The 55,738-nt window shown below is 68.2% G+C and carries 52 protein-coding genes (1 of these 52 cut by a window edge); 23 read left to right on the top strand and 29 right to left on the bottom strand.

The window, feature by feature from the left end; genetic code table 11:
• The 3 genes in view from RTO53_RS01830 to RTO53_RS01820 are tightly spaced (at most 1 nt apart) and all read left to right on the top strand, a layout consistent with a single transcriptional unit that may run on beyond the window.
• Nucleotides 1-1,243, top strand: partial view of a DUF1254 domain-containing protein gene (locus RTO53_RS01830; protein WP_312236184.1) — the 3' portion only. 233 nt of this gene lie to the left of the window's left edge; 1,243 of the gene's 1,476 nt are visible here — the last part of the coding sequence; the start codon falls outside the window, past its left edge; the stop codon is at nt 1,241-1,243.
• Nucleotides 1,240-1,821, top strand: coding sequence for a YSC84-related protein (locus RTO53_RS01825; RefSeq protein WP_312236183.1), 582 nt, complete (start codon nt 1,240-1,242; stop codon nt 1,819-1,821). The genes RTO53_RS01830 and RTO53_RS01825 overlap by 4 nt, the downstream gene beginning before the upstream one ends.
• A gap of 1 nt (nt 1,822) precedes the next feature.
• Nucleotides 1,823-1,999, top strand: a complete 177-nt coding sequence (locus tag RTO53_RS01820; RefSeq protein ID WP_312236182.1) for a hypothetical protein — start codon at nt 1,823-1,825, stop codon at nt 1,997-1,999.
• 282 nt (nt 2,000-2,281) lie between these two features.
• Here RTO53_RS01820 and RTO53_RS01815 read toward each other — a convergent pair whose 3' ends face one another.
• The 11 genes from RTO53_RS01815 to RTO53_RS01765 form a co-directional block, all read right to left on the bottom strand.
• Nucleotides 2,282-4,555 (bottom strand): patatin-like phospholipase family protein, encoded by a 2,274-nt coding sequence (locus RTO53_RS01815; RefSeq protein WP_312236181.1) that lies wholly within the window; start codon nt 4,553-4,555, stop codon nt 2,282-2,284.
• Nucleotides 4,546-5,610 (bottom strand): BamA/TamA family outer membrane protein, encoded by a 1,065-nt coding sequence (locus RTO53_RS01810; protein WP_312236180.1) that lies wholly within the window; start codon nt 5,608-5,610, stop codon nt 4,546-4,548. Before RTO53_RS01810 ends, RTO53_RS01815 begins: the two co-directional genes overlap by 10 nt.
• 225 nt (nt 5,611-5,835) lie before the next feature.
• The gene (locus RTO53_RS01805; RefSeq protein ID WP_312236179.1) at nt 5,836-6,384 is read right to left on the bottom strand and encodes a DUF4136 domain-containing protein; all 549 of its coding nucleotides are present in this window, start codon (nt 6,382-6,384) and stop codon (nt 5,836-5,838) included.
• 79 nt (nt 6,385-6,463) lie between these two features.
• Nucleotides 6,464-6,973 (bottom strand): hypothetical protein, encoded by a 510-nt coding sequence (locus RTO53_RS01800; protein WP_312236178.1) that lies wholly within the window; start codon nt 6,971-6,973, stop codon nt 6,464-6,466.
• A gap of 1 nt (nt 6,974) precedes the next feature.
• Nucleotides 6,975-7,799 carry a DUF2092 domain-containing protein gene (locus RTO53_RS01795; RefSeq protein WP_312236177.1) on the bottom strand — a complete coding sequence of 275 codons (825 nt, stop codon included), beginning with the start codon at nt 7,797-7,799 and terminating at the stop codon, nt 6,975-6,977.
• Between the two features lie 36 nt (nt 7,800-7,835).
• The gene (locus tag RTO53_RS01790) at nt 7,836-8,819 is read right to left on the bottom strand and encodes a transporter (RefSeq protein WP_312236176.1); all 984 of its coding nucleotides are present in this window, start codon (nt 8,817-8,819) and stop codon (nt 7,836-7,838) included.
• A 5-nt stretch (nt 8,820-8,824) separates the two neighbouring features.
• Nucleotides 8,825-9,226, bottom strand: a complete 402-nt coding sequence (locus tag RTO53_RS01785) for a DUF1622 domain-containing protein (RefSeq protein WP_312236175.1) — start codon at nt 9,224-9,226, stop codon at nt 8,825-8,827.
• Nucleotides 9,227-9,268: 42 nt separating this feature from the next.
• Complete coding sequence (locus RTO53_RS01780) at nt 9,269-10,195, bottom strand: formylglycine-generating enzyme family protein (protein ID WP_312236174.1); 927 nt, start codon at nt 10,193-10,195, stop codon at nt 9,269-9,271.
• A gap of 185 nt (nt 10,196-10,380) precedes the next feature.
• Entirely contained in the window at nt 10,381-11,976 is a 1,596-nt protein-coding gene (locus RTO53_RS01775) for an arylsulfatase (RefSeq protein WP_312236173.1), read from the bottom strand.
• A gap of 70 nt (nt 11,977-12,046) precedes the next feature.
• A complete protein-coding gene (locus tag RTO53_RS01770) occupies nt 12,047-12,559 on the bottom strand; it encodes a DUF202 domain-containing protein (RefSeq protein WP_312236172.1) in 513 nt (170 codons plus the stop codon).
• Nucleotides 12,556-12,990 (bottom strand): hypothetical protein, encoded by a 435-nt coding sequence (locus RTO53_RS01765; protein ID WP_312236171.1) that lies wholly within the window; start codon nt 12,988-12,990, stop codon nt 12,556-12,558. The genes RTO53_RS01770 and RTO53_RS01765 overlap by 4 nt, the downstream gene beginning before the upstream one ends.
• Nucleotides 12,991-13,120: 130 nt before the next feature.
• On the opposite strand from RTO53_RS01765, the gene RTO53_RS01760 reads away from it, so the two are divergent.
• Nucleotides 13,121-14,287: a hypothetical protein gene (locus RTO53_RS01760; RefSeq protein WP_312236170.1), complete on the top strand. Its 1,167-nt coding sequence runs from the start codon at nt 13,121-13,123 to the stop codon at nt 14,285-14,287.
• On the opposite strand, the gene RTO53_RS01755 is transcribed toward RTO53_RS01760, so the two are convergent.
• The 3 genes from RTO53_RS01755 to RTO53_RS01745 all read right to left on the bottom strand — a co-directional run bounded on the left by RTO53_RS01755 (nt 14,284) and on the right by RTO53_RS01745 (nt 16,599).
• Nucleotides 14,284-14,700, bottom strand: a complete 417-nt coding sequence (locus RTO53_RS01755; RefSeq protein ID WP_312236169.1) for a response regulator transcription factor — start codon at nt 14,698-14,700, stop codon at nt 14,284-14,286. The genes RTO53_RS01760 and RTO53_RS01755 overlap by 4 nt on opposite strands.
• 116 nt (nt 14,701-14,816) lie before the next feature.
• The gene (locus RTO53_RS01750) at nt 14,817-15,467 is read right to left on the bottom strand and encodes a response regulator transcription factor (RefSeq protein WP_312236168.1); all 651 of its coding nucleotides are present in this window, start codon (nt 15,465-15,467) and stop codon (nt 14,817-14,819) included.
• Nucleotides 15,468-15,627: 160 nt separating this feature from the next.
• On the bottom strand, nt 15,628-16,599 hold the full coding sequence (locus RTO53_RS01745; RefSeq protein ID WP_312236167.1) for a helix-turn-helix domain-containing protein: 972 nt from the start codon (nt 16,597-16,599) through the stop codon (nt 15,628-15,630).
• A gap of 366 nt (nt 16,600-16,965) precedes the next feature.
• Between RTO53_RS01745 and RTO53_RS01740 the strand changes: the two genes are divergently transcribed.
• From RTO53_RS01740 to RTO53_RS01725, 4 genes are all read left to right on the top strand, one after another.
• On the top strand, nt 16,966-18,513 hold the full coding sequence (locus RTO53_RS01740) for a histidine kinase (protein ID WP_312236166.1): 1,548 nt from the start codon (nt 16,966-16,968) through the stop codon (nt 18,511-18,513).
• 73 nt (nt 18,514-18,586) lie between these two features.
• Entirely contained in the window at nt 18,587-19,438 is an 852-nt protein-coding gene (locus RTO53_RS01735) for a phosphatase PAP2 family protein (protein ID WP_312236165.1), read from the top strand.
• A 95-nt stretch (nt 19,439-19,533) separates the two neighbouring features.
• Nucleotides 19,534-19,929, top strand: a complete 396-nt coding sequence (locus RTO53_RS01730) for an OsmC family protein (RefSeq protein ID WP_312236164.1) — start codon at nt 19,534-19,536, stop codon at nt 19,927-19,929.
• 193 nt (nt 19,930-20,122) lie between these two features.
• Nucleotides 20,123-20,638 carry a fasciclin domain-containing protein gene (locus tag RTO53_RS01725; protein ID WP_312236200.1) on the top strand — a complete coding sequence of 172 codons (516 nt, stop codon included), beginning with the start codon at nt 20,123-20,125 and terminating at the stop codon, nt 20,636-20,638.
• A 197-nt stretch (nt 20,639-20,835) separates the two neighbouring features.
• Here RTO53_RS01725 and RTO53_RS01720 read toward each other — a convergent pair whose 3' ends face one another.
• The 3 genes from RTO53_RS01720 to RTO53_RS01710 form a co-directional block, all read right to left on the bottom strand.
• The gene (locus RTO53_RS01720; protein ID WP_312236163.1) at nt 20,836-21,702 is read right to left on the bottom strand and encodes an OmpA family protein; all 867 of its coding nucleotides are present in this window, start codon (nt 21,700-21,702) and stop codon (nt 20,836-20,838) included.
• A 96-nt stretch (nt 21,703-21,798) separates the two neighbouring features.
• Complete coding sequence (locus tag RTO53_RS01715; protein WP_312236162.1) at nt 21,799-26,415, bottom strand: YadA-like family protein; 4,617 nt, start codon at nt 26,413-26,415, stop codon at nt 21,799-21,801.
• A 227-nt stretch (nt 26,416-26,642) separates the two neighbouring features.
• Nucleotides 26,643-27,632: a helix-turn-helix domain-containing protein gene (locus RTO53_RS01710; RefSeq protein ID WP_312236161.1), complete on the bottom strand. Its 990-nt coding sequence runs from the start codon at nt 27,630-27,632 to the stop codon at nt 26,643-26,645.
• Between the two features lie 786 nt (nt 27,633-28,418).
• Between RTO53_RS01710 and RTO53_RS01705 the strand changes: the two genes are divergently transcribed.
• From RTO53_RS01705 to RTO53_RS01640, 14 genes are all read left to right on the top strand, one after another.
• Nucleotides 28,419-28,619: a Flp family type IVb pilin gene (locus tag RTO53_RS01705; RefSeq protein WP_312236160.1), complete on the top strand. Its 201-nt coding sequence runs from the start codon at nt 28,419-28,421 to the stop codon at nt 28,617-28,619.
• A gap of 110 nt (nt 28,620-28,729) precedes the next feature.
• Nucleotides 28,730-29,275 (top strand): prepilin peptidase, encoded by a 546-nt coding sequence (locus tag RTO53_RS01700; RefSeq protein ID WP_312236159.1) that lies wholly within the window; start codon nt 28,730-28,732, stop codon nt 29,273-29,275.
• Nucleotides 29,272-29,760 carry a pilus assembly protein gene (locus tag RTO53_RS01695; RefSeq protein ID WP_312236158.1) on the top strand — a complete coding sequence of 163 codons (489 nt, stop codon included), beginning with the start codon at nt 29,272-29,274 and terminating at the stop codon, nt 29,758-29,760. The genes RTO53_RS01700 and RTO53_RS01695 overlap by 4 nt, the downstream gene beginning before the upstream one ends.
• A gap of 31 nt (nt 29,761-29,791) precedes the next feature.
• Nucleotides 29,792-30,826, top strand: a complete 1,035-nt coding sequence (gene cpaB, locus RTO53_RS01690) for a Flp pilus assembly protein CpaB (RefSeq protein ID WP_312236157.1) — start codon at nt 29,792-29,794, stop codon at nt 30,824-30,826.
• Between the two features lie 114 nt (nt 30,827-30,940).
• Complete coding sequence (locus RTO53_RS01685; protein WP_312236199.1) at nt 30,941-32,197, top strand: type II and III secretion system protein family protein; 1,257 nt, start codon at nt 30,941-30,943, stop codon at nt 32,195-32,197.
• A gap of 24 nt (nt 32,198-32,221) precedes the next feature.
• The gene (locus tag RTO53_RS01680) at nt 32,222-33,508 is read left to right on the top strand and encodes a fimbrial protein (RefSeq protein WP_312236156.1); all 1,287 of its coding nucleotides are present in this window, start codon (nt 32,222-32,224) and stop codon (nt 33,506-33,508) included.
• The gene (locus tag RTO53_RS01675) at nt 33,493-34,845 is read left to right on the top strand and encodes a CpaF family protein (protein WP_312236155.1); all 1,353 of its coding nucleotides are present in this window, start codon (nt 33,493-33,495) and stop codon (nt 34,843-34,845) included. The genes RTO53_RS01680 and RTO53_RS01675 overlap by 16 nt, the downstream gene beginning before the upstream one ends.
• Nucleotides 34,846-34,847: 2 nt before the next feature.
• Entirely contained in the window at nt 34,848-35,798 is a 951-nt protein-coding gene (locus RTO53_RS01670) for a type II secretion system F family protein (RefSeq protein WP_312236154.1), read from the top strand.
• On the top strand, nt 35,795-36,754 hold the full coding sequence (locus RTO53_RS01665; protein WP_312236153.1) for a type II secretion system F family protein: 960 nt from the start codon (nt 35,795-35,797) through the stop codon (nt 36,752-36,754). The genes RTO53_RS01670 and RTO53_RS01665 overlap by 4 nt, the downstream gene beginning before the upstream one ends.
• A 5-nt stretch (nt 36,755-36,759) precedes the next feature.
• On the top strand, nt 36,760-37,617 hold the full coding sequence (locus RTO53_RS01660; RefSeq protein WP_312236152.1) for a tetratricopeptide repeat protein: 858 nt from the start codon (nt 36,760-36,762) through the stop codon (nt 37,615-37,617).
• Nucleotides 37,614-38,048 carry a DUF3613 domain-containing protein gene (locus tag RTO53_RS01655; RefSeq protein ID WP_312236151.1) on the top strand — a complete coding sequence of 145 codons (435 nt, stop codon included), beginning with the start codon at nt 37,614-37,616 and terminating at the stop codon, nt 38,046-38,048. Before RTO53_RS01660 ends, RTO53_RS01655 begins: the two co-directional genes overlap by 4 nt.
• 4 nt (nt 38,049-38,052) lie before the next feature.
• On the top strand, nt 38,053-40,203 hold the full coding sequence (locus RTO53_RS01650) for a TadG family pilus assembly protein (RefSeq protein WP_312236150.1): 2,151 nt from the start codon (nt 38,053-38,055) through the stop codon (nt 40,201-40,203).
• 108 nt (nt 40,204-40,311) lie between these two features.
• Nucleotides 40,312-41,031, top strand: coding sequence for a DUF2968 domain-containing protein (locus RTO53_RS01645; RefSeq protein ID WP_312236149.1), 720 nt, complete (start codon nt 40,312-40,314; stop codon nt 41,029-41,031).
• Between the two features lie 174 nt (nt 41,032-41,205).
• Complete coding sequence (locus RTO53_RS01640) at nt 41,206-42,576, top strand: serine hydrolase (RefSeq protein WP_312236148.1); 1,371 nt, start codon at nt 41,206-41,208, stop codon at nt 42,574-42,576.
• A gap of 12 nt (nt 42,577-42,588) precedes the next feature.
• Here RTO53_RS01640 and RTO53_RS01635 read toward each other — a convergent pair whose 3' ends face one another.
• The 7 genes from RTO53_RS01635 to RTO53_RS01605 all read right to left on the bottom strand — a co-directional run bounded on the left by RTO53_RS01635 (nt 42,589) and on the right by RTO53_RS01605 (nt 50,290).
• Nucleotides 42,589-43,005: a hypothetical protein gene (locus tag RTO53_RS01635; RefSeq protein WP_312236147.1), complete on the bottom strand. Its 417-nt coding sequence runs from the start codon at nt 43,003-43,005 to the stop codon at nt 42,589-42,591.
• Nucleotides 43,006-43,369: 364 nt separating this feature from the next.
• Nucleotides 43,370-46,099 carry a TonB-dependent receptor gene (locus tag RTO53_RS01630; RefSeq protein WP_312236146.1) on the bottom strand — a complete coding sequence of 910 codons (2,730 nt, stop codon included), beginning with the start codon at nt 46,097-46,099 and terminating at the stop codon, nt 43,370-43,372.
• Between the two features lie 179 nt (nt 46,100-46,278).
• The gene (locus RTO53_RS01625) at nt 46,279-47,037 is read right to left on the bottom strand and encodes a SapC family protein (protein ID WP_312236145.1); all 759 of its coding nucleotides are present in this window, start codon (nt 47,035-47,037) and stop codon (nt 46,279-46,281) included.
• 126 nt (nt 47,038-47,163) lie between these two features.
• Nucleotides 47,164-48,057, bottom strand: a complete 894-nt coding sequence (locus RTO53_RS01620; RefSeq protein ID WP_312236144.1) for a hypothetical protein — start codon at nt 48,055-48,057, stop codon at nt 47,164-47,166.
• A gap of 69 nt (nt 48,058-48,126) precedes the next feature.
• Nucleotides 48,127-48,912, bottom strand: coding sequence for a CDP-diacylglycerol diphosphatase (locus tag RTO53_RS01615; RefSeq protein WP_312236198.1), 786 nt, complete (start codon nt 48,910-48,912; stop codon nt 48,127-48,129).
• Between the two features lie 118 nt (nt 48,913-49,030).
• Nucleotides 49,031-49,666, bottom strand: coding sequence for a decarboxylase (locus RTO53_RS01610; RefSeq protein WP_312236143.1), 636 nt, complete (start codon nt 49,664-49,666; stop codon nt 49,031-49,033).
• 129 nt (nt 49,667-49,795) lie between these two features.
• Nucleotides 49,796-50,290, bottom strand: coding sequence for a DUF1543 domain-containing protein (locus tag RTO53_RS01605; RefSeq protein ID WP_312236142.1), 495 nt, complete (start codon nt 50,288-50,290; stop codon nt 49,796-49,798).
• Nucleotides 50,291-50,398: 108 nt separating this feature from the next.
• Here RTO53_RS01605 and RTO53_RS01600 point away from each other — a divergent pair, with 108 nt between their 5' ends.
• Nucleotides 50,399-50,719, top strand: coding sequence for a hypothetical protein (locus RTO53_RS01600; protein ID WP_312236141.1), 321 nt, complete (start codon nt 50,399-50,401; stop codon nt 50,717-50,719).
• A 53-nt stretch (nt 50,720-50,772) separates the two neighbouring features.
• Here the strand turns inward: RTO53_RS01600 and dld are convergent, their stop codons facing one another.
• The 5 genes from dld to RTO53_RS01575 all read right to left on the bottom strand — a co-directional run bounded on the left by dld (nt 50,773) and on the right by RTO53_RS01575 (nt 55,549).
• The gene (gene dld, locus RTO53_RS01595; protein WP_312236140.1) at nt 50,773-52,467 is read right to left on the bottom strand and encodes a D-lactate dehydrogenase; all 1,695 of its coding nucleotides are present in this window, start codon (nt 52,465-52,467) and stop codon (nt 50,773-50,775) included.
• The gene (gene lldD / locus RTO53_RS01590) at nt 52,464-53,624 is read right to left on the bottom strand and encodes an FMN-dependent L-lactate dehydrogenase LldD (protein ID WP_312236139.1); all 1,161 of its coding nucleotides are present in this window, start codon (nt 53,622-53,624) and stop codon (nt 52,464-52,466) included. The genes dld and lldD overlap by 4 nt, the downstream gene beginning before the upstream one ends.
• 3 nt (nt 53,625-53,627) lie before the next feature.
• Nucleotides 53,628-54,392 (bottom strand): transcriptional regulator LldR, encoded by a 765-nt coding sequence (gene lldR, locus RTO53_RS01585; RefSeq protein ID WP_312236138.1) that lies wholly within the window; start codon nt 54,390-54,392, stop codon nt 53,628-53,630.
• Between the two features lie 264 nt (nt 54,393-54,656).
• A complete protein-coding gene (locus RTO53_RS01580) occupies nt 54,657-55,094 on the bottom strand; it encodes a VOC family protein (protein WP_312236137.1) in 438 nt (145 codons plus the stop codon).
• Nucleotides 55,091-55,549, bottom strand: coding sequence for an MgtC/SapB family protein (locus RTO53_RS01575; protein WP_312236136.1), 459 nt, complete (start codon nt 55,547-55,549; stop codon nt 55,091-55,093). The genes RTO53_RS01580 and RTO53_RS01575 overlap by 4 nt, the downstream gene beginning before the upstream one ends.
• Between the last annotated feature and the right edge of the window lie 189 nt (nt 55,550-55,738).

Raw genomic sequence — 55,738 nt, 5'->3', positions numbered from 1 at the left:
CAACCCGCAATACAAGGGGCCGTTCAACACCCTGCTCAACATCGCACGGGTGTTCACCCCGGCCGATACGGCCTTCGTCACCCCCAACTCGGATACACCCTACTCCTTCGCCGGCCTGGACCTGCGCGCCGAACCGGTGGTGATCAGCGTGCCGAAGATGGAACCGACACGGTACTTCGTGCTGCAGTTGATGGACCTGTACACCTACAACTTCGACTACATCGGCAGCCGTACCACCGGCAACAACGGCGGTCGCTATCTGATCGCCGGCCCCGACTGGCGCGGGGCGGTGCCCGACGGCATCACCCAGGTGATCCGCGCCGAGACCGAGCTGGTCAGCATGGTCGGACGCACCCAGCTGTTCAATCCGGACGACCTGGACAACGTCAAGCAGATCCAGGCCGGCTACCGGGTGCAGCCGCTGTCGGCATTTCTTGGCAACCCGCCGCCGCCCGCCCCGGCGGCGGTGCACTGGCCCCAGCCGCTCACCCCCGAGGCCACGCGCAGTTCGCCGGCCTTCTTCGCGCAGTTGGCGTTCCTGCTGCAGTTCGCGCCGGTGCACCCGAGCGAGGTCGCCTTGCGCGAGCGCTTCGCCCGCATCGGTATCGTGCCGGGCAAGCCGCTGGACGTGGCGGCACTGTCCGCCACGACCGTGCAGGCGATGCAGCAGGGCATGGCCGATGGCCAGCGCGAAATCGACCAGCGCCGCGCAGCGCTGGCCGGGCACAGCGACACCCTGTTTGGTACGCGCGAGTTCCTCAAGAACGATTACGTTGCCCGCGCCACCGGTACCCAGGTCGGCATCGGTGCCAACTCGCGCGACGAGGCGATGTACCCCATCTACGAGACCGACGCCGACGGCGCGCCATTGGATGGCGCCACCCAACGCTACACCTTGCGCTTCGGCAAGGATGCGCTGCCGCCGGTCAACGCATTCTGGTCGCTGACCATGTACGGACTGCCCGACCAGCTGCTGGTGGCCAACCCGATCGACCGCTATCTCATCAACGCGGCGATGCTGCCGCAACTGACGAAAGACGCCGATGGCGGCATCACGCTCTACATCCAACACGCACCACCGGGCGGGGACAAGCAGCGCAACTGGCTGCCGGCACCGGCCGGACCGTTCATGGCGGCGATGCGCTACTACTGGCCCAGGCAGGCGCTGCTGGACGGGCAATGGACCTCACCACAGATCGAACGGGTGCCCTCCAGCGCACCGGCCGCGGAGGCCATGCCATGAACGCCACGTTGACCCTCGCCCTTGCGACCCTCCTGTGTGCAGGGTGCAGCACCTCCGCACCACGCAGCAGCACGCCGCCCGGGCCGGACAAGCTGCAGGCGCAGAACCAGGCGCGGGCCGCCACCGCCGAGGTACTGTCGCGCCTGTATGCCACCCAGCCCGCCGCACGCGAGGCGATACAGCAGGCAGCGGGGTATGCGGTGTTCCGCAGTTTCGGGGTGAAGGTGCTGGTGGCCGGCGGCGGCGGCGGTCACGGCGTGGCGGTGGACAACCGCAGCGGCGAGGCGACCTTCATGCGCATGGTTGAGATCCAGGCCGGATTGGGCTTCGGCGCGAAGACCTTCGATCTGGTGTGGGTGTTCAGGACACCGGCGGCCTATCAGGACTTCATCACCCACGGCATCGAGATCGGTGGCCAGGCCACGCTGGCGGCCAAGGTGGACAAGGCCGGCGCCGGCCTCAGCGGCGCGGTGGAGGTCTCCGACGATGTCTGGGTTTACCAGATGACCGAGAGCGGGCTGGCGGCCGAGCTGACCGTCAAAGGCACCCGCTACTACCCGGACAAGAAGCTCAACTGACATGCCCAGCCATCCCTGGATCTGGATCCTCAGCCTGTTCGTGCTGCCGCTGCTGGCCGCGCTGGTGGTCAGCCTGCTGGTGCGCCACCGCGGCATTGGCGCCAATGCGGTGCTGGCCTGGTTTGTGATCGTGTGCTGGTTCGGCGCGCTGGGCGTGATTCTGTCGCAGGTGCTTTAGGGTGCAGGCCGGCTGGCGGGTTGCGGGTTGCGGGTTGCGGGTTGCGGGTTGCCGAGCGTGGCTCGGCACTACGGATTGCGGTTGGGTGTTGCCGAGCATGGTTCGGCACTACGGATTGCGGTTGGGTGTTGCCGAGCATGGCTCGGCGCTACGTATTGCGGTTGGGTGCTGCCGAGCATGGCTCGGCGCTACGTATTGCGGTTGGGTGCTGCCGAGCATGGCTCGGCGCTACGGATTGCGGTTGGTAGTGCCGAGCCATGCTCGGCACCGCGACGATGCGGCTCACAACGATTGGCCGAGCTCGATGAACACCACGTTCTCGCCGCCCTCGCGGAAACCCACGCCGAAGATCAGCGGTCCGATCCACGAATCGAAGCCCAGGAACACGCTGCCGTTCCAGATGCCGTCTCTGAGCGACATGTCCGAGCGCCGTTGCCACGCATTGCCGTATTCCACCGTGCCCCCGACCTGCGCCGACCGTCCCAGGACCTTGCCCAGTTCATAGGTGTAGCCGGCAAAGCCGAGCGCGTAGTCCTGCCCGGTCAACTGGTTGTGCTGGAAGCCGGCCAGCCGCCAGCGTCCGCCCAGCCGATACAGGCTCTGCAGTGGCGCCGTGCCGGACGCCGTCACGTGGTAGCGCAGCCCGAGCTGCAGCGCGTGCCGCCCGAACGAGCGCGCGCCCACCGCATCCAGGTCCCACTGGCCAAAGTCGGTGTCGGCACCCAGCCCCGGCCTGGACTGGTAGGTGCCGAGGTTGACCAGCACCCCGTCGCGCGGGAAGTACACGCTGTCGATATCGTCAAGCGTGGCCTGCGCGAACCAGGCGCCTTCCTCGAAATGCGTGCGCGGCAGCGAGGGGTCGCCGATCTCCACCTCGGCGCTGCCGGTGTAGCGCTGCAGGCCCGCGGTCAGTGACAGCACGTCGCCGACGTGGCGCACCAGCCCCAGCGTGGCCCCGGTGCGTCGTACCCGGAAGCGCGAGGTCGGGTCGCCGTTGTCGTCATACAGATTGAAGGTGCGTGTCTGCACGCCGCCGGCCACCTGGAAGGCGTAGCGGTTGTGCAGATCGAACGGATGGTAGTACTCGCCGGTCAGCCCCGGCTCGCCGCCGAGCTGCAGCACCACCCGCGCCTCGGCCCCGTAGGGCGACAGCGGGGCGAACAGGATGCCGGCGCGCAGATTGGTTTCCTGGTTGCCCTGCAGGTCGTTGCTCAGGCTCAGGCCGGCTTCCAGGTAGGCCGGCCCGTTCGGCTTGGCGTGTGCGGTCACCACGACACCGGTCTTTCCGTCACGCTCGCGCAGTTCATAGCTGAAGCTGGCCAGCGTGCCCATGCCGTAGCCGCGCAGGATGCCCGCCTGCATCGCCCCGGTATCCAGCGGCGCGCCCACCTGCAACGGCAGGTACGACAACAGCAGCGCGTCGGCGTAGCCGGTGTCGTTGACCACCTCCACGAACGCCACCGGCTGCTCGACCACCGGCGCCGCACGCCGCGTGCGTTGCGCCTGCCACGCCGCATACGCCGACAGCGGCTGCTCGAACGAACGCAACGCAGGCGCGGCCGCGTCGGCGGCCCGCTGGCCGATGCGCAATGCCTCCGGCGCCTTGTCGAAATCGCCGGTGGCCACCTTGCCGGTCAGGTCCGGCGAAATCAGCAGGTCGCCCGTGCCCAGGCTGTCCAGCTGGCGCTGCGCGCTGCCGGTGGTCAGAAAGCCACTGAGCTGGCCGATCACATCGACCAGGCTCGCGTTGCCATCGAGCACGCGCAGCGGCGTGCCCACGTCCACCGCGATCACCCGGTCGGCGCCCATCGCCCGCACCACGTCGATGGGGACCTGGTTGGACACCCCGCCATCGACCAGCACCTGGCCATCGATCACCACCGGCCGGAAGATCCCCGGCAACGACATGCTCGCGCGCATCGCCATGGACAGGCTGCCCTGCGCCAGCACCACCGGCTTGCCCGTGTTGATGTTGGTGGCCACCGCGCGGAATGGAATCGGCAGGTCGTCGAAGCGACCGCTCACGCGCGCGCCGCCGGTGGCGCGCTCGAACAGCGCGATCATCTTCTCGCCTTCCGACAGCCCGCCGGCCAGCGCCACCGACTTGCCCTGGTCGCCGCCCAGTCCGATCCCGATCGGTGCCAGCTGCGCGTAATCGTCGGCCTTGCGCCGCAGCGAGCGCTCGCGCCGAGGCAGGGTATCGCTGAACATGCTCATCCACTGCGTGTCCAATACCAGCGTTTCAATCTGCTCCGGGGTGGCGCCGGACGCGTACAACGCACCCACCAACGCACCCGCGCTGGTGCCGGCGATGCAGTCCACCGGAATGTGTTGGGCTTCCAGCTGCTTGAGGATGCGGACATGGGCCATGCCACGCGCGCCGCCGCCGCCCAGCGCCAGGCCGATCCGCGGCCGCGTATCGCCCGCTGCCCGGACCCCGCAGCTGGCCCCCGCCGTCGTCGCCTCGGGCGCCGGAGCCGCCGCGTGCAGCACGCAGGGCCAGCCCAGCACCGGCAGCAGCCAGCATGCCCATCCGGCGGGCCAGGTCAGCGCCATGCGCTGCCGACCTGGATGTAGAACGTGTCGTCCTCCGGGCCCCAGGCGTAATCCACGCCGACATGCATGCCCAGCTGGCGGGCAATCAGATAGCGCACGCCCGCCCCCTTGGACACCTCGCTGCTGCTGTTACTGAAGCTGTTGCGCCGGCCCCAGGTCCGGCCGGCGCCGACGAAGCCGACCAGCGCCCAGCGTTGGGTCATGTTCCAGCGTAGTTCGGTTTCCAGCACCGCCGCGCGGGTGTCCTGGTAACGGGCCGAGCCGATCCCGCGCAGATCGATGTACGGCAGCCGGTAGAACGGAATGTCGCCGTTGGCCCAGCGCGCATCGGCGCGCCCTCCCAGCACGAACTGTCTGCCCAGCGGCCAGTACGCATAGGCGTGCCCACGATAGCTCTGGAAGGCGGTGTCGCTGCCGATGCCCGGCAGGTAGGCGTTGCCCTCGATCATGCCCAGCCAGCCACTGGACGGAGTGAACGGATTGTCGCGGGTGTCGTACTCCAGCGACAGGCCCAGACCGGAGCTGCGCGTGGCCAGTTCGTGCGGCTGGAAGCGGTCGCGATCGGACGCGACATCGAAGCCGATGTCCATGTCCATGTAGATCCAGGCCAGGCCAAGGAACAGATCGCGTTCGCCGAGGCGCCGGAAGCCCTGCTGGAAGGACATCAGCCCGTCCACGTTGTACTCGATCTTCTCCGGCGGCAGCAGCCTGCCCGGCGTGTAGAAGCCCAGGTTGAACGAGGTCTTGGCCACGCCGCCGCGATAGCGCCAGCGGTCCTCGTCGAAGTGCAGCGACGCGCCGAGCCCGTAGGCATTGCTGCCGTTCTCGGTGCGCATCGCGCCGCCACCGTAGATATCCGGGGTGACCATCTTCGGCGCACTGCCGTCGGCCGCCGGTGCCGCGCCGGCCTGCGGGCGATGGAAGAACGCCAGGCCGATGCCGCCGCCGTTGCCGACCGCCGGGTCGGTGATGATGATCGGCACCGGCAGGAAACCACGGTGCTCCAGCAGCCAGCGCGACATGTCGAAATGACCGTCTTCGCTGTCACGAAACATCGCCTGCCTTCCTGTCGGCGCCGCCGCTGTGCCGGCCGGCGCCGGCGTGGCCTCGGCCTGCGCCCAGGCCGGGGAGGAAAGACACAGCAGGCAGCCAAGCGCACGGCAATGGATCGACACGAGGCACCTCGGCGTGCGGGGAAGGTGCGCGACGGCGCGCCGGCAGGAGGGAGAATCCCGGCGCGACGCCGCGCGGTAAAGCGCTGTGGACCGGGCCGATGCGACTCAGCGGGCCGCGCCGGCGCCCGGCGGATAGGCTGCGAACAGCTTGTCCAGACCTGCGTCGACGGCCGCATTGACCTTGTCCGGCGAGCTCGGCACGGTGCCGCTGGCCGTCCCGCGCCACACCGCCTGCTTGGTGCGCGCATCGAACAGGTCCACCACCAGCGTGCCCACGTCGTAGGTATGCACCTGGGTGGTCGCGCTGCCCATGGCCATGCCGCCGCCCCAGCCGCCCCGCCACCCCCACCCGCCCATCCCGCTGCCGGTGTAGAAGGTATCCAGGGTCTGCTTCTGTGCGGTGATGATGTGCGCGGCCAGCGCGATGTCGCCGCCCTGCGGCGTTTCGCGCAGGCCCTTGGCCTGGAGGCGGGCATTGATGCCGGCCACGATGCGCTGCTGCACCAGCGGTGAGCCGGCCTGGGGCGTGATCGCCCACGAATAGGTCTTGTAGGACGCGAAGTTGGCGGTGGTGTCGTAGTCGGTCTTCACCGTGGGCGAAGACGCGCAGGCGACCAGCGAGCTGGCCAGGACGGCAATGGCGAAGGCTTTCATGACGCACGCTCCAGTTGCGGAAAGGGATGCGCTGCCAGACGCAGCGACGGGTGGGACGGTAAACGGGCAACACCTGCGGTCAGCGCGGGGGGTTGATCACCACGTACTGCACCGTGGTGCCGGCATAGCGCGGTTCGTACCAGGTGCTGCCGCACTGCTGGTAGGCCATGCCGTTGATCACCGTGGTCACGCAGCTGGGCGGCACCGCACTGACGATCGAACCGATCACCGCCGAGGTCACCGCCACGCCGGCCGTCACTGCGGCGGCGGTAGCGAAGGGATGGTCGTCCCAGTGGTTCCAGTGGTCGTCGTGGTAGTCCACGTTGACGTTGACGTTGCGGTTCACCGAGCGGTTGACGTTGCGGTTGACATCGACGTTGCGGTTGCCGTTGAAGCTGCGGTTGACCGCTCCACCCTGCCCCCGCTGCACGGGTCGGTTGATGTTGGTATGGGCACTTGCCCGCGCGCCGCCGCCACCGCGGAAACCGGCGTGCTGGGCGGCCGCCGGCTCGGCGCACAACGCCAGTGCGAGCACCGCGCCAGTGCACAGCACCCACAGGGCCAGCTCATTGCGCATCAGGGTCTGCATGTCATTTCTCCCGCGCGGCATCGAGGACCACCACGGCCACCGGAACCAGCTTGATCCGCGCCGCATCGGCAGGCGGGGTGAACTGGAAGGCGCTTGCGTTCACCGCGCTGTGCGTATTCCAGTGCAGCTCGGCGCGGTACTGCGGCAGCGCCGGGTCGTCGAGCGCGGTGATGATCAGCTTCTTCGGCAGCGAGGTGGCCTTGGCAATCCAGATCTGCCAGTCCACCTGGTCCTGCTGGAAGGCATACTGCTCCACCGCCTCGCCATCGACGATGCCGCCACCAACGTGCAGCGCCCCCCGGATGGCGCTTTTGGGTGCCTTGTCGGTGCCCCAGAGGAACATGTCCGCCAACGGCATCTCGATCCCATAGCGGTTGGCCGCATCCTCGACCAGCTCGGACAGCGTCGCGCCCAGCCCGTCCACCTGCGCGTAGTACTTCAAGCGCGGCGAGTACAGCGAGAGTCTGCTGCCGTCATAGAACAGCTGGCGCAACTGGCGGTCGCTGCGCAGCTCGAGGAACAGCTGGTTCGGCGTCTTGACCTTGTAGGTGACCGTCCCGTCCAGCTCGATCTTCTGGCCGTCATCGAGTACTACTTCGGTGCTGGCCTGGGACACGAGCGAGAACTGCGTGAGCGCGCGCAATGCCGCGCCCATGCGATCCAGCGCGGCCAACGCCTCCGGGTCGCGCTCGGGGGAGTCGGCAACGGCCGCCGTCGCAGGTTCAGGCGGTGGCTTGGCCACGCGCGTGGCCGCCTGGCCCGCAGGCGCCAGTGCGCCCAGCAGCAGGCAGGTGGACCAGTAGATGTGGCGGGATACGGCAGCCATGCGCGTTTCTCCAGGCAGCAAAGCGGGAGGACGGAATCAGAATCCGCCGCTGATCGAGATGTTCCAGGGATCGCCTTCAAACCGGTTGCGCACGCTGAACTCGCCGATGTAGCGCAGCGACACGTCCACGTGCTCGCCACCGGCCCATTTCTTCCCGTAGGTCAGCACCGGACCGATGCCGAACGAGCGCCCCTTGAAGCCGTCGAGGCGGTCGGCGGTGGCGCCGTCATCGTCCTGCACCTGCTGCAACCAGCCTGCGGCGGCACCGAAGCCCCAGCCGCTGGGCGTGCGTTTGACCAGCAGCGCATCGGTCCGCAGCACGAGCCCGTTCTTGTAGTCGGTGTCGTCATTGCGGCTGTACCAGTCCACCGCGCCGAGCACGCTGAACTCCAGGGTGCCCTTCTGGAACAGGTGGGTGTAGCCCACGCTGGGTGACAGCGTCCAGATGTTGAGCCCCGGGTTGGCCAGGCGGTTCGGGTCGTACTTGGCCGTGGGGGCGTACACGTACAGGCCGAACGAGACATGCTGGACCGGGTCGATGTGGTAGCCGGCGATGAACGGCGCGAAGTACACGTCAAACAGGTTGGACGCGCTGTCCTTGACCTGGCGCCGTCCGCCCAGCGGACCCTCGAGGCTGGCGGTGACGTCGGCGGTGACGTACGGCACGGTCAACATCGAGGCGAAGTTCCATTTGCCGGTGGTGGTCGGCCACACGTACACGCCGGTAGCGGCGGTCAGGCTGAGGTCGGCCTCCAGCCCCAGCGAGATCTGCCCGGCGATGGGCGCAGGTCGGTTGCCGCTGATCCTGCCGTCGTAGTGCACATAGCTGAGCGACCACTGCATGCCGGGCTCGGGCGGGATCACCCCGGCGTAGGAGGTGATCTGCATACCGGTGATCGATCGCCCGAGCGCGCCCTCGGTGGCATGCGCCTGCAGGCTGGCGGCCAGCGCCAACGCGCCCAGCAGGGCCGCGCAGGCGCCGCTGGCGCGGCGGTAATGACGCTGGGTTGGACGGGCCATGCGGGCTACCTCTCGGTTCGGTCGGTGCCCGCGGTCGCAGGCCCGGGCGGGACGATGCGGTGCTGGCGTTCGCGCACTTCCTGGATGTCGCGCTCCAGGAAGAAATTCAGGAAGGTCCGGATCAGCGCGATCGCAGCCAGTTGGCCGATCGCGTCCCAACTGGTGTAGATCGAGGATTCCAGGATGTCCGCGGCCAGTTGCATGGTCAGGCCCGCCACCAGCCAGCGTCCGTACTCCAGCCACAAGCCGCGGCGCTCCACGTTGCTCGCATTGCCGCGCAGCGCCAGCCGCAGCGCCCGCACGAAGGCGAGCACGGTGGCCAGCACGATCAGCACCATGGCCATCGCATCGATCAGCACCACCACCGGTTCGGTGATGGCCAACAGCCATGCCTTGAGCGGAAGCATCGGCGATCCTCCAATAGGGGCGGCGCGACGGATCGGGGCGGTTCATCGGCGCTCCACGCAACGGAAGCCGAGATGGCAGGTGGAGGTGTCGATCGGCTGCGCCATGCGTGCGGCCGGACGGTAACGACGGCAGTAATTGGGGGCGCACAGGTGCGAGCCGCCCTTCATCACCCGGCGCGGAATCGCACTGCGATCGCGCGGGTCATGGCTGCGTTCGCGCTCGCCGCCGCGGGGGTTGTCGATCGCGCAGCACGGGCGGCCCTGAAGCTGGTCGTGCTGCTGATACCAGTCGGCGGTCCATTCCCAGACATTGCCGATCATGTCGTACAGCCCGTAGCCATTGGGCGCGTAGCTGCCCACCGGGGAGGTCCAGCGGTGGCCGTCTTCGTCCAGGTTCAACCACGGGAACTCGCCCTGCCAGGTATTGGCCTGGTGCCGGCCACGCACGGTCAGGGTGTCGCCCCAGGCGAACTCCCCCTCCTGGCGGCCACCCCGGGCGGCGAACTCCCATTCCGCTTCCGTCGGCAGGTCCTTGCCGATCCACTGCGCGTAGGCCAGCGCATCGGCGAAGTTGACGTGCACCACCGGATGATCGTCCAGCCCTTCCAGGCTCGACCCGGGCCCACGCGGGTGGCGCCAGTCGGCGCCGCCGATGTAGTGCCACCAGTTGTGTGGATTGGACAGGTCGACCGGATGCGCCGGCTGCACGAACACCACCGAGGACGGCAGCAGCAAGGCCGGGTCCGCGCCCGGATAATCGCGTGGATCGGCCGGGGTCTCGGCTGCGGTCACATGGCCGGTATCGCGGACGAACCGCGAGAAGTCCCGGTTGGTCACCGGGTAGCGATCGATCCGGAACCCGTCCACGCGGGTCTTGTGGGCGGGACGTTCTTCCGGGTAGTGGTCATTGGACCCCATCAGGAACACCCCGCCATCGATGTCGATCATGGTGTCGGCCACGACGCTCATGCCCATCCCTCCACGGTCGTCGCAGGACGCATGGGGGCCTGCCGCGCAGAAGGCGGCGACGCGACGAAGGGGACGGCGTGATCACGCATCGGAGTGGCTCCTGGTTCGGGAAAGCGGCGGCGCGTGCGGCGCCCGCGATGTCCTTCGCAGTGGCGGAGAGGCTGCCCTCCCCGCCACCGTGCGCGCTACTGGTTGCCGGCGCAGGCGTCGCTCAGCTTGGCCAACGCATCGTCGATGGTGAACGAGTTCGGCTTCTGCACCCGCGGGAAGTCCTTGAAGGTGGCGGCGAACTTGTCGGCGATCGCATACGCACCAAACAGGATGTAATCGTGATGCAGGAACCAGTCGTAGTACGAGTTGGAGGTGATGTCGGCGAACTCGTACGGGTCGGTGCGCAGGTTGTAGACCTTGGGCAGGCGCAGCCGGATCAGCGGTTCGGACCACACCTGCAGGGTTCCCTTGCAGCGTTGCTCCATGAACGACACCTTCCAGTTGTCGTAGCGGATGGCCATCACATCGCCGTCGTCGCTGAAGTACACGAACAGCTTGCGCGGGCTCTCCTTCTCCTTGCCGGTCAAATAGCCAGTGAGATCGACGCCGTCGATATGGTTCTTGTAGGTGCGCCCGATGGCCTTGTAGCCTTTTTTCAGCTTCTCGGTCACGTCCGGGTCGCCGGCCATCGACAGGAAAGTCGGCAGCCAGTCATGGTGCTGCACGATGCCGTTGGCGATCGTGCCGGCCGGGATGTGGCCAGGCCAGCGCACCACCATCGGAATACGGAACGCGCCCTCCCAGTTGGTGTCCTTCTCGCTGCGGAAGGGGGTGGTGCCACCGTCGGGCCACGAGTTGCGGTGCGGGCCGTTATCGGTGGAGTACATCACGAAGGTGTCCTCGGCGATCCCAAGCTCATCCAGGTAGTCCAGCAGCGAGCCGACATTGCGGTCATGGTCGATCATGGTGTCGTGGTAGGGCGACTGCCAGCGACCGGCCTGGCCAAGGCTTTCCTTCTTGGTGTGGGTGAACAGGTGCATGTGGGTGAAGTTCACCCAGACGAAGAACGGGGTGTCCTCATCGTGCTTGCGCTTGATGAAGTCCTTGGCGGTGGCAGCGAAATCCTCGTCGCAGGTTTCCATCCGGGTCGGCGTCAACGGCCCGGTATCCTCGATCTTCTGCTTGCCCACCCTGCCCCACCGCTCCTGTTCGGTCGCATCGTCCTTGTCGGTCGCCCAGCTGCGGATGACCCCGCGCGGCCCGCTGGTCTTGCGGAAATTCGGGAAGTCCTTCTCCGGGAAGTAGTCGTACATCTCCGGCTCTTCCTCGGCGTTGAGGTGGTACAGGTTGCCGTAGAACTCGTCGAAGCCGTGGTTGGTGGGCAGCATGTGGTTGAGGTCGCCAAGATGGTTCTTGCCGAACTGCGCGGTGGCGTAGCCCTGGTTCTTGAGCAGGGCGGCGATGGTCACCAGCTTTTCGTTCATGCCGGTCGGCGCGCCGGGGATGCCCACCTTGGACAGGCCGGTGCGGTACACGCTCTGCCCGGTAATGAACGAGGAACGTCCGGCCGTGCACGACTGTTCGCCGTAGGAGTCGGTGAACAGCGTTCCCTCCTGCGCGATGCGGTCGATGTTGGGCGTGCGATACCCCATCAGGCCCTGGCTGTAGCAGCTCAGGTTGCTGATGCCGATGTCATCGCCCCAGATCACCAGGATGTTGGGGCGTTTGCCGTTGCTCTTCTTCGCTGCAGCAGCGGGCTTGTTCGGTGCGGCGGCCTTTGCGTTTGCCATGACAGTCTCCGGTGAACATCAAGGGATGCCGACGCTGTGCCGGCCAGGGGTGCGGCCTGAGCCGGTGCACCTATGCGAACGGGGCCACGTTGAAGGTCATGCTGACGATGGCCATCAGTCCCAGCAGCCACAGCAATCCGGCGGTGATCAGGGTCAGCGAGATCGGGTAGTGGCTTTCGCCATGGATCAATCCTTCGCCGATCATCAGCTGGCGCTCGGCGCGCAGTTGCTGCATGTACCGCACGTGGTAGACGATGCCCAGGGTCAGCAGCACCATCCCGAGGGCGACCAGCGCCACGCCGAAGTTGCGCGGGGCGTGCGGGCGCAGGCCGCTGCCCGGCACTTCCAGCATGTGGCCGAAGAACTGGTAGATGGTGAAGCCGAAGCCGATCAGCGACAGCGCCGTACGGATGATCGACATCAGCGTGCGGTCGGCGCTCATCCGGGTGCGCTGGAATGACATTCCGGTGCGGCGCGAGGACAGCTCCATCGACGCCGCATCGGTGCCGCCCAGCAGATCCCGTGCCTGCTCGATGGTCACGGCGCGATCGGTCAACTGTTTGCGCGGGTCGTCGCGGGTCATGGCTGGGGGTCCTTGGGCGGGGGGGCGGCGCGGCGCTGCAGCCACCAGCCGGCAATGCGGCTGATCGGGCCCCGTAGCACCAGGTACGGCAGGAAGCCCAGCACCACCGCGATCACGAACGCCTCGGCCGGATACTTGAAGCCGCCGAACATGCGGAACTGGTAGATCACATCCATGCCCACGCCGAGCAACAGGATCCGCGCGGTAGCAGTCACGCCTTCGCGCCAGATGCCCAGGCGCTGTTCCGCACCGCTGTGCGCCAGCAGCCACGCATACGGCGCCTTGCCGGCGCGTGCGTCCTTGATGCCGTCGATCAGCGCGGTGATCAGCGCCATGCTCGGCTGCAGGAAGAAGCGGAAGGTCATCGGGCCGTCGGCGCGGTCCACCATGTCCGTCCAGAAGCGGGTGAGGAAGTCGATCACCAGAAGCATCGGCGGAGTCCTTGCGACAGGTGCCCAGCTTGGGCGCGTGCGCAGACCGGCACAATCGGGATTGGTACTGCACCGCCCCCAGTATTTTTACTGCGCCGGCGCACGGCCGGGGCAGCGTTATGCTCGCTACATGGACCAGGACAGCTACTCACTGATGCGCGGCGGGCTGGTGCACCGGCTGCTGCACGCCACCGGCGCACTGGGTGGCAGTGCGCATCTTTCGCTGTGGCTGGCCCTGCTGCTGGTGGCGGTGTCGCTGCTGCCGATGCTGCTGCTCACCGCGGTGGACGGCACGCTGCTGCCGAAGCACGGGGCGATGTCGCTGCTCGGCGACTACGCCACCTTGGCACGCCTGCTGCTGGCGCTGCCGCTGCTGGTGATCGCCGCGCCCCGCTCGGATGCCCTGCTGCGCAATGCGTTCCGCCAGCTCAGCCATGCCAGCCTGGTGCCCGCGCGCCGCCTGCCACGCCTGCACGCGCTGCTGCAGCAGGTGCGCCGCGGTCGCGATGGCTGGGTGCCCGAAGCGCTGTGCGTGCTGATCGCAGTGCTGCCGTTGTTCCTGTCGGGCACCGCCCTCAGCCTGCTGCCCGGCGTGATCGACTGGCGACTGGACGGCGCGGTGCTGACTCCGGCCGGACGCTGGTACGAATGGGTCGCGGTGCCGCTGTTCCGGCTGGTGGCGCTGTTGTGGCTGTGGCGCTACCTGTTGTGGACCTGGCTGTTGTGGCGCCTGCCGCGCAGCGGCCTGGTGCTGCATGCCGAGCACCCCGACGGCGCCGGCGGCCTGGCCTTCCTGGGCATCGCGCAGGAGCGGTTCGCGGTACTGTCGATGGCCGGCGGGCTGCTGCTGGCCGGCGCGTGCCTGAACCACATCACCTGGCTGGGGCAGACCCTGTACGACGTGCGCCACCTGCTGGCCGGCTACGTGATCGGTGCCACCGCGCTGCTGGTGGCGCCGCTGCTGCTGTTGATGCCCCTGCTGATGCGCACCAAACGGCATGCGCTGTACCGCTTCGATGCGCTGGGCAACCGGGCGGCGGCACTGTTCGACCAGCGCTGGCAGGCCGGCGCGGCATCCGCTGCCGACGAGGACTCACTGCTCGACCACGGGGACGCATCGGCATTTGCCGATTTCAGCGGGGTCTACAAGGGTCTGGCCAGCATGGCCGTGGTGCCGTTGGACCGCTGGAACCTGCTGTGGATCGCCCTGTACGCCCTGTTGCCGCTGTGCCCACTGGTGTTGCTGGCGATGTCGGTGGATGAACTGGTCAGCAAGCTGGTCGGGATCCTGGTCTAGTCGCGGTCGCGGTGGCCCGGCGCGCGCAGCGACCGCGACACGAACGACACTCCATCCACCGCCGCCTGCACCGCCTGCAGCAGGTCATCGCCGGCGTCGGACTTGAGGACGTAGCTGCACGGACCCATTGCCATCGCCTGGGCCACCATCTGCGGCTCGGCGTGCACGGTGATGAACACCACCCCCAGCACCGGGCGTTGCGCGCGCAGCCGGCGCACCGCGTCCAGTCCGTTCATTTCAGGCATGGCGATATCGGTCACCACCACGTCGGGCAGCATGGTCTGCGCGGCCTGCACCAGCGAGGCGCCGTCCTGGACCAGCCCGAGCACCTGGAACTGCTGGCACAGCAGGCCGCGAAGCTGCCGCCCCATCGCACATCCATCTTCGGCCAGCAGCACACGGACCGCATTCATCGCTTCCGCCCGTTCCACGCATGAGCCGATGGTGGGCGGAGCGCCGGGGGGGGCACAAGGGAAAAACAACCGGACGCTGGCAAGTAAATCTACTTGCCGGCGCGCAGGACACGGCCTCAGTGGCGGATCAGGCCTTCCTGTTCGGCCTTGCGCACCAGCTCCAGCGTGCCATGCACGCCCAGCTCCTGCATGATCGCGTACTTGTGCGATTCGATGGTGCGTACCGACACGCCCAGCTCGTAGGCGATCTGCTTGGAACGCAGGCCCAGTGCCACGTACTCCAGGATGCGCAGCTGCTTGTCGGTGAGGCTGTACTGGCGCCGGCCCGAGCACACGATCGCGTTGACCGCCACGGTCGGGGTGACATAGGTCTGCCCGTCCATCACCCCATTGAGCGCGCGGACCAGCTCGTCCCCGGCCGAACTCTTGAGGATGTAGCCGCGTGCGCCGGCACGGATCGCCTCGGCGGCCATGCTCGATTCGTCATGCATGGTCAGGAACACGAAAGGCATCGCATAGCCTTCCTCATGCACCATGCGCATCGCCTCGATCCCGCTGATGCCGGGCATGCTGATGTCGGCAACGATCACGTCGGGGGGATCGCGGCGCACCGTTTCCACCAGCTCCTCCCCGGAGGACACCAGCACGATCGAATCGAAGCAGTCCATCAGCAACCGCTCTATGCCCTGCGCAACCAGCATGTGGTCATCGGCCACCACTACCTTGCGGAACTGCGGCCCCGCCGCGCGTGCACACGAAACATCCATTGCATGGTCTCCGTTGGCATCAATCATCCCCTGATTGAGTTGCAGACACTGACACTGCGTGTGCCGAACATGCGATCCCTACCGTGACGGAACCGTGATGTTTTGATGCACAACGTGCCTGTTTTCAGGGATCGAGCGGCGATGTCGCCCTGCAACGGATTCATGTCCTCAGTGTGTCGCGCGGACATTCCCCGAAAACAGTGCGGTACATCACGGAGAACCTGCCCAGGTGGGCGAAGCCGTACCGGGTTGCGATCTCGGTGACACTGGCCGTGCGGCCGGCGTGCAGCAGTGCGCTGCGGGCCAGATTCATCCGCGCCATCTGGTGCCAGTGACAGGGCCCGTGTCCGTAGGCATCACGGAACACCCGTTCCAGCTGCCGTTCGCCCACGCCCAGCGCCAGGGACAGCATGCGGCTGTCGAACGGACGGTCCAGCTGCGTCTTCAGATACCCTTCCGCCCGCCGCACCAGCGCCTCCCGATGCCGCTCGGCCCCGCTGCCCAGGCCTCGCCGCTCCGGGCCGGCGTCGCTGGCACCGACCGCATCGACGAATACGCCCAACAGCAGCTGGGCCTGCGCGTCCAGCTGCGCCGGGCTGATCAGGCCCTGCCGGGCGGCCGCATCGTCGAGAACCTTGAACACGCCCTCGCGCAGATTGCGCGCGTCGGCCGGCGCGGCGGGGCTGCTGCACCATCCCCGCCGTGGCACGCGCAGCTCGCGCCCGAGCCGGGCCACGGCAGCGCGTTGCAGCACCTCGCGCGGGATCAGCAGTACCGCCCATTGCCAGCCACCCGGGCTGGGACGCACGTTCAACTCGCTGTCCTCGGCAAACACCATCACCTGCCCGGCGCCGATCCAACGGCCGTTGGCCCACATCGGCTGCGTGCAGGACATCGCCATCGCCAGGGCGAGCATGCCCTCGGCAAAGCTGCCGCTGGCAAAGATGGGCAACGTGTAGGCGCCACTGTCCAGGCTGAATTCGGGAAATACCAGGCGTTGCAGACAGGCGCGGAAGTGTCCCGCGCCCAGCAGCCGCTGTTCGAAGCGGGTGTCGCGCACAACGCCCAGCAACGCATCGGCATCGAAGCCATCCACGACGAAGCGGCTGTAGGGGGCCATCGGTTCGTCCATGCCAGCTCCTTGGGCAGGTCGGAAATCGGATAGCGCGAGGAAAGGGAACCTGCTTACATCGCCGCGATTGTGGGTCGGAAGCGACACGGCGACAAGGCGGGAAAGGATCGGAACTTACAAGTGTGATTTGTATCACGACACGATAGACATCGGATGCGATTGCGATATCGGCGGCATGTGCTGCCGGTCAACATTTTACCCACACGTGCGGTACCAAGGTGCATGGTCCAGGTGATCCCCCAACCGAAGCAGGCTGCTCCGCGGGCGGCGCAGGTCGTCACCACGAAGACAGCCACACCTCGATCGCCGCCCTGCACATCTGCTTCACCGGACATACCCACACTGTTCACGCAGGTACTGCCGCTGATGTGCGGCTGCCTGCTCGGTCAACTGCTGCCCACGCTTGCACAACTGCCCGGGTTCCGCCTGCACGTGCTGTGGGTACCCGGTCCCCTGCTGCTGGCATGGCTGCTGTTCTCACCCCGCCAGGCCTGGAGGACGTGCCTGCTTTCGGCCTGCGCGGGCACCGTACTGGCCTTCCTGTTCGTCCCGTTCATCGCCGTCTCGCGCGTGCTGGCCAGTCTTGGCGAGTTCGCGCTGGTGGCGGTCGTGGCGTGGCTGCTGCTGCAGTGGCGCGGAACCCGCGCGGCGCTGGAAGGCTATCGGGATATCGCACTGTTCCTGCTGCTGGCATGCGCGGTGCTCCCGCTGGGCAGCACCTGGCTGCAGCTGATGACGGCCTCGACCGCGGCCTCGGCCCTGCCGGCGCTGCAACTGCAGGAACTGATCCTGTGCAGCGCGGTCAGCTACCTGCTCATCGTCCCCTGCGTGGTCAACATCGCCCGCGTCGTGCACCTCCCCGAGCGCCGGCACGGTTGGCATTGGCGCACGATCGGCGTCGCCGTGCTGCTGGTGACCGGGCTTGGCCTGCTGTGGGGCATGGACTGGCCGGTGGGGGTGATCACGCCGCTGCTGGCACTGGCACCCATTCCGCTGCTGGTGTGGGCACTGATCGTGTTCGGGGTCACCGGCTCCAGCCTGGCCATGCTGGTGGTGGCGGTGCTGGGCATGCAGCTGAGCATGGAAGGACTGGGGCCGTTCGCGCTGTGGAGTCCCGAACGCAACCTCGTCACTGCCCAGGCGTGGACCCTGTGCACCGGCTTCGCGCTGCTGTTCCTGGGCGCGCTGTCCGAGCAGAAACTCTCCAACCACCTGAAGCTGCAGCAGGCCTATCGCCGGCTCGGCGAGGTCACCGGACGCATGCTGGTGGTGCAGGAGGAAGAGCGCACCCGGATCGCGCGCGACCTGCACGATGACGTCAACCAGTCGCTGGCGGCAATCTCCATCCGGCTCAGCGCGCTGCGCAACCAGGTGCCGGCCAGCGAGCGCCCCAGCGTGGTCGAACTGCAGGAGCAGCTGCTGTCGGTGGCCAATGACATCCGCTCGATCTCGCATGAGCTGCATCCGAGCATCCTGCGCTTCACCGGCCTGGCCAGTGCGCTGGATGCGTTCTGCATCAAACGCAATGCGCGTGGCGCGCTGCACCTGCGCTGCCGCATCGAGGACCCGCCACGGCTGCGCGATGACCAGGAGCTGAGCCTGTTCCGGATCGTGCAGGAAGCGGTCAACAACGTCGACAAGCATGCCCGGGCCAGCGTCGCCGATGTCCTGGTCACCGTCGTGGCGAACCAGCTGCTGTTGCGCATCGACGACGATGGCATCGGCATGCCGCCGTGCAGTGGCCGTGCCGCGCCCGGACTGGGCATGATCAGCATGGAGGAACGCGCACGGCTGCTCGGCGGCACGCTGCTGGTGGGACGCAGCGCGATGGGTGGCACCCGCATCGAAGTCCGCTTCAACCTGCAGGACGATGCCGCCGCACCGACAGTAAACTTACTGGCGCCGCGCGCGTAGAAAGGCGGTTGTGCGCCGCTGCATGCCGCGACAGATTGGTCGGGCCGCATCCGCACCTTTCAGGGAGAGACCGATGACCGCTGCGCGCCCCCTGCGCCTGCTGCTGCCGCTGCTGCTCGCCGGCTGCGCCTCCGCCCCGCTGGCCACCCCCACCACGCCGCCTGCAACGGCGGTGGCTGCAAAGCCGGTGCCCGAGCTGCGGCCGGGCATTCCGGCCGGCTACCTCGGTCGCGCCCTGCCCGACAGCCTGGCCCTGCTGCCGGCGCCGCCCGCCAGGGGCTCGGCCGGCTTCGCCCAGGACCAGGCCGTCAGCCGCGCATCGCAGACACTGCGCGGCACGCCGCGCTATGCGCTGGCCAGTTCCGATGCAGACCTGCGTTTCCCGCACGTGGCCAACGCGTTCGCCTGCGCGCTCGGCATCCCGATCAGCCAGCAGGACACGCCGCGGCTGTACCTGCTGCTGCAGCGCAGTCTGGTCGACGCCGGGCTGGCCACCTACGCCGCCAAGGACCATTACAAGCGCACCCGGCCGTTCGTGTACTACAAGGAAGCTACCTGCGCCCCGGACGATGAGGCGCAACTGCGCACCGATGGCTCCTATCCGTCCGGGCATACCGCCATCAGCTGGACCTGGGCGCTGCTGCTGACCGAACTGAGTCCGGACCGCGCCGATGCCCTGCTGGCGCGCGGTCGCGCGTTCGGCGAGAACCGGCTGGTCTGCAACGCGCACTGGCAGAGCGACGTGCTCGAGGGGCGCGTAGTGGCCGCCGGCGCCGTCGCCGCGTTGCATGCCAATGCCGATTTCACTGCGGACATGGCCGCTGCCCGTGCCGAGATCGGCAGCTTGCGCGGCAGCGGCGTGGCACCCACGGGGTGCGATGTCGAGGCCGCGGCACTGAAGGTGCAGGTTCCCGGCGTGCAGTAACGGTGCGACGCGCGACGGTGCATTCCAGCCGCGGCGCCGGTGGCAGGGCCGAGTGCATGCGATCCTGCGCGCTCCACCAGACTGCAGGCATCCCCATGGCACAGGTCCAGATCGTTTCCGATGGCATCAACTACCGCCACCGAATCGGCAATGGCGCCCATGAAGTCATCGCCGACGAGCCGGCCACGCTGGGTGGCCATGGCGCCGGCATGGCACCGTTCGAGCTGTACCTGGCCGCGCTGTCGGCATGCACCGCGATCACCCTGCGCATGTATGCGGAAAAGAAAGGCTGGGACCTGGGCGAGTTCCGCGCCGAGCTGTCGTCCACGCGTGATGCGGAAGACAGGCTGGTGGTACACCGCATCCTGCATGCAAGCGCGACACTCAGCGATGCGCAGTGGCAGCGGCTGCTGGAGGTGGTGGAGAAGACCCCGGTAACGCGGGTGATGCGCGAAGGCGCCACCATCACCAGCGCGCGTGGCAACGACTGATCCGCCCTCACCTGGCCGTCACACAATCAATGTGCGCGGCACTGCATCCAGCGCGTCGCTCTCCGCGTAGGTACCCATGCGTCACTTGGACGCCACTGTCGGGAAGAAGCACATGAAAACCTCGTTCACCGGTCTGCTCCTGCTTGCCTGCCTTTCCACCGCCGCCACCCCGCTCGCGTTCGCGCAGGCGCCGATGGCCAAGCCCGCCACCAGCATGGCCGCCACCTCCGCCAACCCGATGGTCGGTGGCGCAGCGATGTACGCCAACAAGGACATCATCGACAACGCCGTCAATTCCAAGGACCACACCACGCTGGTCGCCGCAGTGAAGGCCGCCGGGCTGGTCGATACGCTCAAGGGTGCCGGACCGTTCACGGTCTTCGCCCCGACCAACGCCGCCTTTGCCGCCTTGCCCAAGGGCACGGTAGAGGGCCTGCTGAAGCCGGAAAAAAAGGCCGACCTGACCAAGGTGCTGACCTACCACGTTGTGCCGGGCAACCTGGACAGCACCGCGCTGCTGGCCAGGATCAAGCAGGGTGGCGGCAAGGCCTCGCTGACCACCGTGCAGGGTGAAGCGCTGACCGCGCGCCAGGTCGGCAAGGGCATCACCGTTACCGACAGCAAGGGCAATACCGCACACGTCACCATCGCCGACGTGCGCCAGAGCAATGGCGTCATCCATGTCGTCGACAAGGTGCTGATGCCGTAACGGTCGCGCACCGGCACGGGGGCACGGGCGGGGTCATCGGAAGGGTGACCTGGCCCGCCGCCCCAGTGCGATGACGGGGGAGACATCCCGCCGGAGCGACGAGCCAGGTCAAAAGGCGCTCCGATCGATGCGCATCAGCCGCATCGCGCTGGAGCCGGACGGGGGGGAGGACGCGCGGCCACCGGCCGCGCAAGGGTTCAGCGGTGCTGGGCCAGGCCGGAAATTTCCACGCGACGATTCGGCGCCAGGCAGGCGATCACCGCCTTGCGGTCGCCCTGCATGCATTGCACCAGCGGATCGGATTTGCCGCGTCCCTCGGCAACGATCGCGGCGGCGGGAACACCGCCTTGCACCAGCGCGTCACGCACTGCGTCGGCGCGCCGCTGCGACAGCAGCATGTTGTAACTGTCACTGCCGATCCGGTCGGTATAGCCCAGCACCTGGATGGTCTGCGTCTGGCTGGCACTGCGCACCTGCTGCATCAGCGCCTCCACGCTGTGTCGACCGGCATCGGTCAGCACCGCACTATCGAACCCGAACAGCGCATCGGCCGACAGCCGCACTGGTTCAGCAGGCATCGGTGCCGGACGCGGCGGCGGTGGCGGCGGCGCCGCGGGCGGTTGCAGCAGCGCCGCGCAGGCCTGCGGTTTCCAGTAGCCGGCCTGGGCAATGCCCTTGTTGTCGAAATGCACCTGGAACTGGCAGGTGAAATAGTCCCCGCCCGGGGTGCTGCGGAAGTTGAACAGGTAGTTCCACTCGCGCACGCCCCACATGCCTTCACCGAAATGCGGCGCCCCCAGCAGCGTGTACAGCTGTCGCTTGCTCATCCCGCGCGCGAACAGGCGCAGGTTGTCCAGGTTGACGAACAACCCCTCCTTGAGCGAAGCCCGCTGCGGATCGGGGAAGCTAATTCCGCTGTCAGGGGGGCTGCCCACCGCCTCGGCTGCCAGCACCGGCGTGTGCCTGCCGCCACTGGCGCAGGCGCTGAACAGCAGCACCGCCAGGCACAGCGACAGCGAGCGCAGCAACGGCGCGGGGTCATGGGTGTTGGATGCTGCGGACATGGATTCCCCCTTGTGCGCGAAACCGCGCTGGACTTCCCGGCGCCGCCGATGGCGGTCACCGGGAGCGATCATTGACGACGCATCGGTACTGCCGCCTCACCACTGGATGCCGGCGCCCACCGAGACACCGCCTTCGCCACGGCTGTTGGTCGTGCCGGCCACCTTGTAGATCCAGCGGCCGCCCTGGGATACACCGGAGATACCTATCGCCACGCCCGATTCGCCGTTGTAGCTGCCTGCCGCGACCGCGGCCATGCTGCGGCCCGCCTCGTAGGGCTGGGGCAGTCCGGCCACCGCCATCGCCGCGGCGACGCCGGCCGAGGCGCGGTCGTCGGTGCGGCGCAGGTTGCGGTCGAACGAATCGAAGCGTTCGTCGGTGTAGGCCTTGGACCAGTCCAGGCTCTGGTTCATCCCCGCGCGCAGCTGGTCCACGTTGACCGCATCGGTGCCGGCGGTACCGGCGGCGACGTTGTGCACGGTGGTCGGCCCGGTACTGGTGCTGCCCAGGGTGACGCTGTTGAGGTTGGTGGTGCCGTTGACGGTGGTGTCGTAGCGGATCGTGCCCTGCTGCGAGGCCTGCAGCTGGCGCACATTGACCGCGTCGGTGGCGGCGCTGCCGTCGCCGACGTTGGTGATCTGGCGCTCGGCACCGGCGCTGCCGACCGAGACCGTGTCGTCACGATTGGCCACCGATCCCGCGCCCAGCGCCACCGTGTTGCTGGCCTGCGCGCTGGCACCATTGCCCAGCGCGGTGCTGTTGGCACCGGCGGCGGTCGAGCCGACGCCACCTGCGGCCGCGTTGGCACCGGTTGCCGCAGGTGCGGCCAGGTTGTTGGTGTTGTTGACCTGGAACATGCCCGAGGTGCCGTTGTTGATGTTGTTGATCTGGGTGTCGGTGTACGCCTTGGACTGGTCGATGGCGTAGCTCACGCCGTTCTGCAGCTGGCCGACGTTGACCGCGTCATAGCGGTCCGAGCCGTCGGCGACGTGGGTGACCTTGCGCTCACCCCCGGTGCTGCCCACCGCCACTTCACCTGCCGAGTTGCTGCCGCCGGCGCTGCCGAAGGCACCGGTGTAGCCCGTCTCCGCGCCCACGCTGGCCACCGAGCCGGCGCCCAGTGCGACGCTGTTGTCGGCACTGGCGGTGGCGCCATCGCCGATCGCGGTGCTGCCACTGCCGCTGGCCGAGGCCACCGGGCCGATGGCGATGCTGTTGGCGCCGGTCGCGCTGGCGGCGGCCTTGGTCGAGTTGACCTGTACGAACGGGCTGCCCGCGCCCGGCTGGATCTGGCTGATGCGGGTGTTGAGACTGACCAGCGAATCATCGACGGCGGCAAAGGCAACGGTGACGTTGCTGTAGTCGTTGCTCAGCACGCTGCCATCGGTGGCGATGGAAGAGATGCTGAAGGTCGGCGCGGTCCACAGGTTGGTGGTCGGGTCGAAGCTGGTGGTGCCGCCGAAGTAGCCGATGATCGCGTTGTTGGTCTGGAACAGCTGGTTGCCGGTCACCGCATCGCGGCTGCCGGCCAGTACGGTACCGTCGGCCAGGTTGGTCAGGGCCACCGCGGCACCACTGCCGGTGCCGGTCAGGGTGACCGTGTCGGTGGCGTTGCCGGCGCCATCGACGTCGTATTTCACCGCCAGCCTGTCCACTGCGTCGGTCTGGTCGGCAACGTTGGCCAGCGACTGGCTGACCGCGTCGAAGGCCGTGCCCACGTCGCTGTAGTCGCCCGCGGTGACCTGGCCGGTGCTGGACACCGAATTGATCGTGTAGGTGGGCGCACTGATCACCCCGTTGACGTCCACTGCGGCGCCGCCGCCCAGGTGCGTGGCCAGCGCCTGGCTGGCGTTGAACAGCTGCGCACCGTTGATCGCCTCGGTGCTCACCGCGGTGACCGCGCCGGCGCTGAGGTTGCCCAGGCGGGTGGTGCCGGTGCCATTGCCGAGCGTGGCGCTGGCGTAGTTGATGCTGCCATCGGGGTTATCGTCGTAGCGCAGCGCGCCCTGCTCGGAAGCCTGCAGCTGGCCCAGGTTGACCGCGTCGGTGGTCAGCGTGCCGGCGGCGACATTGACCACCTGGCGCTCGCTGCCCACCGCACCCACCGACACCGTGCCGTCGCGGTCGGCGACCGCACCGGCACCCACGGCGATGGCGTTGGCCGCGGTCGCCGAGGCACCGGTGCCCACCGCGATGCTGTCGGTGCCGGCGGCCGCCGCTTCCAGCCCGGTGGAATTGATCTTCAGGTACTTGCTGCCCGCCCCGTTGCGGATGTCGGTGATCTGGCTGTTGAGGTTGACCAGCGACCCATCCACCGCCGAGAACGCATCGGTGGTGTTGTCATAGACGCCCTGGGCGATCGCGCCACTGTTGGAGATGGTGGTGATCGCAAAGCTCGGCGCGGTCCAGGTTCCGGTGGCCGGGTCGAACGCGGTCAGGCCGCCGAAATAGTCGACGATGGCCTGGTTGGTGGAGAACAGCTGCGCGCCGTTGATCGCCTCGGTACTGGTCGCGCCGACCGCGCCCGGCGCGAGGTTGCCCAGCGTGGTGGTGCCGGTGCCCCCGCCGAGGGTGACGCGGCGGTAGTTGGCGCCACCGGCGCCGTCGTCGTCGTAGGTCACCGCAAAGCCATCCAGCGCGTCGATCTGGCTGATCGCACCCTGCAGCTGGCCGACGTTGACCGCGTCGGTGGCCAGGCTGCCGGCGGCCACGTTGGTGATCTGGCGCTCGCCACCGGCAAAGCCGACCGAGACTTCACCGGCGGAGATCTGCGGTGTGTTCAGGCCGTAGGCGTTGTAGCTGGCCTGCGCGCCGCGGTTGGCCACCGTGCGATAGCCCAGCGCCACGCTGTTGGCCTGGGTGGAGGTTGCCTCCGCGCCCAGCAGCACCTGGCCGTTGGCCGTGCCCTTGGCGCTGTCGCCCACCACCACCGAGTGGCCCATGCGCGCGGCATAGTCGGCGGTGGGCACGCCGGTGGGGTCGTTCGGATCGTTCTGCCCTGCCCCCGGGAAGGCCACGTTGGCATCCACCTGCGCCAGCTCATGGCGCGCATTGGCACCGATCACCACTTCGCGCGAGCCGTTGGCATAGGCGCCGTCACCGACCAGCACCTGGTAGTCCTGCGCGGCGTTGACCGCCCAGCAATCGATGCTGGCCACCAGCAGGTCCACGCACTTGTTGGACCAGCCGGGTGCCTGGTCGGGCAGCAACAGGCCGAGCAGCCCGTTGGGGTTGCCGTTGTTGATGTTGTAGATGTAGCTGTCGGAGGTGACACCGCCGATCAGGGTCAGGTGCGAGCTGCCGCCGGTGGCGGCCCCGCCCAGCCCGTTCAGCAGCGTGCCGGCCGGGGTCAGGTTCACCACCGGCAGGCCCAGCACGTTGGTCACCGAATAGGTCTGCATGACATTGGCGCTGTTGACGGCCAGGTTGCCGTTGCGCACGTAGCCGTCGCCACCCAGCAGGCCCTGCGCGGTCGGGCCGACCAGCGTGGACAGCGAGCCCACCAGACCACCGGTGCCGATGATCAGGCCGGCATTGGGATCGGCCGGTGCCGGCGCCTTGGGATGCCCCGGCGGCAGCGAGGTCGGCGCCGGGAAGATCACCCCGCCTACGCCGCCGACGAGGTTGCCGACCGTGTTGCCCACGCCACCGACCACGTTGCCGACCGTAGTGCTGACGCCACCCACCACGTTGCCGACCGTGTTGCTGACCCCGCCGACCACGTTGCCCACGGTGTTGCTCACGCCGCCCACGACGTTGCCCACCGTGTTGCCGACGCCGCCGAGCAGTTCACCCACGCCACCGAGCAGACCACCGGAGGCCGCGGTCGGCGACAGCGTCAACGCGCTGGTCTGCATCAGGCCCGCGTTGGCATCCACCAGTTTCTGGTTACGGTCGGCATCGACCACCGCATGGGCCAGCGCATCCACCTTCACGCCACCGGCAACGCCGGTCACCAGGGTTGCGTTGACCGCGTCGTCCACGCCGGCGCTGACCGTCTCATGCGTGCCGATCGCCACGCTGGCATCGACGTTCGCCTTGCCGTCGACCTTCGCGGCCAGTGCATGACCCACGTCGGCATCGACCGCAGCGGCCACGCCGGCGGACGCCGCGCCATCGCGTTTCAGCGCGGCGACGGTAGCGGTCGTGCCCAGTGTCGCCTTGGCCTGCACCGAGGTCTTCGGTGCCACCGCCACCGCCGCATGCGCGCCGGTGTCGAGTTTCAGGACGGGTTTGCCGCCGACCGAAACGCCCAGCGTGGTCGCGGCGGCCGCGGTCGTGCCGGGCACGGCAACCTGCTGTGGCAGTGTCGCCTGGACGTTGCTGCCCACCTGCACACCCAGCAACGCGTTCGCGCCCCCGGCGGCCTTGCCCAGGCCCAGGTTCAGATTGACGTTGGCATCGGCGCTGAGTGCGGGCGAACTGTCGCGGGTACGCACCACCGCCGCCAGCGCGGTGTCCGCATCCACCTTGACCGGCAGTGGCGCGTACTTGGCGGTCAGCGCATCCAGGTCGCTGCGCGTCTGGCTTTCACTGGCCAGCGCCGTGCCGCTGCACAGGGCCAGTGCCAGGCCCATCGACAGCAGCGAGAGCGGGACCTTCAGATGCACCACGACGGGGCCGGCCACCAGGCTGCCGCGTGAGGTGGCCACTTCGGAGACGACCACCAGGGCATTCAGCCGGTGGCTCCAGACCAGTCGAAAAATACGGTTCATCAGGTATTCCCCCGTGTACGGACGATGTGGACTGCATCAGCCATGCCTTGCGGCACTTGGATGTCATTACAGTCGCCACGTCATCGGCGGGGCACTTCATTCCGGCAGCACATGCGTGCGTTCCGGCAAGACAGGAACCATAACCGGCAGCGGCATGCGCAATTCCGGCAGATTGCCGGAAACGTGCATGGCGGCGGGGAACCCACGGTGGAGCGCGAGGAAAAGGATCAGGCCGGGCTGCCGATCTGGGCCGGCGCACGCATCAAGGTGTCGCGCGGCAGCTCGCCGAACACACGCCGATAGTTGTCGGCGAACCGCGACAGGTCCCACAGGCCGCAGCTGAGCGCCACCGCCTTGACCGACTTGCGGCTGGAGTCGGCCATCGACAACCCACGGCAGGCCGCGCACAAGCGCAGCATCGACAGATAGCGGTTCGGCGAGGTGCCGAACAAGTCTTCGAATGCGTAGCGCAAGGCGCGTTCGCTGACACCGGCCGCGTCGCAGATTTCATGCATGTAGATATAGCGACGCAGGTTGAGCCGCATGAAATTCTCGGCGCGCTGCGCGATCAGATAGTGTGCCCGGCGCGCGCGCGTGTTGGACGGACGGTCCTCGTTCCCCGCGCCGAGCAGCGCATGGATATGCGCGTGCAGCAGCGATTCCACCGCGTCGGCGGCCAGCAGCCCGCCCGGCTCGGCCAGTTGTGTGTGCAGTTCGGCATAACGCTGCAGCAGCGCGGACTGACCGGGTGCGCCGTCCACGTTGAACAGCGACAGCGCCTGTCCCGATGGCAGCGTGCTGCGCAGGCTCAGTTCGGTCAGCTTGCGCTGCACGCGTTGCATCGGGGCCAGCAGCAGGCTCAAGCGGGTGCCCGCGCTGAGTGTGAACTCGCTGATGCCTTCCGGCAACACGGTCACGGCCATGCCTGCGCTGAGCGGAATGCCGTGGCACCAGCTCCGGCCTTCGTCGGTGGCATGGATGAACCCCAGCAGGCACCAGTCCTGCGGCAACATGAAGCGGCCACGGAAATGGAACCCGCAGTGCGCGGTGCAGAACAGTGCCTCATCATGTACCCGTGAATGCAGACTCGCACGCGGACCGTTGCCGTCCAGCAGCACCATCTCCAGGTCGCAGACGCGCAACACCCCGCTCAGCGTGGCCAGGTCATAGGGCCTGAGCGCGCTGTCGCCGTTGTCGTCCACTACACCATCTACCATGACAGTGATGCCCCCTTGCGCCTGGATGCGCGCGACGCCAGTCAAACCGGCTGCGCCCGTCTCTTCCTGAATGTCCGCGGCGAATGCCCTGCATAAACCCGCCACCGGCCGCCAGCGCGGCAACGGGAAATACTGCAATCTTCTTCCTGCATATTGCGCACGGGTCGTGGCCCGATTATCGATGCGCATTTTCGGCAAGTATGCATGAACTCGCCGGAAGGTAAACCCACCGCAACAGCAGGCTCTGCGCGTGAAGAAAACCCTTTGAAACAGCTTGGAACGGTCTAAATCAACCGTCAAAAATCCGTCATCACAGCTTCGTCACCACATAAACACATCTCTTTCACTTTATAAACATTAAATGTTGGTCAACGCTCAGGGATGGATAAAGAGCGAGCCGCAGCGGTTAAAGTCGAATGCATCGCTGCCGATGATTGATTTGAATACTGTTGATCGCGCCGGACTTTCCGGCAGGCACGCACCCCGGCAGCTCCATGGCGGAAACCGGGTTTGCACGACAGGGGGATGCAATGCAGACGCTCAGGGATATGACGCTGTTCCCGAACCAGGATGCGCTGGCGATGACGCCGCGCGATGCGACGCTGCCTGCCCCGCCCTTTCCGCACATGGCTTGCCTGGCAATGCCCAGGTAGGCCTGCGGCCGCACGCGCGGCCGCATCCTGCGCACGGAGCGCGCAGGCCACAGGATGGATCCGGCGGAGCCGGAGATCCCCCATCCACACGCAGGCAGTCCCATTGATTGACCGGAACAGGGAGTAGACCGTCATGAAAGCCTCCATCCGCAGTTTCCTCGCCGAAGAAGACGGCGTCACCGCGCTCGAATACGGCATCCTCGCCGCCGTGATCGCCGGCGTCCTGGTGGTTGCCGCAAAGACCGGCCTCAGCGACATGTTCACCTCGCTGTTCGCCAAGCTCAAAACGCTGGTTGAAAGCGCCGGCGGTAGCAGCGCGCCCTCGACCGGCTGATCGGCGCCGCCCCCCCGCAAGGCAGGTGACTGCAGGCGGCGCGCCTGCGGCGATGCCAACGGTTTACCGCTGTTCCCCGGTTCGATGCGCTATCACGGAGGACCCATCGGATGTTACTACTGCCCGTCCTGGCCCTGTTGCTGAGTGCACAGGTCGCGATCAGCGACCTGTACGCGCGGCGCGTGTCCAATCGCTGGCTGGCGTGCGTCGGTGCGGTGGCACTGGGATGGTTGCTGTGGACGTGGGGCAGCGGCGCGGCAGCGTTTCCCGGCACGCATCTGGCCGGCCTGGGTGTGGGTCTGGCAGCGCTGCTCCCGTTCTACCTGCTGGGCTGGATGGGGGCCGGCGACGTGAAGTATTTCGCGGTGCTCGGGCTGCTGCTCGGCGCCCCGGCGCTGCTGCCGATCTGGGTGATCAGCAGCCTGATGGCCGGTGCCCACGCGCTCTGCGTGATCCTCGCTCCGGGCCTGCGCGCCAGCTTGCCGTTGCGTGCGCAATGGCTGCATGCCCGGGCGCAGCAGCACTGGCAGGCGCGCCCGACGGCACGTCACATCCAGGCACTGCGGCAGGGCCGGGTCGGCATTCCGTATGCCGCCTATCTTGCCTTCACCACACTGGGCTTCATCGCCTGGAGCACTTACGGAGCGGGCCCATGAACCGCCACGCCATGCACTGGATTGCCCGCACACGGCAGCGCGGCGTGGTCACCATCGAATTCGCGTTCATGCTGATCCTGGGCCTGGTGCCATTGCTGATGCTCACCTATACCGGGGTGATGATCATGGCCGCCCAGCAGACCCTGGCACTGGCCTCGGCCGAAGGTGCGCGCGCCTCCCTGCGGTATGCCAGCACCAACGACCGCCGGGTCGCGGCGTGCCAGGCCGCGCAACGCTCGATGCAGTGGCTGTTGAATTTCGCCGGGCAACAGGCCAACTGCAGCTCGGCCGGCGCGCCGCCGATCGTGGTCTCCACGCCCGCGCCCTGCGTCGGCCTGGCCAGTGCCCAGTGCATCCAGGTCTCGGTGAGCTACGACTACAGCAGCAAACCGTTCCTGCCCGGTACCGGCCGCGTCTACGGCTGGTTGATCACCCAGCCGATCCGCAGCACCGCGGTGGCCCAGCTCGACCTGGGCACGCCGTGATGCGCCGCGCCCTTTTCCTGGAGTCCGCTGCATGCTCAAGTTGACCCGCATCGCCGCTGTCGCACTGATCGCGCTGGCGTTGCTGCTGGCGCTGGTGGCGTTTCTGGTCAGCCGACGCGCGGCGCCGGGCGGGGTTGCACCTGCGCCGCAGGTTGCCGGCCAGCCACGACAGTGGCCGGTGGTGGAAGCGGCCACTGCCCTGCCCGCCGGGCGCCCGATCGCCGCGTCGGACCTGCGCATCGGCGCGGCCCTGCAAGCGCCCACGGGCGGCTACAACACGATCGCCGAAGCCACCGGCGCGGTACCGGTGCGCGATATCGCGGCAGGCACCGCGTTGAACGGCGCCTTGATGGCGCAGGGCTATGCGCTACGCCTCAATCCCGGTGAGCGCGCGCTGGCGGTACCGGTGGACGAACTGGTCGCCGCCGGCAACCGCATCCTGCCCGGCGATTATGTGGATGTGTTCCTCAACCTGCGCGCGCCGCCGGGCATGAACACCGATGGCCAGGCGCAGGCACGGCTGCTGTTGTCGCGGCTGCGCGTGCTCAGTTATGGCGCCGCCGACAGCGCGCCGGGCCAGGCCAGCACCGCGGCCAATGACGCCGCACCGACCGCCAACGACAGCCGCGCACAGGACATCCAGGGATCGTCCGCGTCCAGTGGCAGCAGCACCGGCAACAACCCCAACGCCCCCATTCGCAGCGCGGTGCTGGCCGTGCCGGTGGCCGAGGCCAACCGCCTGCTGCTGGGCGCGCAGCAGGGCCGGTTGTTCCTGGCGCTGCGCAATCCGGCCGATGTCGGCCTGCCCGACCAGAGCCTGTTCGCCCAGCCCGGCGGCGTGCTCGATGCGCGTCGCGAACTCAGCCCCGAGCAACGCTTGGCGCTGCAATCGCCGGAGAACGATGCCTACGCCGGCATCGACAGCGATGCATTGGCCGGCCGCGCCACGCATGCCGCACGCGCACCGGCGCCGGTCCGCGCCAGCGCGCCGCGCGCCGCCCCGCGCCTGGATCGCGGTGTCGAGATCATCCGCGGCGATATCTCCTCCCACAGCAGCTCGCCCTGAGCCCGACCGAGACACTCCATGACGCCCTGCAATGCCCGTCCGCACCGCACCTCCCGTCATTGGCCGGCACGCCTGCTGCTGGCGCTGCTGCTGGGCACCTGCCCGGTGCTGGGCATGGCCAATGCCGATGTGATCCTGCAGACGCGCGAACAACGGCCGTGGACGCTGCCGGCCGACCTGGAGCGGGTGGCCATCGCCGATCCCGGCGTGGCCGACGTGGTGATGCTGGGCGGCAAGCGTCAAGCGCTGCTGGTAGGCAAGGCGCCAGGCACCACCACCCTGCTGGTGTGGCGCCGCCAGCAGAGCGAGCCGCAACGGATGCAGATCGATGTGCGCAGCGCGGTCCAGGGGGCGCTGCCGCCGTCGCAGGACCTGCAGCTCACGCTGCAGGATGGCCAGGGTCTGCTGCAAGGGAGTGCGGCAGACCTGTTGGACCATGAGCAGACCCGCAAGGCCGCCAGCATGGCCCTGGGAAAGGAAGGCCAGCTTGCCGATGCGTCCACGATTGCCAGCGGCGGCGTGGTCCAGGTCGAGGTCAAGGTGGTGGAGTTCAACAAATCGGTACTGCGCCAGATCGGCATGAGCTTTGCCAACCACAACAATGGCTTTTTCTATGGCGTCACCCGGCCTGGCGGGACGCTGCCCGGCGTGGCGCCGGTCGGCACCGATCCCGACGTGCCGGTGGTCAACAACCCGCTGTCCTCCGCGTTCGGACTGGTGTTCAAATCGCTCACCCATGGCTGGGACGCCAACATCGACCTGCTGCAGAGCAACGGCATGGCGCGCGTACTGGCCGAGCCCACGCTGGTCGCGCTGTCCGGGCAGAGCGCCAGCTTCCTGGCCGGTGGCGAGCTGCCCATCCTGGAACCGCAGGGCCTGGGCACCACTACCATCACCTTCAAACCGTTCGGTATCGGCCTGACCGTCACCCCGACCGTGCTCGGCCCGAACCGGATCGCACTGAAGGTGGCCCCGGAAGCCAGCGACCTCAATTACGCGGCCGGCGTGTCCTACAACGGCGTGCAGATTCCCTCCATCACCACCCGTCGCGCCGACACCACCGTGGAACTGGGCGATGGCGAAACCTTCGTGATCGGCGGGCTGGTCAGCAACACCGTCAGTTCCAACGTCGACAAGATTCCGCTGCTGGGCGACCTGCCGATCATCGGCGCGTTCTTCCGCAGCCTGAGCTACAAACGCGAGGAGAAGGAACTGGTGATCATCGTCACCCCGCGCCTGGTGCAGCCGCTGGCGCGTGACACCGTGGTGCCCCTGCCGGGCGAGCGCGAGGCCAGGCCGAACCTGCCGGTGTGGGGCGCCTGGCTGCTCAGCCCGGCCTCGTCCGACCAGCTGCCCGGCTTCTCGCGCTGAGCCGATGCCAGGAGCCCGCCCCGCATGTCCTCCGCCTCGATCCCGTTGCTGCATCCGATGGCGCCGCCGATGACCCTGGTGCTGGTCGCCCCCAACCGTGACCTGCTGGCCACGCTCGGTACCAAGCTGCCGGTCGGCACCCGCGTGGAATGGGAAGACAGCCGCGGCTCGAGCCTGGCCCTGGATGCGTATCGACGCAACGGCACCTGCATCGTCCTGCTCGACTTCCGCCGCGAGCAGGCGGCCGCCACCACCGAACTGACCCGCCATCTGCAACGCACGCTGCCCGATCTGTCGCTGGTGGCGGTCGGCTCCACCGCGCCGGACCAGCTTGATGGCGTGGTGGCCGCGCTGCGCGCGGGCCTGCGCGACATCCTCGACCTGGATGCATCCACTGCCGACATCGATGCGGTGCTGCGCCGCGCCAGCGGCAGTGCGCCGGTCCGCACCGTAGCGCCCGAACCGGTGCACAAGGCGCGCCTGGTGCTGGTGCTGGGCGTGCGCGCCGGGGTGGGCAGCAGCACCCTGGCCGCGCATGTCGGCGTGCTGGCGCAGCAGCTCGGCCACCCCGCCGCCGCGGCCGGCACGGACAGCGATCCGTCGCAGCACGACAACAGCCTGCTGCTGCTCGACCTCGGCCAGCCGGCCGGCGACGTGGCGCTGTACCTCAACCTGGACAGCCAGTTCCACTACGACGATGCGCTGCGCAACGCCAACCGCATCGACGCCACCCTGGCCCGCACCGCGATGACCCGGCACCCGGGTGGGCTGGCGCTGCTCGGTCAACCTGCCGGCAGCGATACCGGCCCCATCGCCGACCCCGCCGTGCTGGTGCAGCGCCTGCGCGGCGTGTTCGACACGGTGCTGTGCGATCTCGGTGGCGCGCCGGTGCGGCAGATCCCGCGTTCGCTGCTCAACAGCGCCGATGACATCTGGCTGGTCGCCGATCAGGCGATCGGCACGCTGGTGTCGCTGGACCTGGCGCTCAAGCAGCTCGAAGCGCTGGGCGTGCGCGATGGCCGCCTGCGCCTGGTGATCAACCGCCACGACGAAGCCGGTGGCCTGGCCCCGGCGCAGATCGCAGAACGCTTCGGCGTGCCGCTGCTGGCCACCCTGCCCGACTGCCACCGCCTGCGCAGCAGCGCCAACCACGGCCACCTGCTGCTGCAGGATGCCCCGCGCGATCCATACCTGCGTGCCCTCACCCCCCTGCTGGCGCGACTGGACCCGGCCGTTGCCGGCGCCCTGCCGCGCGGGTGGCGGGAAAAACTCGTCCTCCGCCTGAGTGGTCTCCCATGGAAGACAAAGTGACCCCGTTCGCCCCCCTGCATGCGCGCGCCGAGGCGCCGGCCCCGGTGGACGCGCCGCCACCGCCGTTCGCGCAGTCCGACGAGTACCAGAAGGTACTGGTCGCCGCGCATGAGCACCTGCTCAACAGCATCGAGGACGAGCGCATCGACATCGATGCGTGGGCCCCGGACACGGTGGCGCGTTACGTGCACACCCAGACCGCGATCTTCGTGCAGGAGTGGCGCATCCCGGTCAACGAGGCCGAGATGGAGGTGGTGGCCGGCGCGCTGGTCAAGGAACTGACCGGCTTCGGTCCGCTCGATGACCTGCTGCATGACCCGAGCATCGAAGACATCCTGATCAACGGCTACAAGGACATCCACGTCTCCCAGGGCGGTCGGCTGGTACGCGCCACCCAGCGCTTCAGCGACGACAGCCACCTGCTGCGCATCCTGCGCCGCATCCTGGCCCCGTTGGGACGGCGCCTGGACGAATCCAACCCGATGGTCGATGCACGCCTGCCCAACGGTGGCCGCCTCAACGCGATCATCTCCCCGCTGGCGGTGGATGGCCCGATGGTCTCCATCCGCAAGTTCCGCAAGGATCCGTTCACCCCCGACGAACTGCTGCGGATGGGCACCTTCGACCGCCCGATGCAGGCGCTGCTGCATGCGATGGTGCTGGGCCGCTGCAACATCCTGGTCTCCGGCGGCACCAGTTCGGGCAAGACCTCGCTGCTCAACGCGCTGGCCAGCTACGTGCCCGCCGACGAGCGCGTGATCACCGTGGAAGACACCGCCGAACTCTCGCTCAACCACCCGCACGTGGTGCGCCTGGAAAGCCGTATCGGCGGTGCCGACGGCCAGGGGGCGGTGAGCATCCGCGACCTGGTCCGCAACAGCCTGCGCATGCGCCCGGACCGGATCGTGGTCGGCGAGGTGCGTGGGGCCGAAGTGCTGGAAATGCTGCAGGCCATGAACACCGGCCACGACGGCTCGATGGCCACCATCCACGCCAACTCGCCGCGCGACTGCCTGTACCGCATCGAGATGCTCGCCGGCTTCGCCGGTTTCCAGGGCAGCGAGGACAGCCTGCGCCGGCAGATCGCCAGCGCCATCGATTTCATCGTGCAGATCTCCCGACTCGGCAGCGGGCGCCGCGTGCTGGTGTCGATCACGGAAATCACCGGCGTCAGCGACAACCTGATCAGCACCCAGGAAATGTTCCGCCACGAAATCCAGCTCGACGCCGACGGCAAGGAACACGACCGCTGGGTCGGGCTGGGCTTCCATCCGCATTCGCACAAGCTCGAGCCGTTCCGGCGCCAGTTGCGCGAAGCACTGGACGGAGCCTACTGAGCATGGTCACGGTGCTGCTGCTGTGCAGTGCGGTGCTGGTGCTGGTGGCGGTGGCCATCGAGCTGTGGTGGGGCGCGGGCCGCCGCGAACGCCAGCGCGCCTCGCTGCAGCACACCGAACAGCGCCTGGCGGCCAACCCGGCCACGCCGGTCCTGGCCGGCATGCCCACGCGACCGGCCAACGCAGCACCGTTGCCTGCCGTTACCGCCCGGCCCGACGCGCTGCCGTGGGATGCGCTGCTGCAGCGTGCCGGGCTGCGGCCAGGCTGGCGGCTGCCGATCCTGTGGCTGCTGGGCGGCGTCGCGCTGGCCTGGCTGGCGGCCGCGCGCATCGGCACCGCATGGATGTGGCCGATCGCCTTCGGCCTGTATGCATTGCTGCTGGGCCTGTGGGTGTCGCGCCGCATCCTCGGCCTGCAACGCCGCCTGCTGCGCCAGTTGCCGGACTTCCTCGACAACCTGGTGCGTCTGACCGGGCTCGGCAACAGCCTGCAGATGTCCTTCCAGACCGCCAGCCAGCAGGTGTCGATGCCGCTGCGCGGCCTGCTCGATGACACCCTGTCCGGCACCCGCAGCGGCCTGGACCTGGACCGCGCGCTCAGCCAGGCCGCCCAGCCCTACCGGCTGGACGTGCTGGACGTACTCGCCGTGGTGCTGGGCGTGAGCATCCGCATCGGTGGGCGCTCGGACCAGATCCTGCAGCGCATGAGCGACTTCATGCGCGATCTGGACCAGGCCCGCCAGGAGTTGATGGCCACCACCTCCGAAACGCGCATGTCGGCCTGGGTGCTCGGCCTGCTGCCGCCGCTGTCGGCGCTGCTGATGGCCATCGTCAGCCCGGACTTCTTCGAGCCGATGCTGCAGGTGGCACTGGGCCATCGCATTCTCGGTGCCGCCCTGCTGCTGGAACTGATCGGCGGCTTCCTGCTGTATCGCCTGGCGCGTTCGCTATGAGCGCCGGCACCCTGCTGATCGCCGCATTGCTGCTGCTGGCCCTCGGGCTGGCCCTGCTGGGCATCGCCGGACTGTGGCTCACGGGCCAGCAGAACCGCACCGCCGCCACGCTGCAGAGCGCGCTGCGCAGCCGCGACGCCGGCCCGCGTGACCCCGGCAGCCCGACCGCAGCGGCGCCCGCGCCGGAGACCGGTCCGCGCGGCTGGGCGTGGCTGGCCACGCTGGGCGAGCGCTTCAACGGCGGTCGCCTCGAAGCGGCGCTGCTGGCCCCGGAAGACCGCCTGCTGCTCGACCAGGCCGGCTGGCATACCCGCGCCGGCACCGCCACCTTCCTGGCGCTGCGCCTGCTTCTGGCGGTGCTGTGCCTGCTGGTGGCCCTGGCCTTCTACAGCGGCGACGGCCTCAGCCGGATCGTGGTGATGATCGTCGCCCTCGGGGTTGGCGTACTGCTGCCCAAATTCGCGCTGCGTGCCTGGGCCACGCGCCTGCGCAAGCGCGTGTCGGCCGAACTGCCATTACTGATCGACCTGCTGCGCCTGCTGCAGGGCGTGGGCTTCAGCATGGACCAGAGCCTGCAGACCCTCGGTGACAAACTGCGCAGCGCCATCCCGGTGCTCGGCCGCGAGATCCAGCAGGCCAACATCGCCTACATGCACGGGCGCACGCGTCAGCAGTCGCTGCGGCGGCTGGCCGACGCGTTCGATGACGAAGACCTGCGCAGCCTGGTGCAGCTGATGCTGCAGGTCCACGAACACGGTGGCGCGGTACAGGAGCCGCTGCGCCAGTTCAGCGCGCGGCTGCGCGAACAACGCCGCGCCACGCTCAAGGAAAAGGTCGGCAAGCTCTCGGTCAAGATGACCGTGGTGATGATGCTGACCCTGCTGCCGGCACTGATGCTGGTGTTGTCCGGCCCGGCGATCATCGCCCTGGCCAATGCCGTGAACCGTCTGGGATGAAGACCATGCCGATCCAACCGCGCCACTGCTGGTTGCTGCTCACCACGCTGGCCGTGTGCACCGCCTGCGGGTCGGCGCACAACGCCTACCGTCCCGATCCGCTCAGTCTGGCGCCGCTGGAATCGCCGCCGCAGGACGACAAGCGCATGTACCTGGACCTGATCGGCCAGATGCAGCGCCAGGGTGCCTACTTCGCGTCGCTGGCGCACGTGGACGCCTACCGCCAACGTTATGGGGACACCCCGGCACTGCGCCTGCTGCAGGCCGACGGCCTGCGTGAAACCCAGCAGGTCGACGCCGCACGCGCCATCTACACCAGCCTGGCCAATGGCCCCCAGGGTGCCGCCGCCTGGCACGGCCTGGGCCTGATCGCCGCACGCGCCGGTGATGCGGCCCAGGCCGAAACCAGCCTGGCGCGTGCCGTACAGTTGCAGCCGCTCAACACCGACTACCTCGGCGACCTCGGCTTTGCACGGCTGCGCGCCGGGCAGCTGGCGCAGGCACGCGAGCCACTGGCCAAGGCCGCCGAGCTGGCCCCGGGCAATGTAAAAGCGAATGCCAACCTGGCGGTATGGGCGCTGCTGCGCAACGACACCGCGATGGCCGAGCAGATCATGCGCAGCGCCGCCCTGCCCGACGCCGCGCGCGCGGAAGTGCAGCGACTGGCCCAACAATTGCGGCAGGCACCTACCGCTATTACGCCGCCGGCCGCGGCGACACCGATCACGCTCGCCGAGGTGCCGCGCACGCGCACACCGGTTGCCGCCGGTGCCCCGCGCACGCCACGCGCCGATGCCCGCCTTGCCCCGTCGATGCTGGAACGCTTCGGCGGCATCGACCCCGCCACCGAGAGCACGCCATGACCGCCTTCGCTCCCCCTGCGCTGCGTATCGCCCTGGCGGCCACGTGCCTGCTCGCCGCCACCGTGGCCGGCGCACAGCAGCGCCCGCTGACCGGGCAGATGCTGGGCGATACCGCCCCGCCACCTGCAGCGGTCGTCGCCACACCGCCCGCACCGCCGGCACCGCCGCCGTACGAACCGCTGCTGCCGCCCCTGCCCCCGACCGACCCGCTGCCGCTGCCGCTACCGGCGCGGCCGCAGATTGGCGATACCACCCGCGCCCTGTTGCAGCTGCAGGCGCGCGGCAGCCATGCCGGCGCGCACCTGCCGATGCTCGGCGACCAGGCCTCGCTCAGCTACGCGCGCTACCTGCAGAGCTTCACCCACCCGATCCCGGAGTTCCTCGACACCAGCGTGCGCAAACAGGTCACTGGTGACGGCAACGGAGAGTGATCCCATGAAGACCCACGCCCGTCAGCGCGGCGGCATGTCGGTGACGATGATGCTGGTGATGCTCGGCCTGGTGACGATGCTTGGCCTGGTCGAAATCGGCTATCTGTACTGGGCCAAGCGCGATGTGCAGAAGGTCGCCGACCTGTCCGCGTTGGCCGGCGCGCAGCGGCTGGACCTGTGCAGCGCCAACCGCGCCGACAACAGCGCCGCGCGCAGCAACGCCCTGCAGGCCAACCGCTTCCCCGGCACCCTCACCGTGCGCTGCGGCGACTGGAATCCCACCCATGCCACCGCCGACCACTTCGTCGACAGCGCCGCCAGCGCGCCGGTCAACGCGGTCAAGGTCAGTGCCGAGCGCCCGGTGCTGCCGTTCTTCGGCCAGACCGGCGGATTGCCGCAGGTGCGCGCCCAGGCAGTGGCCACGCGGGCACCACCGCTTGCAGTGTTCAGCGTCGGCTCGCAGCTGCTGCGGATCAATGGCAACACCCCCCTGGGCGGCGTGCTGAAGCTGGTCGGCGTCGATCTGGACCAGACCACCCTGCTCGGTTACGACGGCCTGGCACAAGCCAAGGTCACCCCCGGCGGCCTGCTCAAGGCACTGGGCATTCCGGTGGATGCCAACATCAGCATCGGCGACTTCAACGCGCTGCTGGCCGCGCACAAGGTATCGCTGGGCCAACTGCTCGACGCCACCGCCAGCGTGCTCAGCCAGAGTGGCGTGGCCTATGTGGACCTGCGTGCGCTGAAGGACGCACTGGCGGCCAAGGTGGATATCAACCAGCTCAACCTGCAGCTGGGCAGCAATGCCGACGGCAGCGGCCTGTTCGGCAGCATCGTCGCCCCGGACGGCCCGGCGTCGGCCGCGCTGCAGGCCGAGGTCAACGCACTGGACCTGATCACCACCAGCATCAGCATCGCCAACGGCGGCAAGGGCGTGGCGGTCAACAACCTCAGCGTACTCGGCCTGGTCCAGGCAAAGGCCGCCATCATCGAGCCGCCGTCGATCGCGATCGGCGGCGTCGGTACACGCGCCTACAACGCCCAGGTCCGGGTCAACCTGGACATCGACAGCAACAACCTGCTGCTGGGCATCGGCAAGGTGCTGGGCCTGCTCGGCATCCGCCTGAAGCTGCCGGTGTATGCCGACGTCACGAACGCGATGGGCACCCTGACCAGCCTGCAATGCGCCGCCCAGCCGGCCACCGCCAGCATCCGGGTGGAATCGTCGGTCTTGCGCGCCTGCGTCGGCAAGGTCGCTGACAGTGCCCGATTCTCCACGCGCAACGTCTGCGATGCCAGCCTGCAGAACGAGCAACTGCTCACCCTGCTCGGCGCGCCACTGATCAACGACCAGATCAAGCTCAACGCGCTCACCCATGACGAAACCGTGACCCTGTCCCCGGGCGAAACGAAGTCGACCTGGATCAACGGCGCGCAGATCGGCAATGCCGTCACCGACCTGGTGCGCGAGTTGCTGCGCGTGCTCAGCGGCATGCTCAACCCCGCCGCCAAGGGCATGAGCACCGGCGATACCGCCACCCAGCTGGCCGACCAGTTCCTGCAAGGCACGCGCAAGAGCAACGGTTTCTACGATGTGGATGCCACCATCGCCCTGTTGCGCGATGGCTCCACATCGCTGGGCATCCCGCGCTTCGGCGACTGGCAGGTCCACAACGGCGTGCCCTACGCCTGCGGCCTGCTGGGGCTGGGCACCTGCTACAAGGACGGCTCGGTGTGGGATGCCTACAAAGTCACTGTCACCGGCCAGGGCCTGGGCGTGCTCGACGGCCTGCTCGGCACGGTGCTGGGCGGGTTGGTGATCAACCGCTGCAGCGGCCTGGTCAGCGTGCTGCTCAGCTACAACAACTGCCTCAAGGGCAACCTGGCGTCGTACCTGCAGACCGCCCCCAACGGCATGCTCGACGCCTACCAGGGCAGCGGCGGAATCACCGACCCGGGCACCAATGCGGTGGCCTGCAGCGGCCTGCTCTGCACCCTGCTGCGGCCGGTGCTGGAGGGCCTGCTCAAGCCGCTGCTCAACGGCGTCGGCACCCTCCTCACCCAGACCCTGGCGTTGGTGCTGGGCCTGGAGCTGGGGCGCACCGACGTGCACCTGCAGGCGGTGCAGTGCAACCCGGCCCAGCTGGTCTATTGAGCCCCCGTGCAGCGCTGTCGGCGCCGCGCGGGCTGCATGCTAGACTGCTGCGGGGACTGGGATTTCACAGACGAACTTTCACCGATTGAGCCATTTCTGGACGGCCTGATGATGCGAGCGAGAAAAGGGGTTGTATTCACCGGCCGGACCATCCTGGCCGGCAGTCTGGTGCTGCTGTCGCTGGGCGTGGTGCCGCAGGCACTGGCCGCGCGCGCGCCCAAGGGTGAGCCCGCCGAGCCTGCGCGCAGCGCGCCGGTGGTGCGCAACAGCGTGGACGAACTGCGCCAGCTGATGGATTCGCAGCAGCTCACCGAATTGCGGACCACGTACAACGGCAGCTACGGGGCCAGCCTGCTGTTCAATACCGCCACGCTGCAGTATTACGCCGCGCTGTTCCACGACAAGGATTTCTGGCGCGTCATCAAGACCGATTCGGTCGACAACGCCGAGAAGGTGTACCGCACCTTCGTGCAGCAGACCGAAGAACTGGCCCAGGTGTATATCGACACCACCCGCCTGGAAGCCGGCAAGCGCTACACCGAAAACCTGGTCGCCTACAACGAACAGCGCCTGCGCAGCCTGCAGCAGGAAGCCGACCTGCAGCGCCAGCAGTCGCTGCAGGTCAGCAGTTCGATCCAGCAGGCCAAGCAGCAGGCCGTGTCGCTGAGCACCGACCTGCGCAGCACGCACAGCCAATTGGACGCCCTGAACCAGCGTATCCAGGCGCTGCAGGCCCAGCAGGGCAACCCGGAACTGTCGCTGCCGCCGCCGGAGGCCAGTGCCCCGGTGGTGTCCCCGGCACCGGCCGGCGACACCGGCAACCCGTAAGCCAGGCGCGGCTCCCTGCACCCCAGGGAGCCTGCCGCGAAAACGCGTCGCTGCCGCATTTTCCTGCCTTCCTGATGCCTCCCCTGCAACGCCGTATCCATGCAGCCCGTCCGCTGCGGGTGCAGTACCCTGTGTGACATCCGCAAGGATAATCGCGCACACACGGAGATGGCCATGGCGACCACCGCACCACAGCATTCGAACCGTTCGCGTCGGTCCCTGGTCTGTGTTGCCCTGCTGATGGCCGCGGCGGGCCTGTTGCCCACCGCGCATGCCGCCGATGCGGCCACGCCTCCCCTGGATGCCACCGCCTCCGATCCCAACGTACTGGGCTGGATGCAAGGCTTTCCGCCGCCGGACGCCAAGCGCATCCGCTACACCGACAGCGACTATTTCAGTTTCCCCAAGCTGCGCTGGACCGCCTGCCACTTCCGCCAGCTGATGCCCACCGTCGGCGTCAGCCGTGGCCCCGGCGCCGCATCGCCGCTGCCGCAGCAGCTGGATGCCGCCATCGATGCGCTGCCCTTCACCCCGTTGAACACGCACGCCACGATGAGCTGGGCGCAGTCGCTGCAGGCCAACTACACCGACGGCATCATCGTGCTGCACGACGGCGTGGTGGTCTACGAACGCTACGCCGGCTGCCTGCAGCCCGATGGCCAGCACGGGGCGATGTCGGTGACCAAGTCGATCACCGGCCTGCTCGGTGAAATGCTGGTGGCCGAAGGTGCCCTCGACGAGAACGAAACGGTCGGTGCGATCCTCCCGGAACTGGCCAACAGTGCGTTTGCCGATGCCACGGTCAAGCAAGTGCTGGAAATGACCACCGCGCTGCGCTACAGCGAAGACTATGCCGACCCCAAGGCCGAGGTCTGGCAGTTCTCCGCCGCCGGCAGCACCCTGCCCCCGCCGCCGGGCTACACCGGTCCGCGCAGTTACTACGATTACCTGCGGACCGTGCAGAAGCAGGGCCGCCATGGCGAAGCATTCGGCTACAAGACGATCAACTCCGACACGCTGGGCTGGATCATTGCCCGGCGCACCGGCAAGCCGGTCTCCACGCTGCTGTCCGAGCGCATCTGGCAACCCCTGGGCGCCGAGCAGGACGCCTATTACACCGTCGACTCCAGCGGCACCCCGTTCGCCGGTGGTGGCTTCAACGCCGGTCTGCGCGACCTGGCACGGCTCGGCCAGCTGCTGCTGCAGGACGGCCGCGCCCACGGCCAGCAGATCGTGCCCGCCGCGGCCATCGAGCGCATCCGCGCCGGCGGTGACAAACGTGCGTTCGCCAAGGCCGGCTACAGCCTCCTGCCGGGCTGGAGCTACCGCGGCATGTGGTGGATCAGCCACAACAAGGACGGTGCCTACATGGCCCGTGGCGTGCATGGCCAGGCGCTGTACATCGACCCCGCCGCCAAGGTGGTGATCGCCCGCTTCGGCTCGCATCCCACTGCAGGCAACGCCGCCAATGATCCGACCACCCTGCCTGCCTTCGATGCGCTGGCGCACTACCTGATGTCCCGGCCGGTGCAACGCACTCCCTGAGCCGGCGACCGCTCAACGACACGCGAGATGGACGCGGTCGTCCGTGCGCCGGCTCAGCGCGAAGCTGCGTTTGACCCCCACCCTGGCGTACGCCGCCTCGCGTTGTCGTCGGGCCGCAGCGCAGGCCTGCGGCCGGTGATGCATCGAAATGACCGCGCCGGGCGGTGCCCGCGCGCGTCGCTTCGGCGCGCTGGTGCCGTCACGGTGGCGCGTGCGTGAATGACGGTGGTGATGCAGCGGTGCACGTTGTGCGTCCAGTGCACGTTTGCGCGCCTGCAGTTCCCGCCGGATCGCCTCGATCCGGGCCGCGTGCCGGCGCTCGGCCGGCACCACATCGACCTCCCACGCTTGCTCGGCCTGGCCTGGCGCGCAGGCATGGCGCTGGAACGTGGCCACGCCATCGACGCGGCATTTATGGATCTGCTGCACCTCCGGTATAGACGCCGGCGACGCTGCACCAGCAGGCACAACGGCACACACCCACAACCAGAAACAGAACCTCGGTAATGCGGTGGATCGCGATGGCATCGGCAGTCTCCCTGGCCTGCCGCCAGCATCCTGCGCACGCACCACAACGACCGCGACGTACGTTGCATTCCGTGGGCGGTGGGCCATCCACCTACGGCGACACGCGGGCTAAACGACGCCCAACATCGCGCCGATCACCCTGCGACGCGGTACTCCAGCACCTCATCGCCCAGATCATCGAAGTCCCCGGTTGGCCGCGCTGACCCTGCATGCAGAAAGGCCCGGGACATGCCGGGCCTTTCTTCGGGTTACGCCATCGCCTCGATCACAGGAACCGGTAATCGAACTCCAGCCACAGCTGACGACCATACGGGTCGTAGTTGCCGACCGGGTAGAACGGCCAGCCGCCGCCGTTCCTGTCTGCCGGTGGGCGGCTGTCGCGCAGGTTGTTGACGATCAGCCCGACGCTCGCGTTGTCGGTGAGCTTGCGGTACACGCTGGCGTTATAGGTCATGTAGGGCGCGATGCGACCACTGCCGTCGGTCTTGGGCAGCGAGCCGTAGCGGATGCCGTACAGGGTGGCGGTCCAGTCGTTGATCGCCCAGGTCACGCTGCCGTTGACCTTGCTGCGCCACTGGTAGGAGTCCAGCGAATTGCGCTGGTCGATCGCTTCGTCCTCGGCGAACTGGCGGTACTCGTGATCGATCACCAGCGAGTAGGCCAGGCGCGCGGAGAACTGGCCGTATCGGCCGGCATCCCAGCGCGTGTTCGCCTTCAGGTCGATGCCGCGCACCGACTCGGACGCGGCGTTGATCGGGTTGATCAACACGCGCACCACCTGGTTGGGCTGCACCGCGGCGTCGGCCGGGTTGCGGATCACCCGCGACAGCGCATCCTGGCACTGCGCCGAGTTGATGTCGCGCGCTTCCCCGCCCACGGTCTGGCCAAGCCGGCAATCGGCTTCGTCGCGCAGGATCCGCGAGGAATCCAGGTTGGTCACTTCCTGGTCGATGCGGATGTCGTAGTAATCGACAGTGAAGTCGACATTCGGCGATGGCGACCACACGAAGCCTGCACCGTAGGACTTGGCCGTTTCCGGCTGCAACTGCGGATTGGCGCCGCTGGTGTAGTCGATGGACAGGCCGCTGTAGTCGCAGTCGTCATAGGCCTGGCCGGCGCTGCGGCAACGCCAGTAGTCGGTCATGCCCGGGTTGTACCCGCGGGTCTCGCTGGCGAACACATAGTTCATGTCCGGCGCGCGGAAACTGGTGGCCGCGCTCGCGCGCAGCAGCAGCGTGTCGAACGGGCGGAACTCCAGGCCGGTACTCCAGGTGGCCTTGCCGATGTGGTCGCCGGCCGCGCGGTACTGGTCGTAGCGACCGGCCACGGTAGCGGTCAGGCGCTCCAGCAGCGGCAACTGCAGTTCCACGCCGGCCGCGTAGCGGTCACGCTCGCCGCCGGCCGGGATGCCGGCGCTGGTGTTCCAGAACTCACCGGTGGCCAGGCGCGGGTCCGGCCGGTTGTTGTAACCCTGGCTGCCCGCTTCCAATACCGCCGCCAGCGCGGCACGGCCGCCCGGCAGGTCGAACAGCTGGCCATTGACGCTGAAGGTGGCCGCCTGCAGCCACGCTGCGTTGCGGCTTTCCTGGGTGGTGGACAGGTCGTCGTATTCGTTCGGGGTCAGCGGCTGGTACAGGCGGGCCGGGTCCGGGGCATACACGTCCACGCCGTTGCGGGTGCCCAGCTTCGGCCCGAGCAGGTAGTCGTTGATGCCCGCCAGCAGCACCGGGCGGCGCGTGCGGTTTTCGTAACGCGAACGGCTGTAGGCCGCTTCGTAGTCCCAGTCCGAGCCGCCCAGGCTGCCGCGTGCGCCGACGTTGAACGACCACGAGGTCTCCAGGAACCGGTTGGCGTTGCGCTGCACGCCGCCGATTTCTTCCGGCGCGAAACGCCGGTACCAGCTTTCCAGCTGGCCGCTGTTCTGGTTGTAGAAATAGTTGCGCGAGGAGGTCCAGCTGGGCGCGCGGGTGTTGTTGTAGATGCGCGCGGTGCCGATGGCCACGTCGGCAAACAGCTCCTGGCGGTCGTTGAGGTGCCAGGTCAGCGCGCTGTAGGCATCGATGTTGCGCTTCTCGGTCTGCACGGTCCAGAAGGTGGCGGCCGCCTCGTTGCTGCCGCAGTAGGCGCCCTGGCGCGGATTCTGCGCGCGGAACACGCTGCCGCCATACAGCCCGGCAGTGGCGTCGCAGCCCGCCAGCCCGGGATCGATGTAGTTGCCGCTGCTGGCGTTGCGACGGTAGGCCACCGCCGTGGCCAGCGGCGTCACGCCGCGCGGATCGTCGGTGAGCGAATCCATGAAGTCACGCTGCGAGCCGTAGATCGCCTTGCGGTTGGCGATTTCCAGGCCGAAGATCGCGTCCCACTGGTCGGTCGAGCTGCCGCCGACCACCTGCAGGCGCTGGTTGTCGCCGCCGCCCTGCTCGGTGGTGCCGGCCTTGAGGTTGATGCCCACACCTTCGTAGGACTTCTTCAGGATGATGTTGACCACGCCGGCGATCGCATCCGAGCCGTACACCGCCGATGCACCGCCGGTGAGGACCTCGATGCGGTCGATCAGCGCGCTGGGGATGTTGGCCAGGTTGACCACGTTGACCGAGCCTTCGTAGGCCAGCGGGTAGTCGGACTGGCGGCGCCCGTTGACCAGCACCAGGGTGCGGTTGGGGCCGAGGCCACGCAGGTTGATGGTGTTGGCGGCCGGGGTGAACGTGTTGCCGAAGTCCTCACCCTGCACGCTGCCGGTGTTTTCGGTCAGTGCACTCAGCGCTTCGAAGGCGCTGCGGTAGCCCTGCGCCTCGATCTGCTGCTGGGTGATCACGGTGACCGGCGAGGGCCCTTCCACGCTGGCGCGCGGGATGCGCGAGCCGGTGATCTTCACCGCTTCCAGTTCGGTGGGGGCGGCGCCGTCGGCGGCAAGCGCCAGTGGACTGATTCCGAGCAGGGGCAACAGGGACACGACCAGGGGGCGCAGGCGCAACGGACGACGGAGCAGAGACATGCAGGTTCCAGATTGGGAGAGTCGCTCCGGTGCGGGCAAGCCATTGCCGCAGGGGGTCCGGAGGGCGGGCCAGTCTGCTGAATGGGGGCCTGCGCCGGAAATGACTGCCCGCGATATGCATATAACGAAAACGGCGGCCCTGCGGCCGCCGTTTCTTCCGCACTCCATTGCCGCCGCGATCAGGCCTTGGCAGCGCTCTGCAGGCTCTGGCGCTGGACCAGCGCATTGAAGCGCGCCAGCGAGCTCAGGTGGTGGTGCACCAGGGCCAGGTAGCCGTTGCGGTGCCAGGCCAGCACCACGTCGTCGGGCAGCTTGGCCAGCTTTTCCACGTCGACCACGTGGAAGCCGTTGACCGACATCTGCTCACCGGTATTCAGGGTGACATCGATGCTGCGCTCGATCAGCAGGTCCTGCGCCTTGACGGCGGCCGAGAACTGGCGGGTCAGTTCGTGCTCACGGGTGAAGTCGCCGCAGAAGCGCATGGCGTTGTCGACCAGCTCGGTCGCCTTGCCATCGACGAACAGCGGCTCGCCTTCTTCACTGGTGCCCTGGTTGACGTGTTCGGCATCGGCATCGATGGCCAGCATGTAGTCGCCTTCCGGCTCGGCCTGCATGAACACGAACGGATAGCGGCGCACATACGCCGGTGCGTAGGTGTCTTCGGCCCACTTGTCGCCGTCGATGAACAGGTTGTTGCGGGCCAGGCCCACCGCCACGATCGGGGCCGCATCGCTGCCGGTGAACAGAATGGGGAAGTGCTGCGCGGCCAGGCCGAACTCACCGACCACCGCCGGAATGGCGTTGGTTTCGGCGGCAAAGGCCACGGTGCCCTGCTTCAGGCGCCAGTTGGCGTGCTTGTCCGATTGCAGCGGCAGCGGCTGGCGGTAGAACAGCGGGCCGGAAGCCTGTGCCGGCGGAGTAGTCGTTTCAGCAGTCATGGAATAGGTCAGGTACGACGCGCCAGACAGCCCGGGCGCGAAAGCGGGCACCGCATTGATTGGCCACTATAACGTGGCTGCATGACGATATGCGCCCTGCCGAAAGCCATGCCCGCGTGCGCCGCCCTACAGTTGGGTGAACTCCTCGCACCCTGGCAATGGCGCATCTGGCACATATACGCCGCCAACGAAGCGGAAAGTCCGCTGGTAGGAGCAGGCCGGATCGGTCTGGATCCGCAGGTCGCGCTTGCGCAGTGGCCCCTTGGTCGAGGCATCCTGAAACCGTGAAGCGCCAGCCGGAAACCGGGTGGCGGTGGTGCGGTAGCGCAGCACGGGCATGCCCTGCCCCGCCGGATCCAGGGCCAGCGTCATGGTGAAGCTGTACTCGTCGTGGCAGGCCCCGGCGCGACGCGCTTCATCGGCCTGGCCGAAGCAGGCGCGAATCATCGCGTGGCCGTCCGCCGGCACCACCAGCACGTCCGGGTCGATCTGGATGCCGTCCTGCTGGTGGTAGATGCGGCTCAAGCGCAAGGTCCCGGCGTCCGCACCGCCGCCGGAATAGCCGGTACTAGTGCCGCTCACTACGCCGACCAGCACGTTTTCCAGCGCGGCCTGCTGCGGGTCCGATGGTACCTGCGGGGCACCGATGCCCGGCGCCATCCGCACGATGAACGGCCACGGTTGCTCACTCGCCGGGGTTTCCAGCGCCGGCATCGGAAGGAAGCGAAGCCGCGGTTCGGGTTCACCAGCGGGACGATGCTCCACCTCCAGCTGCCCCGCCGACGGATCGCCGTTGCGCCGCGTGCGCACGCACCATTGCCGGTCCTGCGTGCAGAAACGCGGCGAGGCAGCGCCATCATCGCTGCCGGCGGGGGCACGGTCAGGCTGTTCGATCAGCGCCTCCACGCGGTTGCCGGCGCGGTCGTGCACGGGCGTGGCGGCGCCGACGACGTCGGCCAGCAGCAGCAGGCCGAGCGCGGCAGCACCGCGGTGACGCATCGATTCAAACTTCCCCGGCATGGTTCGCTTCCTGCGCGCCACAAAGCGCCCGTCGACAGAGCGGCGATTCTAGCCCAGCCAAGACGCCCCTCAGCGCACCCCGTCAAGCGGGCCGTCGGCGCCGGTCACTGCAGCACACGCATGGTCCTGCAGTTCTTCACCACTGGCCTCGTTGCCGGTGGCCGGATCGACGCGGGTCGCCAGCAGCAGGAAGCCGGGCGTGCCATCGCGCTCGTGTGCGCCGCTCACCACCAGTGACCAGTGGCCGAGGTCCTGCACGCCGGCCAGCTCATGGGCCAGCAGCTGGATCGGATTGACCGCAAGCACGTCGCCGCGCACGCGCCGGGCCTGGTAGACGTGGCCGCGCAGCGGTTCGGGCAGGCGTTGCCAGTGCGGGCCGATGCCGCCGTCCATGCGCCGCAGTTGCGCCAGCACGTCCGCGCGCAGGCAGTCGATGTGGATGTGCAGCTGGTGCTGCGAGCGGCCATGCGGCGAATTGAGCGCGAGGCTGGCTACCTCGCGCGGCAAGGGCTGGCCCAGCGCCTGTTCGGTCCGCCACCGTGCCGCCCATGCGCTGGCGAAATAGTTGGGCGCATCGGCGTGCAGCAGCGCCGGGCTCTCTATGCCGCTGACCTTGTCCAGCGGCATCAACAGGAACTGGTAGCGCCCGTGGGCGTCCTTGAACACCACATCGCGCCGACCGGGAGCAGCGTCCACCGCCAGACAATCACCACGCGGCGTACCCGCCCCCACGCAGTCGCTCTGGATCAGGCCCCACAGTGCGTCCGGGTTCGGCGGCGGCTTGGCCGGGGCCACCGGCACGGCGGCGGGTGGCGTGGCACAGGCGGCCAGCAACAGGCACAGCGACAACAGCATCGGGCGAAGGTTGGACACGGACGGGCATGGGCTTGCCCGATCCGGCATGGCGGGCTCGGCACGCATGGTAACCGAGCCGCCGCGCTGCGCCTTGGCCGCACGTGGCGGCCGGCGGCATTCAGTACGTGCTGAAAGGAACTTCCACGACCACGGCCGGCGCAGCGCTGGCCGGCTGCAGCGTATAGCGGTCCAGCGCGCCGTTCTCATCGGCGAAGGGCAGCGATTTGAACTGCAGGCGATAACGGTCCGCGCCCAGCGTCAGCACGCCGGTGGCGTCCATGCTGGCATCGGCCGGCAGCAGCAGCCCGCCCATGTCGCTGTAAGCGGCCGGATCGTCGCTGTAGACGTGGTCGACCAGATCGCCCTCGCGCTTCATTTCGTAGATATGCGGCTCGCCGCGGCGACGGTTGTACTCCTCACCGCCGGTGAGGTCGGCGATCCACACCCCCGGCAGGCGATAGCGGGTTTCCAGCGCGATGGCGTCCAGCCGTTCGCTTTCCACCACCAGGCAGCACACCGTGCGCCCGGCTTCGCGGTCCAGGATGGAGAAACGCGCGCCCTTGGCCACCGCCGCCGGCAATACCGCGAACGGCACATCGCGCAGCGCCGGATCGGCGCCATTGGCCGAATGCAGGTTGCGCCAGCCGCCCATGAACGGGCTGGCAGGCCCGGCAGCGGCGACAGCGGCAGCGGCCGCCAGCAGGCAGGTTCCCAGCAGCATGGCCAGCCGGCCCCTGAACTTCCCGTCGTACATCGTCATCTTCCGTCGTTGGCGCGTGCGGCGGCCGGGAGGGCGTCAATGCCGTCCCTGGGCGCGCGTCACTTTGGCCGCGACACTATGCGCCAGCGGCTGCGGGCGGGCAATCCTGCCCGGCAACCGGCATCAGCCGATCACGATGTAGTCGCTGACCAGCGCGATGCCCTGGTGCGGGCCGGGCTGCAGTTGCACATGGCGGCCACCGACCTGGTCGATGGCGATGCAGTCGTCCACCTCCAGCAGTGCATCGGTGTGCGGCTTGATCCAGCTGGCATCGCGCAGCGTCCGGGCCTTGGATTTCGCCTCGGCGATGTCGCTGGCGACCAGCAGCTGGTAATCGTGGGCCTCGCCGAGCGAGCGCGGGACATAGCCGCCCAGATTGACGAAGAACAGGCGCGGGGCACCCGGCGCGGGCGCGGCGTCACCGAAGCGGACCTGATGGTCTTCCACGCCATCCACCGCCAACCATCCATCCACGTGCAGCCCCTTGGGCTGGCCGAACCAGTCCGCGCGCAGCTGCGGGTAGGCATCCTCCACCCGGTCGACGTTGGCGAAGGCCACGTCATGGACCTCGATCCGCGCACGCGCATGGCGCCCGCCGAGCATGAACACGTGCAGCACTGCCCTCTCCTGGAACCTCTGGAACGGCGCGTAGTGTAGCGCCGCCACGACACGGTCGCGGCAGCGACGGTGGTATCGTCGGGCACTGAATCCGCAGGAGCGACCCTCATGACATTCCTTTCGCGCAACCGCCAACCGAAGGTGCTGGTTCCGGCATTGGCCCTGGTTTCCAGTCTGGCGCTGGGTGCCTGCGTCAGCACGCCCGGCCCGGTGGTCAAGGGCCCGGGACTGTGCAAGGCCGATGGTCTTGCCTGGGCGGTCGGTCAGCCGGCCGATGAGGCCAACATGCGCAAGCTGGCAGCGCAGAGCGGTGCCGGCCTGGTCAACCCGATCGGGCCGGAAACCATTACCACCCGCGACCTGCGCCAGGATCGCCTGCGGGTGTTCATCGACAAGAACAACGTGATCACCGCCGTTCGCTGCGAGTGATCGCACGGTGGGCCCTCCCACGGGTCTGCCCAGGCGGCTACCGGGGGGGGGCGCTATCGCCAGTGCGCGTGCTTCGGGGTCTGGCCGATGCCGGGATTGAATGCGTTGGTCGGGTCCAGTTCGCGGTAGAAATCGGCCAGTGCCGGCTTGGCGGGATACAGATGGCCGACGTTGTGTTCGGCGGGGTACTCCGCGCCACGCTGGTCCAGCAGCGCCCACATCGCATGCTCGATCGCCAGCGGGTCTTCGCCCTTGCGCACGAGGTAGTCCTGGTGGAACACGTGGCACAGGAAGTGTCCGTAATAGAGCTTGCCTGCCAGCCGCGCCTCCAGCGCCGCCGGCAACTGCTCCACCCACTGTCGGTCATCGCGGCGTAGCGCCACGTCCAGCGCGACGATGTCTTCCACCGTGTCGCGATGCACCTGGCGATAACGCACCGCGGCACCGGCCACGGCGAAACGATGCAGGAACGCCTTGCGTCCTTCCTCTGCCGTGCAGTGGAAATAGTCGCCCTGCCCGTCGGCGAAATGGCTGCGCAGGAACGCGTCCGTCGCGGCGGCATCCAGCGCCGACACTTTCAACAGGAGATGGTGCTCATAGCGGTCACGAAACTGCGTCATGCGTGGCGGCAGGTGCGCCGGCAACAGCCGCATCGCCGCCTGGATCAGCCGATCGGTCACCCCACGCAGCCCCACCGCCTCGCACCAGCCGTCGATGCGGCTCTTGAGCGCGAACGCGGCCGGCACCCGGGCCGTGCCGAGCCGGTCGATCAGCAGGAAGGTGTCCTTGCCGTAGCGCTGCCCGATATCGAACGCTTCCCGATGCAGGTACTCGCCGGAGATCGGCAGGCGTTCAAAGGCGGTAAGCAGGTGGCGCCGGATGGCGGTGAGATCGTCCATCGCATTGCTGCCGATGTAGAACACCTCGCTGCGCTCGCGTTCGAAGGTATCCAGGCGCACCGCGAACACCGCCAGCTTGCCCGCCGAACCGGCCGCTTCGAAATGGCGCGACGGATCGGCATTGAAGCGCGCCGGGGTCGGCGCATCCACCTGCCGCACCTGGGTGGCATAGCGCGGATCGGTGGCGGCGCGGCCGCTGTGGTTGTCCACGTCGGTGGCGGTGTAGTGGCCCCGCTGCAGGCGTTCAAGCATCTGCTCGGGATCATCCCCGAGCGCGATGCCCAGATGATTGACCAGATGCAACGTGCCCTGGGCGTCCACCTGCGCGAACAGGGCCAGTTCGGTGTAGGCCGGGCCGCGCCGCACCAGCGCACCCCCGGAATTGTTACAGACACCGCCCAGTACCGAGGCACCGATGCACGATGACCCGATCACCGAATGCGGCTCGCGGTCCAGCGGTGCCAGCACCTGCTCCAGGCGGTCCAGCGTGGCCCCGGGCAGGCACACAACCTGGCGGCCGTCGTTGAGCAGCTGGATGCCGGTCAGGCGCAGCGTGTTGAGGATCACCACCGGCCGGTCGTAGTCGGCGCCGTCGGGCGTGGAGCCGCCGGTGAGGCCGGTGTTGGCGGCCTGCATGATGACGATGGCCTGCGCGGCCACCACCGCCTGCAGTACCCGCCATTGCTCCACCAGCGTGCCCGGGCGCACCACCGCCAGCACCGGGCCATCGCCGAAGCGGTAGCCCTTGCGGAAGCGTCGGGTCGGCTTGTCGCCGCTGAGCACGTGTGCCGTACCGACGATGTCGCGCAGCCGGGCCAGCAATGCACCGGCATCTGCGCCAGCACTCACGGCGACACCGCTGCGTGCCGGGTGACCTCGGCAAGCGACTGGGCGGTGATGTCGGCGATGGTTCTCGCGCCGGTGAGGGTCATCGCCACGCGCATTTCCCGGGCGATCAGGTCGAGCAGGTTGGCCACGCCCTCCCCGCCCTGCGCGGCCAGCGCATACACGAAGGCACGGCCAAGCAGCACGCTGTCGGCGCCCAGCGCCAGCATGCGCACCACATCCAGCCCGCTGCGGACGCCTGAATCGGCCAGGATCTTCAGCTCACCCTTGACCGCATCGGCAATCGCCGGCAACGCCCGTGCGGTGGACAGCACTCCGTCCAGCTGGCGGCCTCCGTGGTTGGACACCACGATGCCATCGGCGCCGAAGCGCACCGCGTCGCGCGCATCGTCCGGATCGAGGATGCCCTTGATCACCATCGGCCCGGTCCAGAACGCGCGGATCCACTCGAGATCCTTCCAGGAAATGGACGGGTCGAAATTGCTGCCCAGCCAGCCGATGTAATCGGCCAGGCCGGTCGGGCTGCCCCGGTAGGTGGAAATGTTGCCCAGGTCGTGCGGGCGGCCCAACAGGCCCACGTCCCACGCCCAGCGCGGATGGGTCATGGCCTGCAGCATGCGCCGCAACGGCGCATGCGGACCGCTCATCCCCGAATGCGCATCGCGGTAGCGCGCGCCCGGGGTGGGCATGTCCACGGTGAACACCAGCGTGGTCACCCCGGCGGCCTTGGCCCGCTCCAGCGCATTGCGCATGAAACCGCGGTCCTTGAGCACATACAGCTGGAACCACATCGGGCGCTCGATGGCCGGCGCCACTTCCTCGATCGGGCACACCGACACCGTGGACAGGGTGAAGGGAATGCCGCGGCTGGCCGCCGCCCTGGCCGCCTGCACCTCTCCCCGGCGCGCCACCATGCCGGTCAGCCCGACCGGACCCAGCGCCACCGGCATCGCCAGGCGCTCGCCGAACAGCGTGGTTTCCAGGCTCAACTCGGCCACGTTGCGCAGCACCCGCTGGCGCAACGCGATGTCGGCCAGGTCGGCCACGTTGCGCCTGAGCGTGTGCTCGGCGTAGGCGCCACCATCGATGTAGTGGAACAGGAACGGCGGCAGCCGCCGCTGGGCGGCGACGCGGTAATCGGTGGAGGCGGCAATGATCATGGGTCAACCGTGGGCAGGAGGAAGCCGCGATGCGCGGGCGCGCCGGGCCTCGTTGTCGTCGAGCGTGCGCAGGGAGGTATGCACGAACGCCAGGTGCGCGTGCGCGGCGGCGCGGGCGCGTTCGGGGTCGCCGGAGAACACTGCGTCCATCAGCGCGCGATGCTGCGTGGAGAGCGGTTCAAACGTGCGTGGCGAGGTGTAGAGCCGTTCGCGGCTCTGCGAAATATTGGTCTGCAGCAGCTCGAACAGTCCGCGCATCACCTGCAGCAGGACCAGATTGTGCGAGGCCTCGGCGATGGCAAGATGGAAGGCCGCGTCGGCGCGCGCCTCACCGGCCGGATCGTCCTTGCCGTGCGCGGCGAGCATGTGGTCGAAGGCCGCGCGGATCCTGGCCCGGTCCGCGTCGGTGGCGCGCAGCGCGGCGTGCCAGGCGGCCGCCCCTTCCAGCGCGTGGCGGATCTCCAACACGTCGAAGCGATACTCCGGATCGTCCTGGAACACGGGCAGATACGGCAGCAGCGGCGCATCGATGGCCGGGGGCGCGCGCGTGCCCGGCGTAGTCACGAAGGTGCCACCCCCGACCCGCGCGGTCAGCAGGCCCTGGCTGGCCAGCTGGGCGATGGCCTCGCGCAACGCCGGGCGCGATACCCCCAGCTGCACCGCCAGCGCACGTTCGGCCGGCAGCCGATCACCAGGTTGCAGATGGCGGGCATGCACCAGCTCGCGCAGCTGCGCGGCCACCCGGTCCGACAGGCGTTCGTGCTTCACGCCGCCCCCGGTGCAAACACGCAGCAGCACCGGACACGGCCGGTATCGGGATCAGGGAAATGCCAGGCCTGCATCGGCGGGTCTCATCAGCAACGGTCGGGTATGGCCGCGCGAAGTTCGCCACGTGCCGGCAGCGCTCTGCAGCGTCCTGAGCATTGGTATTACCAAAACTCAGGAAAGGCTGCATGCGCCTCGGCACTCGGCGACGCCAAGCGCGACAGGCCCATTAAACCATAGCCATGGAACGCCCGCTTGGTATGACCATTACCCGCAGCCGCAGTCGCTGGACGGCCCTTTCAGCTCCACGCCATTGCCGTCCGGGTCGCGCAGGTACACCGACATGCCGTCGCCTTCAGCGCCGTAGTTACTTGCCGGCTTGCCGCTCAGTGCTACCCCGTGCATCTGCAGGTGCTCGCGCAGATGGGCCACATCGAAAGGCTCCACGCGCAGGCAGATATGGTCCACGTTGCGGCCCTGTTCGCCGGCGGCGGCGCCACCGTGCACGCCCAGCGGCCCGTCCACGCTGACCAGGTCGATCATCGATGCGCCGGCATGCAGATGCACCATGCCCAGTGATGGCCGCTCGCGCGCGACGGTGCAGCCCAGCACGTCACGATAGAAGTGCACCGCGCGTGGCAGGTCCTGCACGCGCAGTACCACGTGGTCGATGCGTTGGATCTCGAACGGACGTTCGCTGCTCATGAAGGCTCCAGTTTCTTGGCGATACGGCTGAACACGGCCAGCACGATCAAGCACAGCACGCAGACGCCGATGGCGATGACGTACTCGCCGATGCCCACTGCAATGCCGATCGAAGCGGACATGATCAGGGAACTGGCGGTGGTCAAGCCGCTGACCTGGTCATCGCGCGTGCCGCGCAGGATGGTGCCGGCCGCGACGAAACCGACGCAGGCGATCACCGCTTCGATCAAGCGCACCGGGTCCACCTGCAGCAGGTCCCGATAGCGCTCCTGCTGGAAGTGTTCGGCGATGCTGTCGCCCAGGCCGACGATCAGCGCGGCCGCACCGGCGATGAGCATGTGCGTGCGCAGCCCGGCGGCGTGCTTGCCCATTTCGCGCTCGATGCCGATCAGGCCGCCAAACACCATGGCTGCGGCAATCCGCAGCAGGATCGATAGATCTTGTTCCAGTCCCATCCGCTGCTCCTTACCTGTTCGGCCCAGCCTTGCGTGGCGGCCGTGGCAGCACCGTGAAGGGACGCGTGAGGCGGATGTGCACGGTCATGCGGGGTTGGGAAACACCGCACGACCGTCCCGCAGGGACCAAGGCCCGGAGCGCCGCGCTTACTGCGCCAGGTAGCCGCCGTCGATGGCGTAATAGGTGCC

This window comes from Stenotrophomonas sp., assembly GCF_031995405.1.
Classification (GTDB): Bacteria; Pseudomonadota; Gammaproteobacteria; order Xanthomonadales; family Xanthomonadaceae; genus Stenotrophomonas.
Note: the sequence above shows the minus strand (reverse complement) of the source record. Positions and strands in the feature narration are given on the sequence as shown.

What these genes read in the sequence shown, in the direction of transcription:
- RTO53_RS01825 (WP_312236183.1), top strand. Translation starts at nt 1,240, where the DNA reads ATGAACGCCACGTTGACCCTCGCCCTTGCGACCCTCCTGTGTGCAGGG.
- RTO53_RS01820 (WP_312236182.1), top strand. Translation starts at nt 1,823, where the DNA reads ATGCCCAGCCATCCCTGGATCTGGATCCTCAGCCTGTTCGTGCTGCCG.
- RTO53_RS01815 (WP_312236181.1), bottom strand. Translation starts at nt 4,555, where the DNA reads ATGGCGCTGACCTGGCCCGCCGGATGGGCATGCTGGCTGCTGCCGGTG.
- RTO53_RS01810 (WP_312236180.1), bottom strand. Translation starts at nt 5,610, where the DNA reads ATGTTTCGTGACAGCGAAGACGGTCATTTCGACATGTCGCGCTGGCTG.
- RTO53_RS01805 (WP_312236179.1), bottom strand. Translation starts at nt 6,384, where the DNA reads ATGAAAGCCTTCGCCATTGCCGTCCTGGCCAGCTCGCTGGTCGCCTGC.
- RTO53_RS01800 (WP_312236178.1), bottom strand. Translation starts at nt 6,973, where the DNA reads ATGCAGACCCTGATGCGCAATGAGCTGGCCCTGTGGGTGCTGTGCACT.
- RTO53_RS01795 (WP_312236177.1), bottom strand. Translation starts at nt 7,799, where the DNA reads ATGGCTGCCGTATCCCGCCACATCTACTGGTCCACCTGCCTGCTGCTG.
- RTO53_RS01790 (WP_312236176.1), bottom strand. Translation starts at nt 8,819, where the DNA reads ATGGCCCGTCCAACCCAGCGTCATTACCGCCGCGCCAGCGGCGCCTGC.
- RTO53_RS01785 (WP_312236175.1), bottom strand. Translation starts at nt 9,226, where the DNA reads ATGCTTCCGCTCAAGGCATGGCTGTTGGCCATCACCGAACCGGTGGTG.
- RTO53_RS01780 (WP_312236174.1), bottom strand. Translation starts at nt 10,195, where the DNA reads ATGAGCGTCGTGGCCGACACCATGATCGACATCGATGGCGGGGTGTTC.
- RTO53_RS01775 (WP_312236173.1), bottom strand. Translation starts at nt 11,976, where the DNA reads ATGGCAAACGCAAAGGCCGCCGCACCGAACAAGCCCGCTGCTGCAGCG.
- RTO53_RS01770 (WP_312236172.1), bottom strand. Translation starts at nt 12,559, where the DNA reads ATGACCCGCGACGACCCGCGCAAACAGTTGACCGATCGCGCCGTGACC.
- RTO53_RS01765 (WP_312236171.1), bottom strand. Translation starts at nt 12,990, where the DNA reads ATGCTTCTGGTGATCGACTTCCTCACCCGCTTCTGGACGGACATGGTG.
- RTO53_RS01760 (WP_312236170.1), top strand. Translation starts at nt 13,121, where the DNA reads ATGGACCAGGACAGCTACTCACTGATGCGCGGCGGGCTGGTGCACCGG.
- RTO53_RS01755 (WP_312236169.1), bottom strand. Translation starts at nt 14,700, where the DNA reads ATGAATGCGGTCCGTGTGCTGCTGGCCGAAGATGGATGTGCGATGGGG.
- RTO53_RS01750 (WP_312236168.1), bottom strand. Translation starts at nt 15,467, where the DNA reads ATGGATGTTTCGTGTGCACGCGCGGCGGGGCCGCAGTTCCGCAAGGTA.
- RTO53_RS01745 (WP_312236167.1), bottom strand. Translation starts at nt 16,599, where the DNA reads ATGGACGAACCGATGGCCCCCTACAGCCGCTTCGTCGTGGATGGCTTC.
- RTO53_RS01740 (WP_312236166.1), top strand. Translation starts at nt 16,966, where the DNA reads ATGTGCGGCTGCCTGCTCGGTCAACTGCTGCCCACGCTTGCACAACTG.
- RTO53_RS01735 (WP_312236165.1), top strand. Translation starts at nt 18,587, where the DNA reads ATGACCGCTGCGCGCCCCCTGCGCCTGCTGCTGCCGCTGCTGCTCGCC.
- RTO53_RS01730 (WP_312236164.1), top strand. Translation starts at nt 19,534, where the DNA reads ATGGCACAGGTCCAGATCGTTTCCGATGGCATCAACTACCGCCACCGA.
- RTO53_RS01725 (WP_312236200.1), top strand. Translation starts at nt 20,123, where the DNA reads ATGGCCAAGCCCGCCACCAGCATGGCCGCCACCTCCGCCAACCCGATG.
- RTO53_RS01720 (WP_312236163.1), bottom strand. Translation starts at nt 21,702, where the DNA reads ATGTCCGCAGCATCCAACACCCATGACCCCGCGCCGTTGCTGCGCTCG.
- RTO53_RS01715 (WP_312236162.1), bottom strand. Translation starts at nt 26,415, where the DNA reads ATGAACCGTATTTTTCGACTGGTCTGGAGCCACCGGCTGAATGCCCTG.
- RTO53_RS01710 (WP_312236161.1), bottom strand. Translation starts at nt 27,632, where the DNA reads ATGGTAGATGGTGTAGTGGACGACAACGGCGACAGCGCGCTCAGGCCC.
- RTO53_RS01705 (WP_312236160.1), top strand. Translation starts at nt 28,419, where the DNA reads ATGAAAGCCTCCATCCGCAGTTTCCTCGCCGAAGAAGACGGCGTCACC.
- RTO53_RS01700 (WP_312236159.1), top strand. Translation starts at nt 28,730, where the DNA reads ATGTTACTACTGCCCGTCCTGGCCCTGTTGCTGAGTGCACAGGTCGCG.
- RTO53_RS01695 (WP_312236158.1), top strand. Translation starts at nt 29,272, where the DNA reads ATGAACCGCCACGCCATGCACTGGATTGCCCGCACACGGCAGCGCGGC.
- cpaB (WP_312236157.1), top strand. Translation starts at nt 29,792, where the DNA reads ATGCTCAAGTTGACCCGCATCGCCGCTGTCGCACTGATCGCGCTGGCG.
- RTO53_RS01685 (WP_312236199.1), top strand. Translation starts at nt 30,941, where the DNA reads ATGGCCAATGCCGATGTGATCCTGCAGACGCGCGAACAACGGCCGTGG.
- RTO53_RS01680 (WP_312236156.1), top strand. Translation starts at nt 32,222, where the DNA reads ATGTCCTCCGCCTCGATCCCGTTGCTGCATCCGATGGCGCCGCCGATG.
- RTO53_RS01675 (WP_312236155.1), top strand. Translation starts at nt 33,493, where the DNA reads ATGGAAGACAAAGTGACCCCGTTCGCCCCCCTGCATGCGCGCGCCGAG.
- RTO53_RS01670 (WP_312236154.1), top strand. Translation starts at nt 34,848, where the DNA reads ATGGTCACGGTGCTGCTGCTGTGCAGTGCGGTGCTGGTGCTGGTGGCG.
- RTO53_RS01665 (WP_312236153.1), top strand. Translation starts at nt 35,795, where the DNA reads ATGAGCGCCGGCACCCTGCTGATCGCCGCATTGCTGCTGCTGGCCCTC.
- RTO53_RS01660 (WP_312236152.1), top strand. Translation starts at nt 36,760, where the DNA reads ATGCCGATCCAACCGCGCCACTGCTGGTTGCTGCTCACCACGCTGGCC.
- RTO53_RS01655 (WP_312236151.1), top strand. Translation starts at nt 37,614, where the DNA reads ATGACCGCCTTCGCTCCCCCTGCGCTGCGTATCGCCCTGGCGGCCACG.
- RTO53_RS01650 (WP_312236150.1), top strand. Translation starts at nt 38,053, where the DNA reads ATGAAGACCCACGCCCGTCAGCGCGGCGGCATGTCGGTGACGATGATG.
- RTO53_RS01645 (WP_312236149.1), top strand. Translation starts at nt 40,312, where the DNA reads ATGATGCGAGCGAGAAAAGGGGTTGTATTCACCGGCCGGACCATCCTG.
- RTO53_RS01640 (WP_312236148.1), top strand. Translation starts at nt 41,206, where the DNA reads ATGGCGACCACCGCACCACAGCATTCGAACCGTTCGCGTCGGTCCCTG.
- RTO53_RS01630 (WP_312236146.1), bottom strand. Translation starts at nt 46,099, where the DNA reads ATGTCTCTGCTCCGTCGTCCGTTGCGCCTGCGCCCCCTGGTCGTGTCC.
- RTO53_RS01625 (WP_312236145.1), bottom strand. Translation starts at nt 47,037, where the DNA reads ATGACTGCTGAAACGACTACTCCGCCGGCACAGGCTTCCGGCCCGCTG.
- RTO53_RS01620 (WP_312236144.1), bottom strand. Translation starts at nt 48,057, where the DNA reads ATGCCGGGGAAGTTTGAATCGATGCGTCACCGCGGTGCTGCCGCGCTC.
- RTO53_RS01615 (WP_312236198.1), bottom strand. Translation starts at nt 48,912, where the DNA reads ATGCTGTTGTCGCTGTGCCTGTTGCTGGCCGCCTGTGCCACGCCACCC.
- RTO53_RS01610 (WP_312236143.1), bottom strand. Translation starts at nt 49,666, where the DNA reads ATGTACGACGGGAAGTTCAGGGGCCGGCTGGCCATGCTGCTGGGAACC.
- RTO53_RS01600 (WP_312236141.1), top strand. Translation starts at nt 50,399, where the DNA reads ATGACATTCCTTTCGCGCAACCGCCAACCGAAGGTGCTGGTTCCGGCA.
- lldD (WP_312236139.1), bottom strand. Translation starts at nt 53,624, where the DNA reads ATGATCATTGCCGCCTCCACCGATTACCGCGTCGCCGCCCAGCGGCGG.
- RTO53_RS01580 (WP_312236137.1), bottom strand. Translation starts at nt 55,094, where the DNA reads ATGAGCAGCGAACGTCCGTTCGAGATCCAACGCATCGACCACGTGGTA.
- RTO53_RS01575 (WP_312236136.1), bottom strand. Translation starts at nt 55,549, where the DNA reads ATGGGACTGGAACAAGATCTATCGATCCTGCTGCGGATTGCCGCAGCC.